The following is a 55,833-nucleotide window of genomic DNA, read 5'->3' as shown; positions in this document are numbered from 1 at the left end:
CAATGAGGAAGATAAGTGTAGGGACGCTAAACGATGAAGCATACATTCTGAAAAGTTGGATGAGTTTCTTAATAAAGCAAAATGTAAATCTTGTTGATTCATCGAATTATACAATATCGGATTTCTATGAATATCTTAAAGAAAAATGAATTGGAGAGAGGAGGCTTGCAAGAACAATAGATGTGATATTTAAGTTCTACGTTCATTCAAGTTCATCATATGATGAGTATAGGGGAATGGTAGCCGATCCTTTGAATGGATTGGATGGCCCTGGCTTTCCCATTTCTGTCGAAATAGCGTATAAACGAGACAAAGGCCGTTTGGTCCCACGCTATGTCTGCGCCGTTAAGATTGATCGATCCGGCGGCTCTCTGCCTCGGCCGACGCCCGACGAGGAGCAGGTCGATGCGGTGCTGACGAAGCTCAACGCAATGACCTCTACCAGCGAGATGAAATTCATGCGGTGGTTGATGGCAGGCTGGATGTATTACAGCACTTTGAGATGTGGTGGGGTAGCACAGGTCTCGGTACCTTCTATCGCAGACGCGCTCGCAGAACACGGGGTAGTGACAGAGGGCGGTGATCCATATGATTTGAAAAACGCGTCTGATGAGCAGAAAGCTATTATCACGGAAAAAGTATCTGAACTTCGCAAGAAGGGTTTCACATTCATATCTGTGATCGTGATCGAGAAGGGGCGTAAGAAGAGAAAGGTTCCATTGCCGCTAGATCATCTTGAGTACAATTTACATTATATCTGGAACATAAGGCCAGATTTTGTAAGAAAGATTAAAGATGACTGTCTATTCCTTAGCCGGAAAACTGGTCGTGGTTATCAACCGAATTCGATTGGTAATATGATAAATGCTGCTTTTAAGGAAGCAAAGGTACCGGGGTCTGCCCATCGACTACGAGCCGCATGCCTCGAAAGACTTACGAGGGAGGCATTCTTCCGCCACATGGCGATGCATGGGAGTGCATGGGATCGAAAGATGGTGCTCATGGAAATCGCTGAGGTTGCCGGACACGCTAGAATAAAGACGCTACGTCGATATCTGAATCGGCTGGTGGCTCAGTTTTCTCGCCATGCTGGCAGTCCAATCCTGGTTCGTGATGCTGCCCTAGCTTCGAAATTTCGAGGATTATTGAAACGAATGGAGCGCGATAATCAATTGGCGGCTTCACTGGCAACATTCCTTGATGTTCACCAGATTGAGCCAGAAGATCAGTTTGTTGCTGCGGGGATTACTAACGAGCTCAAGCGTATCAAGTTCTAGCGCTGACATCCCAGCTGCGCGAGATAAAGCTCAAAAAATGTGCGTTTATTAGCGGTTAGTCCGCTCATGACTGGGGTTGGGACAGTGCTGCCGTTCCAAATTGATAGATCGGATGGCAGCTCCTGTCTGGAGCCGACATACATCGTTTGCCTGACTGGCATCACAGATCGGCAGAAAGTGGGCCGATTGTTGAACGTCCTCTTTTGGGGAGAAATCGGCTAAAGCTGCCGTCAAGCAGCTGACTCTTAATCAGCGGGTCCTAGGTTCGAGCCCTAGTGCGTCCACCACATTTCCCTTTTTCGTAAATCAGATACTGAGCTTGCGAGATCGGGCTATTGAGAGCATTTTTTTGCTAAGCAGCTCTCTAGGTAGCGGAGCGCTAATTCGGCGCTGCAGTGCAGTGAACGGTTCATGGCTTGCGCTCTGTCGAACTGAGCTTGAGCGAGTAATCGGCTCACCTTCCCGCCAGCGGCGCACGCTGGGATGGCAGCTCGGAAACTCAGGCAGCGCGGTGTCGTGCTGACAGCTAGGCCGCCCGAGCTTCGATCCAGAGCGCCCGATGGACAAGAATGACGCCCTTGGCTGGATGCCCTGCCAGCTCGGATACGCCCCATAGACGGTAAGAACGGTCAGACGGTTATTCGTGGAGGCTAAGAGCAGATTGGGGCCAGGGGCGCGATAGGCCTGGTGCTCGAACCGTCAGTCGCGCAGCACCCGCTCGATAGCGGTGTCGACACTGGTCCGATCACCGCACCGCTGAGCGCCTACCGCCGATCCGGTTTGCGTTCTGTTCCTTCGAGCGATAATATCGTCATCTGACGCTAAAGCATCTCGAGTGGACGGCGGTCGCGTGGCCTGGGAAATTCCGCATCGAGTGTCGCAATGTCGGCGTCGGAGAGCACGATATCTGCGGCCGCGCGGTTCTCCCGCACATGTGCAATCGAACTCGCTTTCGGGATGGCGATAAGGCCATCGTGGCGCAACGTCCAGGCAAGTGCGACCTGCGCAGGGGTTGCGCCAACCTGGGCCGCTACTTTGTCGAGGGCGGGATGGCTTGAGAGGCGTCCCTGCTCGACGGGACTATACGCCATCACTGGCACTTTGTGCTGGGCGAGCCACGGCAACAGGTCCAACTCAGGGCCTCGACGGACGAGATTGTAGAGGATCTGATCGGTCACGCAGCCATCCCCACCGGCAGCGACAAGCTCGTCCATATCGTCAGTATCGAGGTTGCTGACACCCCAATGCCGAATCTTTCCTGCCGACTTCAGCGCCTCCATTGCCTCTATCGTTTCGGCGAGCGGCACTGATCCCCGCCAGTGGAGCAGGTAGAGGTCGAGCCGATCGGTGCCGAGCCGCTTCAGGCTCGCCTCGCACGCACCGGCAAGGCGGGAGCGCGATGCGTTCTGTGGATACGCCTTGCTGACGAGGAATAACTGGTCGCGACGATCGCCGAGCGCTTCGCAGATCAGCGTTTCCGCGGCGCCATCGCCGTACATTTCGGCCGTATCGATGAGCGTCATGCCCAGTTCGACACCGGCGCGTAGCGCGGCGATCTCATCGGATCGGCGCTCGGGACGTTCGCCCATCTTCCAGGTGCCTTGACCCATCGAAGGAACCACTTCCCCGCCGGGCAATGTCACGTGTTTCATGTGCTTTCGTCCTATGAGATGAGTTCGACTGTTCGGTCGCCGGAGGCGCGATTGGCAGATGACCACAATGTAACGATCATATCGCGGCCGGCCATCGATCGAGTGCCATTTTGGCGATGGAGAGCAGTTCGTTGAGCGTAGCGCCGTCGCGCGCCTGAACGGACATGCCTTCCATGACCGTATTGATGAATTTGCCCAGCACGGCCGGATCGGTGTTGGCCGCAAGCTCGCCCTGCGCGGCGCCGCGTTGCAGACGCTCGATCAGGAGGGCCTCCGCCGCGATACGCTTGTCGCGCAGCAGGCATTCGATGGCGGCGGACGCCGGCGAAACGGCTGCCGCTGCCGAATACATGAAGCAGCCGGCCGGCGTTCCAGGCTCCGAGAATGATGACGCCGCTCGTTCCAGCAGGCCTTTGACGGCCTCGTAGGTGGACAACGCCGGATCGTTGATGGGTGCATAGAGGTGGACGCTGAACGTCGCGGCGTAGCGCTCGATCACCGCCGCAAACAGCCCCGCCTTGTTGTCAAACGCTGCATAGAGACTGGCGGCGGCGACGCCAGTCTCCGCCACCAGATCGGCCATCGATGTCGCCTCGTAGCCGCGCTGCCAGAACAGCCGCACCGCCTTGTCGAGCGCAGCGTCAGTGTCGAACACACGAGGGCGACCTGCGCGGCGACGGGCTTTCGTCTCTGTCATCTCTGGTGCACGATATGGAACGATCGATAAATAATATCTTGAAACTGGTGGTCCCCTCCCTTACAGAATGATCATTCAATAATCAAGGAGTCTCCAATGAGCCGCATCGTCCGTATCCACGAATATGGCGACGCCAGCGTCCTCAGGATTGAAGATGTGGCAGTCCCCGCGCCTGCGGCCGACGAAGTGCAGATCGCGGTGAAGGCGATAGGCATAAACCGCGCCGAGGTGATGTTCCGCAACCATGCCTACCTTCAGGAAGCCGAGTTCCCGAGCCGCCTTGGCTATGAGGCTGCCGGCACTGTCGTTACTGTCGGCGCGGACGTGACCGGGTTTGCGGAAGGCGAAGCCGTCAGCGTCATCCCCCCGCTCGATATCGCGCGCTGGGGCACTTATGGTGAGGTCGCCAACGTACCCGCCCGCCTCGTCGTCAAGCATCCGGCGGCGCTGTCGTTCGAGGAAGCGGCGGCCGTGTGGATGCAGTATGTCACCGCCTGGGGTGCGCTGGTGGAGCAGGCGAAACTCGGGGAGGGCGATTTCGTCATCGTCACTGCTGCCTCCAGCAGCGTCGGCCTTGCTGCCTTCCAGATTGCGCGGATGGTCGGCGCAACGGTAATCGCGACGACACGTACCGGCGCCAAGCGCCAGGCCCTGATCGATGCCGGTGCACATCATGTCGTCGCGACCGAGGAAGAGGATCTGGTAGCGAGGGTGATGGAGATAACCGATGGTCAGGGTGCGCGCGTGGTGCTCGATCCGGTCGGAGGCCCGTCGTTCGAGCCGCTGACCCAGAGCATGGCACGCGGCGGCATCCTGCTCGAATATGGCGCGCTCAGCGGCGAACCGACGCCGTTCCCGTTGTTCTCCGTGCTGGGCAAGAGCCTCACGCTCAAGGGGTATCTCTACAGCGAGATCGTCTCGGACGATGCCGCCCTCGATCGCGCCAAGGCGTTCATCGTGGCGGGTCTGGAATCGGGCGCGCTCAAGCCGCGGATCGCGCGCACTTTCCCGCTCGACGCCATCCAGGACGCTCACCGCTTCCTCGAATCGAACGACCAGATCGGCAAGGTCGTCGTTACGGTCTGACCGGCATACCGGGGGGAGTGAACGATCGCTCCCCCACGAATTTGCGCTGACGCAACGGCCTCGCACCAGCAATCAGTTTAACTCAACGAGGGTATCCCAACATGAAATCTCGCGCCGCTGTAGCCTTCGAGGCGGGCAAGCCACTCGAAATCGTCGAGATCGATGTCGCCCCACCCCGGAAAGGCGAAGTCCTCATACGGGTGACGCACACCGGTGTGTGCCACACCGACGCGTACACGCTGGCGGGGAGTGATCCGGAGGGTGTTTTTCCGGTGGTTCTGGGCCACGAGGGCGCGGGCATCGTTGTCGAGGTCGGTGAAGGCGTCACCAGCGTCAGCCCGGGCGATCACGTGATTCCGCTCTACACCGCCGAGTGCGGCAAGTGCGACTTCTGCCTGTCGGGCAAGACCAACCTGTGCGTCGCTGTCCGCGAAACGCAGGGCAAGGGCTTGATGCCCGATGGGACCACCCGCTTCTCGTATAATGGTCAGCCCCTCTATCATTACATGGGCTGTTCAACCTTCAGTGAATATACTGTCGTCGCCGAAGTCTCGCTCGCCAAGATCAATCCCGAGGCAAACCCCGAACATGTCTGCCTGCTCGGCTGCGGCGTCACGACCGGCATCGGCGCAGTCCACAATACCGCCAAGGTCCAGCCCGGAGACTCGGTCGCCGTGTTCGGCCTCGGCGGCATCGGCCTCGCGGCGATTCAGGGTGCGCGCCAGGCGAAGGCGGGTCGCATCATCGCCATCGACACCAATCCGTCCAAGTTCGAGCTGGCACGCCAGTTCGGTGCAACCGAGTGCATCAACCCCAAGGACCATGACAAGCCCATCCAGCAAGTGCTGATCGAGATGACGGGCTGGGGCATCGATCATACCTTCGAGTGCATCGGCAACGTCCACGTCATGCGCGCCGCGCTTGAATCAGCGCACCGTGGCTGGGGTCAGTCGATCGTGATTGGCGTTGCCGGCGCGGGCGAGGAAATCTCCACCCGCCCATTCCAGCTCGTCACGGGCCGCGTATGGAAGGGGTCCGCTTTCGGTGGCGTCAAGGGACGGACACAGCTCCCCGGCATGGTCGAGGACGCGATGAGAGGCGATATCGATCTGGCCCCATTCGTAACCCACACGATGGGTTTGGAGGAGATCAACGAGGCCTTCGCACTGATGCACGAAGGCAAGTCGATCCGCACGGTCATTCACTACTGACCCGCCGATCCGACGCGGCGCGAGGCGCTCGGATCGACAACTCGGCCGTCATCATGGCCCGACCCCGGCCATGATGAAGCGCGCTCTGGCAAATGGGCAAAGCGTCGCGATGCGGTAACAAGCGCCGAAGTGCGGTCGTTACATGCCGATAGTGGCACGGACCAGGGCCGCCTGGCCCAGGCGCTTACCAGCGGAGTGTGTGTGGCCTCGCCGCGCGACCCCACGGGAAAAATGGTTTTGTCGTAACCTTTGTCTAATGCTGGAAAAATATTTCAAAGGTGCCGAACATCGGGCCAGCCTGGCCGTTGGATGTATTGAGTCGGAAATGCATTCATCTGTTACCCGACTGTGATGAACCACTGACCGCACGGGCGTATAGGGCAGAAGACTGAATTGAAGAGCGAGGACATTCACGCGACGACGCCGGCCACCGATCATGGGCATACGGGGCCGCCCGCTTGCGTGCAGGTTCGCGGCGCGCGCCAGAATAACCTCAAGAATATTGACGTCGATGTACCGCGCGACGCCTTCGTGGTGTTCACCGGCATATCGGGCTCGGGCAAGTCATCGCTCGCGTTCGGCACCCTTTATGCCGAAGCCCAGCGGCGTTATCTGGAATCGGTTGCGCCCTATGCCCGTCGCCTGATCGACCAGGCCGGCGTGCCGGAGGTCGACGCGATCGACGGTTTGCCGCCTGCGGTCGCGCTGCAGCAGCAGCGCGGCTCGGCCAACGCGCGATCCTCGGTCGGCAGCGTGACGACGCTCTCCAGCCTGGTGCGGATGCTCTATTCGCGCGTCGGCGAATATCCGCGCCATCAACCCATGCTCTATGCGGAGGATTTCTCGCCCAACACGGTCGCGGGAGCCTGCGCGACCTGCCACGGCATCGGCCGCGTATATGACGCGACCGAAGAGACGATGGTTCCTGACGACAGCCTCACCATTCGCGACCGGGCGATCGCCGCCTGGCCGACCGCCTGGCATGGGCAGAACCTGCGCGATATCCTCGTTTCGCTCGGCTATGACGTCGATACGCCGTGGCGCGACCTGCCGAAAAAGGATCGCGACTGGATCCTCTTCACTGAAGAGACGCCGACGGTGCCGGTCTATGCGGGCCTGACGCCCGAACAGACCCGGACGGCGCTCAAGCGCCGCATGGAGCCGAGCTACCAGGGCACCTTCACCGGCGCGCGCCGCTATGTGCTGGAAACCTTCGCCAACACCAAAAGCGCGCTGATGAAGAAGCGCGTCTCGCAATATATCATCGGCCGCGATTGCCCGACCTGCGACGGCAAGCGCCTGAAGCGCGAAGCCTTGTCGGTGAAGTTCGCGGGCCTCGACATCGCCGAGTTCGGCGATCTGACGGTGTTGAAACTCCGGAACTTGCTCACGCCCGTCGCGCATGGCGAATATGGGGGCGCCGCGGCGGTCCCGAAGGGCCATGTCCTCGGCAAGGCGGCCCGCGATGCGGCGGTCGAACGGCGGGTCGCGGCAGGAGGTTCGGCGCACAAGGCTGCGCCCGACGTGCGCCGCACGCCCAATCTTTCCGATGAAAAGCGGGTCGCCGCACAGCGCCTCGCCTGCGAATTGATCGAGCGGCTGGACCCGCTGATCGATCTTGGCCTTGGCTACATTTCGCTCGACCGCAGCACGCCGACGCTCTCCTCCGGAGAGCTGCAGCGCTTGCGGCTTGCCACGCAATTGTCGTCACAGCTTTTCGGCGTGGTCTATGTGCTTGACGAGCCTTCGGCAGGGTTGCACCCGGCAGATGGCGAAGCCTTGCTCACCATCCTCGAGCGTCTCAAGGTGGCGGGCAACTCCCTGTTCGTCGTCGAACATGATCTCGACGTGATCCGCCGCGCGGAATGGCTCGTCGATGTCGGGCCAGGAGCCGGGGAAAAGGGCGGTGAAGTCCTCTACAGCGGGCCGCTAGAGGGGCTTGCCGACGTCGAGACTTCGATCACCCGCCGCTACCTGTTCGCAGAGCCGCTCCGCAGTGAGCGCACACCGCGCGATCCCAAGGCATGGCTACGCCTGGAAGGGATCAGGCGGAACAATCTCCATGGTCTCGACGTCGAGTTTCCCATCGGCTGCTTCACCGCTGTCACCGGCGTTTCGGGATCGGGCAAATCCAGTCTTGTCAGTCAGGCGCTGCCCGAGCTCGTCACGGAACACCTCGGCGGCTCCCCCGTGGCCGAGGAGGAGGATATCGATCCGCTGCTCGATGTTGCGCAGAACGACACTGAAGGACGCATTGTCGCAGGCATGGAGCATGTTCGCAGGCTGGTGCGGGTCGATCAGAAACCGATCGGCCGCACGCCGCGCTCGAACCTATCCACCTACAGCGGCATGTTCGACCATGTGCGGCGGATCTTCGCTGATACGCCGCTCGCCCGCCGGCGGCACTACAGCCCGGGAAGGTTCTCGTTCAACGTCGCGCAAGGCCGCTGCCCTGTGTGCGAGGGCGAGGGATACGTCATGGTGGAGCTGCTGTTCCTGCCGAGCGTTTTTGCCCCGTGCTCGACCTGTCATGGCTCTCGCTACAACCCGCAAACGCTCGAAGTCGAATGGAACGGGCGCAATATCGCCCAGGTGCTCGAACTGACGGTTGACGATGCGTGCGATTTCTTCGCTGGCGAGGCATCTGTGATGCGCTCCCTCGACGTGTTGCGGGAGATCGGTCTTGGCTATCTGAGGCTCGGTCAACCGGCGACCGAGCTGTCTGGCGGGGAGGCGCAGCGCATCAAGCTGGCGACTGAACTGCAACGCGCTCAACGCGGCAACACGATCTACATCCTCGACGAGCCAACTTCGGGGCTTCACCCCTCCGATGGCGACCGGCTGATGCGACACCTGCGGGGCCTCGTAGAAGCCGGCAATACCGTCGTAGTCGTCGAACATGACATGCGCGCCATCACACAGGCGGACTGGATCATCGACCTGGGACCGGGGGCCGGGGAAGATGGGGGCCGTATCGTTGCCAGCGGCGTCCCTGGCGTCGTTGCGGAAGCGGAAGGCAGTCTCACCGCCCGCTATCTCAAGGCGGCGCTGTAGGTCGTAAATCTGGCCGAACGCACGTTCGATCAGGTGCATCTCAATCACACGTTGGGTTGGGTCGAATCTGGAAGTGGGAGCCGGCGATGTGTCACCGCGGTTGACGCGGCTTAGGGTTTGGGTGCCCGTCAGGTGCGCCGTGTTCGTGTGATACGCGGCGTGGCGGACGGCCAATCGCTGGCCATCCGCCACGCTTGCTTTGTGCGGACCTTCTCCAGGGAGAGGGCCCTCACATGGTTCGTCGAAACGCCCCGCCTTAATTCCCTGCTGCGGGCGCTGCGCCGACACCTTCTGCGATTTCCTCAACGAGTTTGGCGCAGAAGGCGGGCAAATCATTGGGATCGCGGCTGGTAACAAGGCCGTTGTCGACCACGACTTCCTCATTGGTCCATGTACCGCCGGCGTTCTCGATATCGACCTTCAGCGTCGGGTAGGACGTCAAGGTGCGACCCTCAAGCACGCCCGCCTCGATCAATGTCCAAGGTGCATGGCATATAGCCGCAACAGTTTTTTTCTGATCGAAGAAAGCCCGGATGAAAGCAATTGCCTCGACGCTGCCGCGCAGCTTGTCGGCACCGACAGTCCCTCCGGGCACAACAAGTCCGTCAAAATCGTCGGCTTTCACCTCGGAAAACGTCTTGTCGATAGTATAGCTGGCGCCCTCGTCAAGATCGCCATTGACTGTGCGAGCCTTGCCCGGTTCAAAACTGACCACGGTCACTTTGCCACCAGCGTCCTCGACAGCTTGCTTGGGCTTCGAGAATTCTGGTTCTTCCGTCCCACGGGGTGCGATCAGAATGGCAATGGATTTGCCTTCCAAAGTCATAATTTATTTCCTATTCCGTCGAAGACTAAGGTCAGGTGCCCGGCTTGAGCACGACCTTCGTCCAGCCAGCGTCGCGCTCGTCAAAATGCTTGTAGGCGTCTGGTGCCTGATCAAGCGGCAGTCGGTGCGAGATGATTTGGGCAGGATTGGCCCGGCCTTGCTCGATAAGCTTCATCAGTCGCCGGTTGTAGTGCTTTACATTGCACTGGCCGGTGCCGATCTTCTGGCCCTTGAACCAGAAGTTGCCGAAGTCGAACGCCATCTTGCCTTCCTTCTGGAGATCGTCGGGCGCGTTCGGGTCTTCCGGAATGAACACGCCGACGACGCCGATTCCGCCGGTGGCCTTCGTGCTTTTGACGAGGCAGTTCATCGTGTAGTTGCTGCGCTCCTTGCCGTGGCGATCGCAACACTGATACCCGACCGCCTCGACCCCGCGGTCGGTCCCGAGGCCGCTGGTCGCGTCAAGGATCTGCTGGGCGGGATCGCCCTTGCGCATGTCGATCGGAATAGCGCCCATCGCCTTGGCCAGTTTCAGGCGGTCATCGTGAGAATCGACCACGAAGATCTGAGAGGCACCGCGGATCTCGGCTGAGTGCGCGGCCATCAAACCGACCGGACCGGCGCCGTAGATCGCGATGCTTTCGCCAGGCAGGAAACCCGACAGTTCGACGCCATGCCAACCGGTGGGGAAGATGTCGGAGAGCATGACATAGTCATCCTCCTTCTCCTCAGCGTCCTCAGGCAGTTTCAGACAATTGAAGTCCGCATAAGGAACGCGCATCAACTCGGCCTGACCACCTTGCCACGGACCCATCTCGGCAAAGCCATACGCTGCGCCGGCGGTTCCAGGGTTGGTGGTGAGGCAGAAACCCGTCAAACCGCGTTCGCAATTTTCGCAGAAACCGCAACCGACATTGAACGGCATGCACACGCGATCGCCCTTCTTGATACGATCTACCGCAGAGCCGACTTCGATGACCTCGCCAAGGTTTTCGTGACCGAAGACCCTGCCCTTCTCGAAGCTGGTACGGCCCTCATACATGTGAAGGTCCGACCCGCAGATATTGGTCGTGGTCAGCCGGATGATAACATCGGTCTGCTTTTCGATCTTGGGATCATCGATGGTGCTGACAGAAACATCTTTGGGCCCGTTGTACACGACAGCTTTCACGGATCTTTTCCTTTCGCAGCTCTTCTCAACGCGTCATCAAATCGACAGCTTGGTGATCCGGTCCATCGCAACGGCGGACGACATCGCACCCTTCCAAGTGATCTCAGTTTCCTGAACCTTCTGCCATCTGAGAGGTTCCTACCCGTATGGCCGTCCCGGGATCGATTTATTGCGGTTTTCTGAATAACTGGGCCAGAACAGCCGAATAACGCGCTAAAAGGAGGCGACCCGCGCCGCGCGGGAGGCACGCCCGGCGCCCGAGCGCCGCCGCCGACTGAGCCGGCGCCGCGCTCCAAGGCTCAGCCGCGCGCGAACGCCTGCGCCGCTGCCTCGGCCACGCCCTCGTCCTGCTTGCCGGTGCCGCCCGACACGCCCACCGCGCCGATCACCGTCTCGCCCTCCTTGATCGGCATGCCACAGGCGAAGATCATCACCTTGGCGCCGTTGGAGGCATGGATGCCGTAGAGGTCGGCGCCCGGCTGGGCGAGCTTCGCCAGCGCCTTGGTCTCGACGTCGAACGCGCGCGCCGTCCACGCCTTGCCGATCGCGATGTCGACGCTGCCGCGCCACGCATCGTCCATCCGCGCGAACGCCAGGAGGCAGCCGCTCGCGTCCACCACCGCGATGTTCGTCGGGTTGCCGATCCGTTCGGCCTCCGCGATCCCCGCATCGATGATCGTCCGCGCGTCGAGCGTCTGGATGGCGTGCATGGCGTGTCTCCGTGGCCAGTCCGGGGAAAACCGCTCGACGCACGCCGCCGCGCCCGTGTTTCCCCCACGCGGGCGATGAGAGCGACGCGCTAGGGTGCCGACTGCTTCCGCTATTTCGCGGCCAGCAAGGTGAACTTGTGAATCTGCGGCGGTTCGGAAAACAGTTCGTCTGCCTTGTCCATCAATGCGGCGGCAACCTTGCCGTCGAGATGGGCCTGCCGATCCTCCTCTGTGTCGAACGTATCGAAAATCGCGTACGCACCGGGACCTTCCTCGATCGCATACCAGGTCAGAGTGCCCGCCTCAGCTTGAACGAGCGGCAATGCCGAGGTCAGGAAATTGGCGACATCACGCTCTTTTCCGGGCTTGGCCTTCAGTGGTACATACAGGGCAAGTTTGGGCATAAATGACTCCCCAAGTGAAACGGGCAGATGTTATTCGGCAAAGTAACGGACGAGCGGGCCGGTCGTTCCCCATGAGGCGGAGCACAGGCGGCCCCGCCTCCTGGTCGAAATCAGAATTGCTGTGCGGTCGGCCGGATGACGATCGCGTTGACGTCGACGTCATCAGGTTGTTCGACAGCGAACGCGATAGCACGCGCCACCGATGCCGCCGGGATGGCCTGTTTGTAGAAGTCCAGCACCGTCTTGGCAGCCGCGCCAGAGGTCGTGAACTTCAAATCGCTTTCGACAGCTCCAGGCTCGATTGACGTGACCCGGACCTTTTCCCCCACCTCATGGCGCAAGCCCTCGCTGATCGCGCTGACGGCGAACTTGGTGCCGGAATAGACCGTGCCGCCCGGTGCGAAGACCTTGATGCCCGCAACCGAGCTCAAGTTGATGATGTGACCGCTGCCCTGCTCGAGAAAGCCGGGAAGGGCCGCAGCGATGCCGTAGAGCGTGCCCTTCAGATTGACGTCGATCATCTGGTCCCACTCGTCGGTGTTGACCTCGGCCATCGGACGGATCGGCATCAGACCGGCGTTGTTGATCAGTACGTCGAGACGGCCGAAGTCGGCGACGATCGCGGCGACGACGGACTGGACCGCCGACTTGTCGGTGACGTCGAGCGCATAGGCGCGTGCCGTTCCGCCGTTCTCGGCGATCTGCGCGACGACCTCGTCGAGCTTGTCCTTGCGTCGTGCGGCGATGGCGACCTTCGCACCGCGTTCGGCGAGAAGCCGCGCGGTTTCCGCGCCGATGCCGCTGCTGCCGCCGGTAATGAGAACGACCTTGCCTTCGATACCCTTTGTCATGTCTGTATTCCTTCAAGTCAGTTGTTGATTTTTCGCCGGATCGCGGCCCCGCGCGAGCCTGCCCGGGCTGATGGGGTCACCGCGAGCGCAAGAGGACGGGCCCGGCGCCCACCCGGATGCGGAGCAGCTCGTAAGGCTTGCGGCGCAAATCCCGCCCGCCGTGGAAGCCGGGTTGGCGGTGGAGCTGGTTGGCGGTGAAGTAGAGATAGCCGCCGGTGCCGATCGACAGTGTGTCGGGCCAGCTGATGCGGGGGTCGCTCACCACCGTCGTCCAGCGGCCCTGGTCGAGCACGCGGATCGCGTTGTTCTCGTAATTGCCGGCGAACACGCGGCCCCGGTCGTCTTCGGCAATCCCGTCCGAGGCGCCTTTGCGCCCCAGGCTGCGGACCGCGCGGCCCAACTCCTCCTCGGACACCGCGGGATCGCGCAGCATCGCCGTGGGCACCGCGTGCAGCGTTCGGCCCGACAGTGGACCGTAATACAGCAGGCTGCCGTCGGCGCTGAGCGCAATCGCGTCGCTTGCGATCGCGACCGGCGTCGCGGGGCCGTCGGCCGGGCGGTTCATGAGCACCGCGCCGTCGACAACCGGGGTGAAGCCGGGCTCCGGGTTGGTCGTCGCATGGTTCGACAGGCGCCGGATCGCACGCCCGCTGGCGATATCGACGACGATGATGCCGCCGACACCAGCGTTGCTGCTGTCGGTGATGTAGGCGACGCCTTCGGCGCCCTGACGCAGATCGAAGCGCACGTCGTTGAGGTAGGTCGTGGGCAGCACCACGCTGGGCGGCAGGACGATCGTCTTCACCACCCGGTCGGTCGCAAGATCGATCGCCACCAGTTTTGCACCGCCGGCCTGCGGCTGAGAGAAATTGGGAGCAGCCGTGTCGAGCACCCACAAGCGATTGGCGCCGTCAGCCACCACGCTCTGCACCGAGATGAAATGCCCCGCCGGGTCGGCCGGATCGGGCCGGTTGGTCGCGGCATCGGGATAAGGCACCGCCTTGCCGTCGACCAGTTCGGCAACCGTGAACGGCGCGTTGTCGCCCCATTGCGGAAAGTTGACGAAGATGCGCCCGTTGGGGGCGATGGTCACGCCCGTCGGCATCGCGCCATCGAAGGTCGCGACCTGTTCGATTTGCGGCGCGGATGCACCGTCGCGAGTGGTCGCGCAGGCGGTAAGCGAGAGGGCAGCGCCCGCGGCAAGAAGCAGTTTGACGGAGATTTTCATGGCGTCATTTCCTTGAGAATGCGGCCCACTTCGTGAGGCTCGGACCGGAAATATTGCGGGGGCGCCTTGACCGATGCACCAAGCGCGGCGGCGGCGTGCCAGGCCCAACGCGGATCCCACAGCGCAGCGCGGGCAATCGCTATGGCGTCGGCATGCCCGTCTTCTAGGATGCGCTCCGCCTGGTGCGGATCGGTGATCAAGCCAACAGCGATTACAGGCATAGCGACCGCGTCCTTGACCGTGCGGGCCAGCGGTACCTGATAGCCGGGGCCGACCGGGATCTGCTGGCGCGGGTCGAGCCCGCCGCCGGAGACGTGGATCGCCGCGCAACCGCGCCGCTCCAGTTCCTGCGCAAACCTTGCGGTTTCTTCCGCTGTCCAGCCGCCTTCAACCCAGTCAGTCCCGGAAACGCGAACGGTCACCGGGCGGTCGGCCGGAAACGATTCGCGCACGGCATCGAACACTTCCAGCGGGAAACGCATCCGGTTGTCGAGGCTGCCGCCGTATTCGTCGCCGCGCCGGTTGGAGATCGGCGAAAGAAACTCGTGAAGCAGATAGCCATGCGCGGCGTGGATCTGGACGGCTTCGATGCCGAGCCTGCCGGCGCGCCGGGCGGCATCCGCGAACGCCTCCCGGATGCGGGCAAGCCCTGACTTGTCCAGTTCGACAGGGGGATGGTGGTCCGGAGCGAAGGGAATGGCGCTGGGTGCCACGGTCTGCCAGCCATTCTCCGTATCGGGGGGAAGCTGCGCTCCGCCGTGCCACGGCTTGGCGCTGCTCGCCTTGCGGCCGGCATGGGCCAGCTGGATGACGAGCGGCATGTCCGACCACTGACGGACGCTTTCTAGCACGCTTCGCATCGCCGCTTCGGTACGGTCATCGTACAGGCCGACGTCACCGTAGGTGATGCGACCTTCGGGGCTGACAGCGGTCGCCTCTATCGTCAGCGCGCCCGCGCCCGACAGCGCCAACTGGCCGAGATGCATCCGGTGCCAATCGGTCATCGCGCCCTCCTCGGCAGAATACTGGCACATCGGCGCGATAACGATGCGGTTGGCAAGCCGCAGCCCCGCGACCTCGAGCGGTTCGAACAGGCGCGCCATCACCATGCGCCCGTGTTGGGCATGGAGGCCCAGGGTTCGGCCGGGGCCATGTGTTCGCCTTTTTGGAGCAGTTCGATCGAGATCCCGTCCGGCGAGCGGACGAACGCCATGTATCCGTCGCGCGGGGGGCGATTGATCGTCACGCCGCCCGCTTGCAGCCGCGCGCACGTCTCGTAGATGTCGTCGACCCCGTAGGCGAGATGGCCGAAGTTTCTGCCCCCCGTGTAAGTCTCGGCAGCGCTGCCGTCCTCGGGCGGCCAGTTGTACGTCAGTTCGACCTCGGCATCGCCCTGCTCGCCGTCGCCGCGGAAATCCTCGTCGGCGGCAAGGTAGATCAGCGTGTAACGCCCGGCCTGGTTCTCCATGCGCCGGGTCTCCTTGAGACCCAGCAGCGTGAAGAACCGGATCGCTGCCTCGGGATCGGCGACGCGCAGCATGGTGTGGAGATAGCGCATGATCAGGCGACCTTGTCCTTGAGGGCTTCCATCACGAGCTCTGCGGTGAGGGTAGCGCTGGCGGGGTTCTGGCCGGTCACCAGATTGCCGTCGCGCAGGGCGAAGGGGGCAAAATCGGGGCCGCCCTCGTGCTTGCCGCCGAGTTCCTTGAGACGCGTTTCGAGGAGGAACGGCACCGCCTGATCGAGACCGACCGCGCGTTCCTCGCTGTCCGTGAAGCCCGCGACACGGCGGCCGGCGACGAAGGGCGTGCCATCGGCCTTCTTCGCCGAGACCAGCCCTGCCGGTCCATGGCAGACGGCGGCGACGATCTTGCCTTCGCGGTCGAAGCGTTCGACCAGGCGGGCCAGTTCGTCACTGACGGGGTAATCGAACATGGTGCCGTGGCCGCCCGGCAGGAACAGCACGTCGTAGCCGGCGGGATCGATGCTTGTGAATACAAGGGTGCTGGCAACCTCGGCCTTCAGGGCCTCGTCCTTCAGATAGCGCTCGACCGAAGCGTCGTTCTCGCCGTCGGCGTTGACGCTACGCTGGTCGACGGGGACGGCGCCACCCTTGATCGAGGCCAGCGTAACCTCGGCGCCCGCATCGCGGAACGCGTAGTACGGGGTGGTAAGTTCCTCGAGCCAGACGCCCGTCGGTTCGGTGCCGGGAGTCATGCGGTCGGCGGAGGTGGCCACCATGAGAATGCGGGTCATCGTCAGTTGTCCTTTTCTAGTGATGTCGGGAACACGAGCAAACGCACCCGCCGGCGCCGCGCCCGCCACCAGGACAGCGGTGAGGGCTTGAGCAATTGGCGGCGATTTTGCTTCGATCGTTCCTTTCGGCGGCTTAGATACGCAGGGAACGGCATCATGAAATCCAGCGGGAATGGCGGACGGCCATAAATCCGGTTATGGAACCGGAATGTCCCTCCTGCAGTTGCGCACCTTCGTCGAAGTCTACCGCCGTCGTTCACTGAGCGAGGCGGCCCGGGCAATCGGCATCACCCAACCGGCTGCGTCGCAGCACATCGCATCGCTCGAGGCGCAATTGGGCCGTCCCTTGTTCGATCGCCATTCGCGGGGTGTTCGACCAACAGCGATTGCCGACGATCTCGCGGCTTCGATCGGAAGCAGCCTCGACACGGCGGAATCGGCACTGGCCAGCGCGCGGGCCCGATCGTCGCGCATCTCGGGCACGGTCCACATCGCCGCGCCGTCGGACCTACTGGGAGAGATGATCGCGCCCCGACTGGCGCCGCTGCTGGATGCGGGGCTAGACCTGCGCCTGCATATCGGCGGGCGCGAGGCGCTCTATGCCTTGCTGCTCGAAGACAAGGTGCACCTAGCCGTCACCGCCTCGCAGCCCGAAGATCCGCGGTTGGCCTTTCATGCGCTGGGCGAAGAGCACCTGCGCGCCGTAGCCTCGCCCGCCGTGGCCATGCGGATTGCCGAATTGCCGCTTGCCGACGGGCTCAACCGGACGGCCCACCTCGCCTACGACCTCGACCGACCGCTGCTGCGTACCTGGCTCCATGCAAACCAGATCGAGCTGACGAGCCAGCCCGCGTTGACCGCGCCCGATCTGAGGGTGCTACGGTCGGGATTGTGCGCGGGTCTCGGCTGGACGGTGATGCCCGGCTATCTCACCCGCAGCGAACGCGCTGCCTGCACGCTGATCGAGATACCTGCCCCGGTCACGGTGCCGCGCAACGCTTACTACCTTGTCTGGGCACGCTCATCGCTGCGACACCCGCGCGTGGCCATGGCTCGGGACGCCCTGATTGCTGCACTCCGAAAATAATGGTGGCCACGCCTGTTGGGCCGTGAGCGCAATGTCGGGTCTGAACCAGTTGAGCGCTGGCGAAACGAATGGCGGCTTTCGGGATCGTCGGCTACAAGGCCGAACGTCCGAATTTAGGGCCCATTGCTGCCAGACGGTTTCACGGCGACCGAGCGGCAGGTTTTGGCAGAAGCTGTCGTTGAAAGCGCGACCGGCGAACGACGCATCTTGGTCGCCTGCTACCGGACGCTCGTGGGACTTTCCGGCCTGTCGGCTTACCGGCGCCGGCCACGGGAAGCCGCCGTTCGCTCGGCGATCTGCGCGGCGTGAGGTTTACGGCTTGGGATGGGACTTTGTGCTCGGTCCGGTCTGGAGCGGCGACAGCAGGATAGCGGACATTCAATGCGCGGGCCCTCATGTCCGCTTTGCGCCCATCCAAGCCGTTCAATTGGGAACTTTTCGTACCTACGAGCGGACATTCCGCTTATGACTGGGCTTGGGACATTCCTGCCGATCGGCGACGCCAATGGGAATGTCCGGCTACGCCCAGACCGGTCAATCGTAGATCGCCGGAAGCTCTCGCTGCACTGTCCGGGTCTGCGGACGACCCGGAACGGTAGCTTCATAGCCGCGTAGACTGGGTAGTGGGCAGCCCTAACCTAGCTGCTGGCTTGCGCGCCTTGAATTAGCGCATTGCCATCCCTGAATATCTCGACGAGATGGAAATTTTCAAGACCTTCCCAATACTTTGGGTTGATGTGTTCGAACAGTATGATTTGGAATTCCTTGCCCAAGCTGTTCGCTTGAGTAATGAAATGGTTGAGCAGTTTAAGGGCAGTATGGACCTTGGCAACGTCACTCTCATTAACGTCCCGATCCTGTTCATCGGGTCGCTCATTCTCCACGCCGTCGTTCTCGTCATTTCCCCAGTAGGGCCTAGAAAACTGATCGATGATGAGAAATGGCGCCACATGCTGCCCTCCATTCGACATAATGACCTCGTGCAATCCGAGGAAAAGAAACAGGTGAAGGAACATGTGGTTTGAGCTGCTGCCAACGTTCTCGATGAATGCAGTCTTTGGTTTTCTTAAGTGAAGCTTCTTCTCTTTGTAATCGAATGCAGAGCGATACTCTCCATAATTACCTAGAGCTACGTTGGATAAGGCGATATATTCTTGGATTGTTTCGTCAAGAACGCTGGTGAAATGCTTCCGGCGTTCCTCTGGTGATAGAACAGTGAGTTCTTCGATTTTTCTTTCCAGATTTTCGATTTCAGCTTCGAAATTGCGCGGACTTTTCTGATCCGTTCCCGCGAACATCTCAAGCTTGGCCTTCGTCTCACCAATGAAAATATATCGCTCTTTTTCGTTCTCAAAGACTGCGCTACCCGAAGGCAGCGCCTGAAGTTCCCCCTGCAGCCGCTCGCGTTGACCTTCCAGTTCTTTGATTAACTCTCCGACATTGCTCTCCAGAGGGTTCTTCTTAGATATCTCCGCCTTGATCTCGTGCAAGCCCTCTTCCAGTCGGTCCAGGATTTCGGAGAAAACGGAAGTGCGAACGGTATCCGCGTGATTGTCCTTTAGAGAGGCGATCGGCTTTAGACTGTCGGCGGTCTCGGACAGAACATTCTTGTGCGTGGTATATTCGCCCAGGAATTTGCGAAGACCCCTGATCTTTCTGGAAACGCGATAAAGTTCAGCAGAGATTTCCTCGTATCGCCCCGAGACAAACAATCCCGGACCCGCCTCCCTTTCCACTACCATCCGCTGCAAAGTCGCCACCGCTTGCTCGGCATCAGAATTGTCGGCGATGAGGCCGTAGGACATTGCGCGGGCGGTCGTCTCCGCAAGCTCGCCGTAGAACGTCTCGCGATTTTCGTCTGTTTTTAACGATTGTTTCTGCAGGCGCGCCAAGCTCCTTTCAAGCTGCGCGCGCTTATCGCGCTTGAGGATATTTTCGACAGTGTCGATTCCCACGGCGATGTCGAATATGCGCGGCAACGCTTCTCGGGAGCGGGGCTGATCCTGCTTGTCGAAAAATTGCTCGCTGTGGGTGATGATGTCCTGCGAAATCGTGTTGAACAGCAGGAAATAGCGAAGCGATATACGCGAACCTGTTCGCAAAACTTGCCCGCCGAATGGGATTTTAACATCCTGATCGATACCGAAATCGGCACCGAGCAGCGCCTTCAGGGCCGGTTCCCGGATGTTTGCCTCGGGGGCTTCGTCGGGGATCTCTCCAATGGACGAGAAGTAATAGTCACTCGAGATAGCTGAGCCGCTAGGTGCCCTTCTTGCCAGCGTATAGACCTTGTCGTTCACATGGATCTTCAGCCCATACCACAGGGTGCTTTCGTTGATGATGCTTTCCGAAATACGGTGCCGGCTGGCGAAGAAGCAGTAATCAAAGATATCAAGGATTGCGGTCTTACCCGTGTGGCTGGCGCCGGTGATCACGTTCACTTTGTTTGGAAGAAACGACAGGGTCCGGGTTTCACCACTGGCCAGCCAGAGATGAAGGCTTTCGATATGGAATTTCACAGTTCGATCCTCGCATTGAGGTAGAAAACGTCCGCGCTGCCCGCAATGAGGGCGGCGATATTAGACGAGGCGCGATGAATCCGTTCGGCCCGGTTACCCATGGCCGCGGTGATCGGCATTGGCGTGGCAATGGCAGCGCCGTCTGCGCGAAATTCAAGGCAGCCGATCTCGTTCAACAGCTGAAGCGCATTGACTGTCGGCGCCAGACCAGCGCGATAGCGCTCGGCAAAGTTGTAGAAGTATCGGGTTTCCTCGATGAAGTACTGCTCAAAACCAATGACACGGAACTTACCGTGTGCGAGCTGCCTTACCATATCGCGATGCGCAACAATCGGCAGGATCAACATCAATCGCGGGAACGTCAGAAATTCGGCCTTCTCCAAGACGGCCGAGATCGCGAAAGCATCAATACCGAGATTGTTATAGAAGCTGATCAGTTTCAATTGTAACGATCTTTCCAGTTGTGCAGCCAGCCCATTACGGGCCGATCGGACAATTCGTAGAAACCCCCGTTGCTCATTCTGATGGGCAGTTCCTGCGAGGCGAGGGGAAGTCTAACTTTGCGGAGGTCTTGAACGATACCTCGCGCGGCTGTCGCCGCTGTCGCCTCGTCCGGTGGTGGTCGACGCCCGGGATACTGCGCCGAGAATGCGTTATCCCAGTGAGCGTCGGCCTCTTGCTCAAGGTCATAGACATCGGTCTGTGTTATGTCGCCGTCCTGAATCCATTGTTCGACATTATCGCGGAAATTCAATCGCATGGTGGTGAACTTCATCAGGATTTCGACGTCATCTGCCGCAATATCACCAATATCCACGAGCTGTTTGATGAAGGTCTGGTCCGAAAGATTTGCAGGTAAGGCTGGGGTAAGATCTCTGATCACGAACCCCGCACTTCTCGCCTTATCAAAATCTCGCCGGTATTCGACGTTGAATTGCTCAAAGCTGAAGCTGATTTTTCCTCCCGCTTTCACCGTCTCAAAGGAGTTCATTCGGAGTTTGGAATCTACGGCGTGAAATACGTCATCAACCCTAGTGGGGTGAATTTGCTTTTCTAAAATCGATGCTTTGCAACGGGCGATGATCTCATCGAAATCCAGTCCGAACGATAAATTCAGAAGAAATGCCGCTAACACACCAGGGTCAAGGTTCAGGAGATCGTCGATATATCCTTGAATGGTCTTGTCTTTGGTCTTGGCCTTGAGCGCGCCGATATCTGATATGAAATCAGCTTGCGATTTGGTACCGTTTGAGAACTCGTCAATCGAAGACAAGACGGAGTTCAGAGCGTTGCTAGACTTGTTGGACGCGAGCAAGAATGAGGTTTTTTTCAAAAATGCCAGTTGGTCAGCCACGGCTGTCCGTCCGTCTGCCGGATCGGCAATCACTTTGCACCAGTTGGAAATTGATTTCCAGAGATCGGGGTCAAGCGTCGTGAGGTTTATAGGGTCGCCTTGCGCGTTTGTCTGGACGGTGTGTTTCAATTGGACGAGCAATGTTTTGCCGTCCGCGCGCTCGATGTGAACATCATCCAGAACTTCGTAGCCCGCAGTTTGGCCGCTCTTCAGGTTCAAGAGCTCATTCAGAAAATAATAATACTGGTAGTCGAATCCGATTGACTTGTCTTCTGCGCTTGTCTTGTCGACGCGCGACCTCTCGTTCATACCCCACCTATCGAACGTGCAGGAATCTAATACCCCTCTGCAACTTTGAAAAAGTCTAGCATTTCGATGGTACCAGTCAATCAGTCGCTCCTGCCGTCTGACACGGCATGAGGGAATGACGACTTTATACCAGACCCGGCTAGCCCGAGAATCCCAGCGCAATGTGAATGGACGGCAGGTTTCAGTTCGCAGATGGGGATGCCAAACGGCAGCAATGTCCGCGCCTGCCGCCCGTATGGTCGGACGTATACCAATGGCAGGTTTCGACGAGGTCGGACATTCAAGCGCGTTCTGCTGAACGGCGAGATCTGGTCGACTGCCGACTTCACGTGAGCGTCAGCTATCCCCATCGCCCGGCTCCAATCCGGACATTCGCCTAACGGGCGTTCAAAACGTTCGCCTCGCGACCGTGCTAAAGCACTGCTAGACGTTGCGCTGTTCCAGATCTCTACCGGATCGGCAACTGCGCTGTTTCGTCGCCGGCTCAAAACACAAGAATGTTGCGACTGCCCAACTGCCCCTCAAGTGTGACCGGGCCCACTGCTTGGCAGCAGTGGGTCCGGGCGCCATGCCGGAATCGTACCACCATCAGCAGGGGCTGCGCTGCGCTAAGCCGATGGCTACGCGCAGCCCCTGCTGTCCGCACGAACTATTCCACCTCACTATCGGCATCTCGTCCTGAAACCTCACTTTCATACGGTTCTGTGCAATAGGGTAAAAGATCGCATTTCGACCTGCCGATCGCGCTCGCCCTGTTGGGAGCGATGGGCGTGATCGACGCCGAAACCCTTTCGGGCTATGTCGTTGTTGGCGAACTGGGTCTGGACGGGCGCACCGCGCCGTCGCCGGGCGTGTTGCTGGCCGCGCTCCATGCGGGAAGCCAGGAAATGGGGCTGGTCTGCCCCGCCGCGCAGGGGGCGGAGGCGGCCTGGGCTGGGCAGGTGGAAGTGGTTGCCGCACCGGATCTGCTTAGCCTTCTCAACCATTTCAAGGGCACGGCCGCGCTGTCGCCGCCGCAGCCCGGCATCGTGGAATCACCGCCGCGCACCGCCGACCTCAAGCAGGTGAAGGGCCAGGAAGTCGCCAAGCGCGCGCTGGAGATCGCCGCGGCCGGAGGCCATAATCTACTGATGGTCGGGCCGCCGGGCGCGGGCAAATCCCTGATGGCAAGCTGCCTGCCGGGCATCCTGCCCGACATGACCCCGTCCGAGGCGCTGGAAAGCTCCATGGTCGCAAGCGTCGCCGGAACGCTGGAAGGTGGACGCATCAGCCGGGCGCGGCCGTTCCGCAATCCACATCACAGCGCATCCATGGCCGCGCTGGTCGGTGGCGGGCTGAAAGCGCGGCCGGGCGAGGTCAGCATGGCGCATCTGGGCGTATTATTCCTCGACGAACTGCCGGAATTTCAGCGCACCGTGCTCGATTCGCTGCGCCAGCCGCTGGAAACGGGTGAGGTCACGGTGGCGCGGGCCAATGCGCATGTGACTTTCCCGGCCAGAGTACAGTTGATTGCTGCGATGAACCCGTGCCGGTGCGGTCATCTGGGCGATCCGGCGCTCGCCTGCTCCCGCGCCCCGCGTTGCGCCGCGGATTACCAAGCCAAGGTGTCCGGGCCGCTGCTTGACCGCATCGACCTGCATGTCGAGGTGCAGGCCGTGACCGCCGCCGATCTGGTGCTGCCGCCGCCGGCCGAAGGATCGGCCGAGGTCGCCGCGCGCGTGGCGGCAGCGCGGGCGGTGCAGACGGCCCGCTATGCCGGCACGTCGACACGGACCAATGCCGAAGTGGATGGGGAGCGGCTGGAAGAGGTTGCCGGGCCGGACGAGGCGGGGCGGCAGTTGCTGGCGCAGGCCGCCGCCGCGATGAAGCTGTCCGCGCGAGGATATACGCGCGTGCTGCGTGTCGCGCGGACGATCGCCGACCTTGCAGGCGCAAACTCTGTTGGCCGCGTCCATGTGGCCGAGGCCTTAAGCTACCGGCGGCGAGCGCCAGTCAATTAACCTGATGGATGCCGAGCACGCTGAGCGACGTTTATTCGGCCGCTTCGTTTGCCAGCAGCTTGATCTCGGCGGACGCTTCACTGGCCTTGGGGCTGAACCGGCCTTCGATCCGGCTGCCCGGCTCGATCGTGATGCGTTCGTACACGACGTCGCCTGTGATCCGTGCGCTGCTTTCCACCACCAGTTCGCCAGCCGCGATCGACCCGTCGACCAGGCCCGCAAGCCGCGCGCTTTGCGCCGTCACATGGCCGATGATCCGGCTGTCAGGTCCCTGGACCAGCGCAGCGCACCGGATATCGCCTTCCACAACGCCATCGACATGCAAATCAACGCTGGCTGACAGGTCGCCGGTGATCGTCACGTCCCCGCCGATCAGCGAGAAGGGAATGGACTTACCCCCGGTTGCCGACGTCGGCAAAGCGGGCCTTGGCGATTTGCTGGACTTGGAGAACATCTTTGCGGGCCTCCAGAAAGCGGCGGGGATTGATGGCCTGGCCATTGAGCCGGACCTCGAAATGCAGATGCGGCCCTGTCGAGCGGCCGGTCGAACCCATGCGGCCGATCGTCGCACCCCGCGCGACCTTGTCGCCGATATGGGCGGCAAAGCCCGACAGATGCGCGTAGCGGGTCATGATGCCATTGCCATGCGTCACTTCCACGACATTGCCATAGCCGCTGCGCTGGCCAACGAAGCTGACCTTGCCATCGGCAGCGGCATTGATCGGCTGGCCGCGATGGCCGGGGAAATCCAGACCCGCGTGAAAGGCGGCGTGGCCGTTGAACGGGTCGCGGCGATAGCCATAGGAACTCGACAACATCGGTGTGCTGGTCGGCTGGCCTGAAGGAATGGACAGGAGACTGCGTTCCAGAAACTCCATCCGCGCCATCGCATCGGCCAGTTCTTCCAGTTCTCCGGTCAACGCCTTTTCATCGCCGTTCCAGGGAACGAACGGGCCGCCCTGCGCGCGCGCTGCGTTGCGCGCCAATTTGTCAGGGTCCAGCCCGAAGCTGCGGATCGCGGCCGCGGCGCGCTCGGCGCGCCGTTCCACGGCGCCCGTCAGCAGCAGGGCGAAGCGCCGCTGCCGATCCTGAAGGCGCATCAAGGGCGCGGCTTCGGGTGCGATGCTGATCTTGGTCTGCTGCGCGGCCTTTTCATCCTGCCCGTCCGTACCCAGCAGATCCTCGCCAGCCTTGTCGTCATCGCCGCCAAAATGCGCGCGATAGAGTTCGTCCATGAAATCCTGGCGCGCTTCCAGGTCTTGCGCCAGTTGGTCGACAGACTTGCGGTAGTCGGCGACCTTGCCGGCGGCCTTGGCGACAGACTGGCCCTTCGCCGCCAGCGCGGCGCGCTCCTGCTTCAACGCCATGCCATCGATCGCCATGGCGGCGGTGACACCGCCCCAGCCAAGCAACAGTGCAGCCGTGCCGCCCAGCGTCCAAAGCTGGGCGCGGCGACTGATACGGAGGAATTTGACCTGGCCGCCCGAACGCAGGAAAATTTCCCGCTCAGGGCAAAGCGCATTCCACCATGCGCGGAGGGCGACGGCCCTCTGGCTATTCAACTGCAACAATGACGACCCCGTGCTCTTTTCGACTCGGGCCGGTAGCAAAGCATGGCGCCGGGCGCGAATCCCCGGCTCCGGACTCGTGACGAGTCGAAGGGGTGGCGCGATGAAATGAAATGGAGCGGCTTTTGTTCCTTGCAGAAAAAATAAATGTCAGGCCTGCCGAGAAATCCCTTCCGGGCTCATCAACAATTGTTCCACCCCGACTGCCGGCATGGCCGCCCCGAACAGATAGCCTTGTCCATAGTGGCACCCACCGGCACGCAAATAGGCCAGTTGCTGCGCATTCTCCACACCTTCCGCCACCGTGCGGATGCCTAGACTGTGGGCCAGGTTGAGCACCGCGCGTACGATGGCGGCGTCGTCGGGATCGGTTTCCATGTCGCGGACGAAGCACTGGTCGATCTTGATGATGTCGATCGGGAACTGCTTGAGATGTGACAGCGAAGCATAGCCAGTACCGAAATCGTCGAGCGCGATACTGATTCCCGCGTCGCTCAGCCGCTGAAGAATATGACACACCCGATCCGCATCGCGGCCTAGGAATACCGACTCGGTCACTTCCAGTTCGATCATCGCGGTCGGTATTCGTGCCGTGCGCATCCGGCCGAGCAGCCGATCGGCGAACGCTTCATCTTGCAGGTCAACGCCCGACACATTGAGCGCCACATGACCGACGGCCAACCCTTTGCTGCGCCAACGGGCGCAATCGTCGATGACCCGCTCGACCATTCTTTCGGTCAGCGCCGGGCCGAGCTCGGGATGCTCGAACGCCCGCGCAATATCGCCCGGCATGATGATCGACCCGTCGGCGACCGGGCATCGGAACAGCGCCTCGAACCCGATGATGCCGCCATCCTGCAAAGATATTTTCGGTTGATACCAGGGGCAGGGCTGTTCATGCGACAGAATATGGCGCGCGCGATCTAGCATGGCGGTTTCCCGCTCCCAACTGTCGAGCAGGTGCGGTTGGAACAGGATGGCGCGGCCGCGGCCATTATTTTTTGCGTGATAAAGCGCAATGTCCGCATGTTTGAACAGCGCCACGTCATCGGCACCATGATCGGGATAGAGCGCAACGCCAATGCTGGCGCGACATTCCAGCGGCCGGCCCGCATGGCTGAAGGGTGCGTGAAGCTGATCGGTGATCCGCATGAGGATCGGCTGGAGCGCCTCGGCATCGGGCAGACGCGTCAGCAGCACGGCGAATTCGTCGCCCCCCATGCGCGCTATAAGGTCGCCGGGGCGCAGAGCGCCGCGCAGTCGCTCCGCAACCGTCTGCAAAAGGGCATCGCCCGCGTCGTGCCCGGCCGTGTCGTTGATGCGCTTGAACTCATCCAAGTCCAGCAGAAGGATGGCGACAAGCCCGCGATCGCCCGAAGATGCGGTTGCTTGCGTAACCGCAGCGACGAAATGCGCCCGATTGGCTAATCCGGTCAGCGGATCGCTCATGGCAAGGCGCTGGAGGCGTAATTCTGTTTCCTTGCGGTCGGTGATGTCCACGACGCAGGTCATGTAGGCCGCGTCGCCATCGACCATGATGGCGCGTGACGACAACATGGCGTCTCGCGTCTGCCCGTCCGCGCGGCGCAACCGGCATTCGAATTGATCGACGGCCTCGCCGCGTTCGAGCCTCTGGACCAGCAGGCCGCGCGATCGACGATCGACATAGCTGTGCTCGACATTGTCGAGGTCGATCTCCAGCCCGGCGGCGTAGCCGTCGCTTGCTGCGCGGTTCATGCGCAGCAAGGTGCCATCGCGCCGTGTGACAAGCAGCGGCAGGGGTACTGCCATGAACAGATGCTCCAGCGTATCGCGGCTTGCGGCCAGGGCGGCCTGCGCTGATCGGGCTGTTTGCCCGGCATCCCATTCCTTGCGCTGCAACCGGTTATTCCGCGCGATCGCGATCCACATGCCGCAATGCAGGATCAGCATCGCCATGATCATGCCCGGCATCGTTGACGATAGCGGGTCGGGGGCAAGATAACCGGTCAAAAGCGCGATTTCGCATACCAGCCCCCCGCCAACATTGCCGCGAAAGCTGGTCGGCACCACGAGGTAGAAGACGAGCGGCAACAGGACCATGACGAAAATGGCAATGTCACTGCGGGAGCTGACCAGAAAGCCTACTGCGACGGCGATCACGCCCTGCCATGCCCAGCAGATGCGCTCCAAGGCCCGAAAGCTTGTCATATGTCGACATAGGTAAAGGCAAGCGATGGACCAGATCACGATCGCCACGCGAGCGGGCACGGCCACCCAGAAATGGTCGGTTCCCGCAAAGCGCCAATCGCTCAGCAGAAACAGGCTGTTGAGCGCCGCAGACAGGGCGAACAGGACATACGCATGATGTCTGGATTCGGGCAGTCGCTCAGCCTGGAACGCGGCTTCGCGATCGGGGGAGCGAAACTCGCCGGTAAAAGAGGCAATATCGGGCACGGCTGATCCAATCGCGGCGCGTCGGCGCGTTACCCTGGAATTAACTTGATCGAAGTTATCAAAAGCCTAATTCTGCTGCCGAACTGCCGTCTTTTTGGAGGGAGGGCGCACGCTTGACCCTGCGCGCGGACGCAGCTATAGCGCCGCCTGCCCAGCGGCCTTGCCGTGCGAAGACTCGTCTCCTCGCGTCATATCGGCTGAGCGACATTAGAGCTGAACATTGCCGGGTGCTCTTGCGGCTCCAGGGGGCTTATGCCCGCCGGGGCCTTTGCTGTTTGGCGGAATCCTCCGTCATCTGCTCAGGACGCGGGAATGCCGGTAAAGTAACTGAAAAAGGTGAAGGGCTTCATGCCAACGATCAACCAGCTGGTCCGCAAGGGCCGCGAACTGCAGAAGGCCAAGTCGAAGGTCCCTGCAATGGAGGCGAACCCGCAGAAGCGCGGCGTTTGCACTCGCGTCTATACTACGACCCCGAAGAAGCCCAACTCGGCGCTTCGCAAGGTGGCGAAGGTGCGTCTGGTCAACCAGCGCGAAGTCATCACCTATATTCCGGGTGAAGGTCATAACCTTCAGGAGCACTCGGTCGTGCTGATCCGTGGCGGCCGCGTACGCGACCTTCCCGGTGTGCGTTACCATGTGCTGCGCGGCGTTCTGGATACCCAGGGCGTCAAGGACCGCAAGCAGAGCCGTTCGAAGTACGGCGCGAAGCGTCCGAAGTAAGAAGGGGAGACCAGGAATATGTCACGTCGTCGTCGCCCCGAAAAGCGCGTTATCCTGCCGGATCCCAAGTTCGGTGATATCGTGCTGTCGAAGTTCATGAACAGCATCATGCAGGACGGCAAGAAAGCCGTTGCCGAATCGATCGTCTATGGCGCTCTCGAAACTGTCGAGACCCGCGCCAAGAAGGACCCGATCGGCATGTTCCACGATGCTCTGAACAACATCAAGCCCGGTATCGAGGTCCGCAGCCGCCGCGTTGGTGGTGCGACCTATCAGGTCCCCGTCGAAGTGCGTCCAGAACGCGCCCAGGCGCTGGCCATCCGCTGGCTGATCACCGCCGCGCGCAACCGCAGCGAAACCACGATGGCCGCGCGCCTGTCGGGTGAACTGCTGGACGCCGCCAACAATCGCGGCAATGCCGTGAAGAAGCGCGAAGATACGCACCGCATGGCGGAAGCGAACCGCGCCTTCTCGCACTACCGCTGGTAAAGAGGAAGGCGGGCGCTCCCGCGCCCGGCTATCCAACAGGGTCTTGAACATCGGTCCGTTCGTCAGGGGTGCTACCCATGGCGGACGGATTGGTTTAGGGGCCTCGCGCAGAACAAACGAATCCCCTCACCGCCGGTGCGCCGGCAACGGAGAAGCATCATGGCCCGCAGCCATCCGCTCGAACATTATCGTAACTTCGGTATCATGGCGCATATCGACGCCGGCAAGACCACCACGACCGAGCGCATCCTTTACTACACCGGCAAGTCCTACAAGATCGGCGAGGTCCATGACGGCGCCGCAACCATGGACTGGATGGAGCAGGAGCAGGAACGTGGTATCACCATCACGTCGGCTGCGACGACCTGTGTGTGGAAGGCGGCTGAGGGCAAGGGTCCCGAACATCGTTTGAATATCATCGACACCCCCGGCCACGTCGACTTCACCATCGAAGTCGAGCGTTCGCTGCGCGTGCTCGACGGCGCGGTTGCCGCGTTCGACGGCGTTGCCGGCGTGGAGCCGCAGTCGGAAACCGTGTGGCGCCAGGCGGATAAGTATAAAGTGCCGCGGATGTGCTTCATCAACAAGCTCGACCGCACCGGCGCCGACTTTTATTATTGCGTGCAGACGATCATCGACCGTCTGGGTGCGACCCCGGCCGTCCTCTATCTGCCCATCGGTGCGGAAAGCGATTTCAAGGGTCTGGTCGATCTCGTCGAAAACCGCGCGATCATCTGGAAGGATGAAAGCTTGGGCGCGGAATTCTACTATGAAGACATCCCCGCCGACCTCGCCGACAAGGCTGCCGAATATCGCGAAAAGCTGATCGAACTCGCCGTCGAACAGGATGACGAGGCGATGGAAGCCTATCTGGAAGGCAATGAGCCCGACACCGCGACGCTCAAGAAGCTGATCCGCAAGGGCACGCTGGGCCACGCCTTTGTGCCGGTGCTGTGCGGCAGCGCGTTCAAGAACAAGGGCGTTCAGCCCCTGCTCGACGCGGTTGTCGACTATCTGCCTTCGCCGCTCGACATCGAAGACGTCCAGGGCGTCAAGATGGACGGCGAAACGCCCGACAGCCGGCCGACCGCCGACGACGCGCCCTTCTCGGGCCTGGCGTTCAAGATCATGAACGACCCCTTCGTGGGCTCGCTCACCTTCCTGCGCATCTATTCGGGTACGCTCACCAAGGGCACCTATCTGAACTCGGTGAAGGACAAGAAGGAAAAGATCGGCCGCATGCTGCTGATGCATGCCAACAGCCGCGAGGATATCGACACCGCTTACGCCGGTGACATCGTCGCGCTCGCCGGCATGAAGGAAACAACCACCGGTGACACGCTGTGCGCCGAGCGCCAGCCGATCATCCTGGAACGGATGGAATTTCCCGAGCCGGTCATCGAGCTGTCGGTGGAGCCCAAGACCAAGGCCGATCAGGAAAAGATGGGCGTCGCCCTCAACCGCCTGGCCGCCGAGGATCCGTCCTTCCGCGTGTCGACCGACCATGAATCGGGCCAGACCATCATCAAGGGCATGGGCGAACTGCACCTCGAAATCCTCGTCGACCGCATGAAGCGCGAGTTCAAGGTCGAGGCGAATGTCGGCGCGCCGCAGGTCGCCTATCGCGAATATCTCAAGAAGCCGGTCGACATCGACTACACACACAAGAAGCAGTCGGGCGGCACCGGCCAGTTCGGCCGCATCAAGGTGAAGCTGACGCCGGGCGAGCGCGGCGCGGGCATCATCTTCAAGGACGAGATCAAGGGCGGTAATATTCCCAAAGAATATATCCCCGCGATCGAAAAGGGCATGCGCGAAACCGCTGCAACCGGTTCGCTGATCGGCTTCCCGATCATCGATTTCGAAATCCTGCTCTACGACGGCGCCTATCACGACGTCGACTCGTCGGCGCTGGCGTTCGAAATCACCGGCCGCGCAGCGATGCGTGAGGCGGCGCAGAAGTCGGGCATCACCCTGCTTGAGCCGGTCATGAAGGTCGAAGTCGTGACCCCGGAGGAATATCTGGGCGACGTCATTGGCGACATGAACAGCCGTCGTGGTCAGATCCAGGGCACCGACACGCGCGGCAATGCGCAGGTGGTTGAAGCCATGGTGCCGCTGGCCAATATGTTCGGCTATGTGAACTCGCTGCGTTCCTTCACCCAGGGCCGTGCGAACTACTCGATGATCTTCTCGCATTATGACGAAGTGCCGCAGAATGTTGCGGACGAGGTCAAGGCGAAGATGGCCTGAGGGTAAACCCGGGCCGACCCGTGAAAACGGGTCGGTTTGGGGCTGGTAATCTGTAAATTTGCTGCTATGGACGCGCCTTCGCGAGGCGCGGCCGAGCGGTCTGACCAAGCTGATTTGATTAGAAGGTAGGAAAAAATGGCTAAGGCTAAGTTTGAGCGGAACAAGCCGCACTGCAACATCGGCACCATCGGTCACGTTGACCATGGCAAGACCTCGCTGACCGCGGCGATCACCAAGGTGCTGGCCGAAACCGGCGGCGCGACCTTCGTTGATTACGCCAACATCGACAAGGCGCCCGAAGAGCGCGAGCGCGGCATCACCATTTCGACCGCCCACGTCGAATATGAAACCGAAGCGCGTCACTATGCGCACGTCGACTGCCCGGGTCACGCTGACTACGTCAAGAACATGATCACCGGTGCGGCCCAGATGGACGGCGCGATCCTCGTCGTTTCGGCCACCGACGGCCCGATGCCGCAGACCCGCGAGCACATCCTGCTCGCCCGTCAGGTCGGCGTGCCGCAGCTCGTCGTGTTCATGAACAAGGTCGACCTGGTCGACGACGCCGAAATCCTCGAGCTGGTCGAACTGGAAATCCGTGAACTGCTGAGCAGCTACGATTTCGACGGCGACAACATCCCCGTCATCGCCGGCTCGGCTGTCGCCGCCCTTCAGGACAAGACCCCTGAAATCGGCCATGAAGCTGTTCTGAAGCTGATGCAGGCCGTCGACACCTTCATCCCGCAGCCCGAGCGTCCGATCGACAAGGCGTTCCTGATGCCGATCGAAGACGTGTTCTCGATTTCGGGTCGCGGCACCGTGGTCACCGGCCGCGTCGAAACCGGCATCATCAAGGTGGGTGAAGAAGTCGAGATCGTTGGCCTGAAGCCGACCGCCAAGACCACCGTCACCGGCGTGGAAATGTTCCGCAAGCTGCTCGACGAAGGTCGTGCGGGCGACAATATCGGCGCCCTGGTGCGCGGCACGAAGCGTGAGGAAGTCGAGCGCGGTCAGGTTCTGGCCAAGCCCGGCACCATCACCCCGCACACCGAATTCGACGCCGAGGTCTATGTGCTGTCGAAGGAAGAAGGCGGTCGCCACACCCCGTTCTTCGCGAACTATCGTCCGCAGTTCTACTTCCGCACCACCGACGTGACCGGCGAAGTGATCTTGCCCGAAGGCACGGAAATGGTCATGCCCGGCGACAATGTGAAGCTCGGCGTCAAGCTGATCGCCCCGATCGCGATGGATCCGGGTCTGCGCTTCGCCATCCGTGAAGGCGGTCGTACCGTCGGCGCGGGGGTTGTCGGCACGATCTCGAAGTAATATAGGACCGCAGCGGCGCGAATCGTCTGATTCGCGCCGCTCGGAATTTTTGCCGCCCCGGATCGCCTTTCTCCGGCTCCCTTGGAGCTAGAAGGGCAGGGAAGGGGCGGATATTTTTTGTTGGCGCATTTCCGCAAGTCATCGGCTGCTCCGGCTGACTTTCGAAAATGCTCCGGGTTTTTGGCTCTTTCGCATCGGTACAGGAACAATGGACAGCAATATCCGCATTCGCCTCAAGGCGTTCGATCATCGCGTGCTCGATCAGGCGACCGGCGACATCGCCGATACCGCCCGCCGTACTGGCGCCCTCATCCGCGGTCCCATTCCTCTTCCGACGCGTATCGAAAAGTTCACGGTCAATCGTGGCCCGCATATCGACAAGAAGTCGCGCGAGCAGTTCGAAGTCCGCACGTACAAGCGTATGCTTGACATTGTGCAGCCGACGCCGCAGACGGTCGACGCGCTGATGAAGCTGGATCTGGCTGCCGGCGTGAACGTGGAAATCAAGCTGGCCTGACGCCGGCAAGTCCCTGCTCCCCGCCTTCGGGCTTATGGGCGGGCAGGGTATCGGGCACTTTGCCAAGGCAGAGGCTCAAACGACACAAGGGATACCGCACGGCCCCACCGGTGAACCGGTAAGGCGCGTGGTCCTGGTCCCCCGTCGCCTTCCCCGAGAGGGGTCGGCATCCGACCCTGACGGGGTGATCGCTAATTTGGGTTGGGCCGCGAAGGAGTTATCCTGCGCGGTTTTTTCGTTGGATACGCCCGCTGCTAAGGCGGGCCTCTATGGGAGTAATCAGTGATGCGCACAGGCGTGATCGCTAAGAAAGTCGGGATGACCCGTCTGTTCCAGGAGGACGGACGGCACGTACCGGTTACGGTTCTGGCCCTTGAAGGCAACCAGGTCGTGGCGCGCAAGGAAACCGATCGGGATGGCTATATCGCTGTTCAGCTCGGCGCGGGCGTCGCCAAGGTCAAGAATGTGGCCAAGCCGCAGCGCGGCCAGTTCGCCAAGGCCGAGGTTGAGCCCAAGGCTCGTCTGGTCGAATTCCGTGTCGCCGAGGATGCGCTCCTTGATGTCGGCGCCGAAATCGCGGCCGATCATTTCGTTGCCGGCCAGCTGGTCGATGTTGCCGGTCATACCCAGGGTAAGGGTTTTGCCGGTGCGATGAAGCGCTGGGGCTTCGGCGGTATGCGCGCCACCCACGGCGTGTCGATCAGCCACCGCGCCCATGGTTCGACCGGTAACCGCCAGGATCCGGGTCGCGTCTTCAAGAACAAGAAGATGGCCGGTCACATGGGTGATCGCGAGCGGACCCAGCAGAATCTGGAAATCGTGCGTACCGACGTCGAGCGCGGCCTGCTGTTCGTCAAGGGCAGCGTTCCGGGCGCCAAGGGCACCTGGCTGACCGTCAAGGATGCCGTCAAGGTTCCGCGTCACGCCGATGCTCCCTATCCGGCCAGCCTGAAGGCTGCTGCCAACAGCAACAACGCTCCGGCCGAGACGCCCGCTGATGAAGCGGCCGCTCCCGAAGCGACCGAAGGCCAGGAGGGCTAAACCATGAAGGTCAATGTACAGACCCTCGACGCGCAGACTGCCGGCGAGCTGGAGCTGAACGATGCCGTGTTCGGCGTCGAGCCCCGCACCGACATCCTGCATCGCGTCGTAACCTGGCAGCTGGAAAAGCGTCGCGCGCCCGCTCGTGCCACCCGTGAACGTTCGGACGTCGCCCGCACCGGCAAGAAGTTCGGCCGTCAGAAGGGCGGCGGTACGGCCCGTCACGGCGACCGCAAGGCGCCGATCTTCATCGGCGGTGGTAAGGCGCACGGCGCCCGCGCCCGCGACTTTGGTCACGACCTCAACAAGAAGGTCCGTGCCCTGGGTCTCAAGATGGCGCTGTCGGCCAAGGCCAAGGACGGATCGCTGATCGTTCTGGACAGCTTCGACGTGGCGGAAGGCAAGACCAAGACCCTGGTCGCGCATCTCGCCAAGCTGAACCTCAACAAAGCGCTGTTTATCGACGGCGACGCGGTGAATGTCAGCTTTGCGAAGGCTTCGGCGAACATCGTCGGCGTCAACCTGCTGCCGGCCGTTGGTGCCAACGTCTACGACATCCTGAAGGCCGATTCGCTGGTGCTTACCCGCGCCGCGGTCGAAAAGCTGGAGGCCCGTTTCAATGGCTAAGAAAGAAGCCGCGACCGTGGACAATCGTCATTTCGACGTCGTTGTCGCGCCGGTCATCACCGAGAAGTCGACGCTTCTCTCCGAAAACAATGCCGTGGTCTTCCAGGTCGCCAATGACGCGTCCAAGCCGGAGATCAAGGCGGCTGTCGAAGCCCTGTTCGGCGTGACCGTGAAGGCGGTCAACACGCTGGTCCAGAAGGGCAAGGTCAAGCGCTGGAAGGGCAAGCCCTACAAGCGCAATGACGTGAAGAAGGCGATCGTGACGCTGGCCGAAGGTCAGTCCATCGACGTCACCACCGGAATCTGAGGCGGGATAGATGGCACTCAAGCACTATAATCCGACCAGTCCCGCACAGCGCGGTCTGATCCTCGTCGACAAGTCGAGCCTGCACAAGGGTAAGCCCGTCAAGGCGCTGACCGAAGGCAAGCGCAAGACCGGTGGCCGTAATAACAAGGGCCATGTGACTTCGCGCGGTATCGCCGGCGGTCACAAGCAGCGCTATCGTATCATCGACTTCAAGCGTCGCCTGTGGGACGTGGAAGGCACGGTCGAGCGTCTGGAATATGACCCCAACCGCACCGCCTTCATCGCGCTGGTCAACTATGCTGACGGCACCCAGGCCTATGTCCTGGCGCCGCAGCGTCTTGCCCCCGGTGACAAGATCATCGCTGGCAAGAAGACCGACGTGAAGCCGGGCAACGCGATGGAACTGGGCCAGATGCCGGTCGGCACGATCATCCACAATATCGAGATGAAGCCGGGCAAGGGCGGTCAGCTCTGCCGTTCGGCGGGCACCTATGCCCAGCTCGTCGGCCGCGATCGCGGCATGGTGATGGTCCGCCTGTCGTCGGGCGAGCAGCGCTACATTCGTTCGGACTGCATGGGCACCATCGGTGCCGTGTCGAACCCGGACAATGCCAACACCAATCTTGCCAAGGCCGGTCGTAACCGCTGGCTGGGCAAGCGTCCGTTGACGCGCGGTGTTGCGAAGAACCCGGTCGATCACCCGCATGGTGGTGGTGAAGGCCGGACCTCGGGCGGTCGTCATCCGGTGACGCCATGGGGCAAGCCGACCAAGGGTGCGCGCACCCGCCACAACAAGGCGACGGACAAGTTCATCATCCGTAGCCGCCACGCGAAGAAGAAGAGGTAAGCGAGATGGCTCGTTCCGTCTGGAAAGGTCCGTTCGTGGACCTCAGCCTTCTGAAGAAGGCGGAAGCCGCGCAGGACGCGGGTGGCCGTGCGCCGATCAAGACCTGGTCGCGCCGTTCCACCATCCTGCCGCAGTTCGTCGGCCTGACGTTCAACGTCTATAATGGCCGCAAGCATGTTCCGGTCTCCGTGAACGAGGATATGGTGGGTCACAAGCTGGGCGAATTCGCCCCGACCCGCTTCTTCCCCGGCCACGCCGCCGACAAGAAGGGCAAGCGCTGATGAGCAAGGAAAAGGCTCCCCGTCGCGTCGCCGACAATGAAGCGCTCGCCGTTGGCACGCAGATCCGTGGTTCGGCCCAGAAGCTGAACCTGGTCGCCACGCTGATCCGCGGCCGCAAGGTCGAGGACGCGCTCAACATCCTCGCCTTCTCGAAGAAGGCGATGGCGGTCGACGTGCGCAAGGTGCTGGCTTCGGCCATCGCCAACGCGGAAAACAACCACAATCTGGACGTCGACGCACTGGTCGTTGCGGAAGCATCGGTGGGCAAGAGCTTCACCATGAAGCGCTTCCACGCGCGCGGCCGCGGCAAGTCCACCCGGATCCTCAAGCCCTTCAGCCGCGTGCGCATTGTCGTGCGTGAAGCTGGCGAAGAAGCGGAGGCGTAAGCACATGGGTCACAAGAGCAACCCGATCGGTCTGCGTCTGCAGATCAACCGTACCTGGGACAGCCGCTGGTTCGCGGAAGGCCAGGACTATGGCCGTCTCCTTCTGGAAGATCTCAAGATCCGCCAGTATATCATGAAGACGCTGCCCCAGGCCGCGATTTCAAAGGTCGTGATCGAGCGCCCGGCCAAGCTGTGCCGCGTGTCGATCTATGCCGCCCGTCCGGGTGTCATCATCGGCAAGAAGGGCGCGGACATTGAAAAGCTGCGCAAGAAGCTGGGCAACCTGACTTCATCCGACGTGTCGCTGAACATCGTCGAGATCCGCAAGCCGGAAGTTGATTCCAAGCTCGTGGCGCAGGGCATCGCCGACCAGCTGGAGCGCCGTGTGGCGTTCCGGCGTGCGATGAAGCGCGCGGTGCAGTCAGCCCTGCGTCTGGGCGCTGAAGGCATCAAGATCACCTGCGGCGGCCGTCTGGGCGGCGCGGAGATCGCGCGCGTCGAATGGTATCGCGAAGGCCGCGTTCCGCTGCACACGCTTCGCGCGAATGTCGACTATGCCGAAGCCACGGCGCACACCGCCTATGGCGTGTGCGGCATCAAGGTCTGGATCTTCAAGGGCGAAATCCTTGGGCATGATCCGATGGCCACCGACCGGCTGATGCTGGAGGCTCAGACCTCCGGCGTGCGCCCGGCGCGCTGAAGATAAGAAGGTAATAGCGTCATGCTGCAACCGAAGAAAATGAAGTTCCGCAAGACCTTCAAGGGTCGGATCAAGGGCGACGCCAAGGGCGGTTCGGCTTTGAATTTCGGCGCCTATGGTCTTAAGGCCCTGGAACCCGAGCGCGTCACCGCTCGCCAGATCGAGGCGGCCCGCCGCGCGATCCAGCGTCACCTTCGCCGTCAGGGCCGTCTGTGGATCCGTGTGTTCCCCGACGTGCCGGTGTCGAAGAAGCCCGCCGAAGTCCGTCAGGGCAAGGGCAAGGGTTCGGTCGAATATTGGGCGGCTCGCGTCAAGCCCGGCCGCATCCTGTTCGAACTGGACGGCGTGCCCGGTCCGCTCGCAGCAGAGGCCTTCTCGCGCGCCGCGATGAAGCTGCCCATCAAGACGAAGGTCGTTGCCCGCCTCGGCGACACCTCGCACCTGGAGGGTTAAGCCGTGGCAAATGTCGCAGACCTCAAGACCAAGACGGACGACGAACTGTCGACCGAACTCAACAACCTGAAGCGCGAGCAGTTCAACCTGCGCTTTCAGGCCGCTACCAACCAGCTGGAAAAGCCCAGCCGGGTGCGTGAAGTGCGCCGGACCATCGCGCAGATCAAGACGCTGCAGGGCGAACGCGCCCGCGTGGCGAAGTAAGAAGGAAATCACACGATGCCCAAGCGCGTGCTGACGGGAACGGTGGTTTCCGACAAGACCGACAAGACGGTGGTGGTTCGGGTGGAGCGCAAGGTAAAGCATGCGCTCTACGGCAAGATCATCCGCCTGTCGAAAAAATATCATGCCCATGACGAGGGCAATGTCTACAAGGAAGGCGAGACGGTCCGTATCGAGGAAACCGCCCCGATTTCCAAGCTCAAGACCTGGAAGGTCATCGAGCGGGTGGACACCCACAAGTCGCCTGAAACGGCGGCCTGAGGACTAGTTGCCGGCCCATAAGGGCTAGAAAGTTCGAACGCGGGGCTGGCCTTTTCTTTTCGAAAGGGTTACAGGCCCGCGCTTCGTGCATTCGAATCTGCCGGGTCGAACACGAAATTCGGAACCGCCGGGAATTGACCCGGTAGGCCAAATAAGAAGGAACCGGATCCATGATCCAGATGCAATCCAATCTTGACGTCGCTGACAACAGCGGCGCCAAGCGCGTCCAGTGCATCAAGGTGCTGGGCGGGTCGAAGCGGCGCTTCGCTGGCGTGGGCGACATCATCGTCGTCTCGATCAAGGAAGCCCAGCCGCGCGGCAAGGTGAAGAAGGGTGACGTGCATCGCGCCGTCATCGTGCGGACCGCCAAGGACGTGCGTCGCGCTGACGGCAGCGTGATTCGCTTCGACGGCAATGCCGCTGTGCTCATCAACAAGAACGAGGAGCCGATCGGCACCCGTATCTTTGGCCCGGTCGTTCGCGAACTGCGCGCCAAGAAGCACATGAAGATCATCAGCCTTGCGCCCGAGGTGCTGTAATGAGCGCTGCTAAGATCAAGAAGGGCGACAAGGTCGTCGTCCTGGCTGGCAAGGACAAGGGCCGGACCGGCGCCGTCCTTCAGGTGATGCCCAAGGAAGACCGCGTGCTGGTCGAAGGCATCAACGTGCATGCGCGTCACCGCAAGCCCGATCAGGCCAACCCCCAGGGTGGCATCGATCGCAAGCCTGCGCCGCTGCACATTTCCAACGTCGCTGTCGCCGACAAGGATGGTAAGCCGACCCGCGTCCGTTTCGAGGATCGCGACGGCAAGAAGGTCCGCGTCGCCGTCAAGTCCGGTGAGGTGCTGTAATGGCCGACAAATATATTCCGCGCTCCAAGGCGCTCTATGACGCCGAAATCGCCAAGGCGATGACCGAGAAGTTCGGTTACAAGAACGTCATGGAAGTCCCCCGCATCGAAAAGATCACGCTCAACATGGGCGTGGGCGAAGCGACGCAGGACAAGAAGAAGGTCACGTCGGCCGCCGAGGAAATGGAACTGATCGCCGGCCAGAAGCCGGTCATCACCAAGGCCCGCAAGTCGATCGCCCAGTTCAAGCTGCGCGAAGGCATGCCGATCGGTGCCAAGGTCACGCTGCGCCGCGAGCGCATGTATGAGTTCCTGGATCGCCTGGTGAACATTGCGCTGCCCCGCGTGCGCGACTTCCGTGGTCTCAATCCCAAGAGCTTCGATGGTCGTGGCAACTATGCCTTTGGCATCAAGGAGCAGATCATCTTCCCGGAGATCAACTATGACCGCATCGACAAGGTGCGCGGCATGGACATCATCGTGACCACCACGGCGAAGACTGACGATGAAGCGCGCGAATTGCTGCGCCTCTTCGGCTTCCCCTTCCCGCTCGAAGAGAAGCAGGCGGCCTGATTGCAGGTCCCGCTTCTCTCCCAACGCTTAAGCTAAGGAAGAGAACTTAAGTCATGGCGAAACTGAGTTCGATCAACAAGAACGAGCGCCGCAAGAAGCTGGTGAAGAAATATGCCGGCCGCTATGCGAAGCTCAAGGCGATCGCGAATGATACCGCGGCCGACGACAGCGATCGTCTGATCGCGCGTCTGAAGATGGCGGAGATCCCCCGCAACGGCAACCCGACCCGTATTCGGAACCGCTGCGAGCTGACGGGGCGTCCCCGCGCTTATTACCGCAAATTCCGTCTCTGCCGCGTGCAGCTGCGTGATCTGGCCAACAAGGGCCTGATCCCCGGCGTCACCAAGTCGAGCTGGTAAGGATCATTTGAGATGGCATTGACCGATCCCCTGGGTGATATGCTCACCCGCATCCGCAACGGGCAGCAGGCGAAGAAGGACAGCGTGATGTCCCCCGCCAGCAAGCTGCGCGCCCGCGTGCTCGACGTGCTGCAGCGTGAAGGCTACATCCGCGGCTATTCCGAGGAAGCGCTTGGCAAGCATGCCGGCCTGCGCATCGAGCTGAAATATTTCGAGGGCCAGCCGGCGATCAAGCATGTCGCCCGCGTGTCCAAGCCTGGCCGCCGCGTCTATTCAGGTTCCAAGGAACTGCCGATCGTGCGCAACGGCCTAGGCATCACCATTGTCTCGACGCCTCGCGGCGTTCTGTCCGACGCTGAAGCGCGTGAGCAGAATGTCGGCGGCGAAGTGCTGGCGGAGGTGTTCTGATGAGCCGCACTGGCAAAAAGCCGGTCACCGTTCCTTCGGGCGTGACCGCGTCCATCGCTGATGGTCAGCTGTCGGTGAAGGGGCCCAAGGGCACCCTCGCCATTCCGCTGGCTGATGAAGTGACCTACAACGTCGAGGACGGCAAGATCGCCGTGCAGCCTGCCAATGACAGCAAGCGCGCTCGCGCTTTCTGGGGCATGCAGCGCACGCTGATCGCCAACCTGATCACCGGCGTCACCGAAGGCTACACCAAGAAGCTGCTGATCACCGGCGTCGGCTATCGTGCGAATGCCCAGGGCAAGACCCTGAAGCTGCAGCTCGGCTACAGCCATGACGTCGATTTCGCGGTGCCCGAGGGCATCGAGATCAAGACCCCGGATAACACCACGGTCGAGATCAGCGGCATCGATAAGCAGCAGGTTGGCCAGGTGGCCGCCGAAATCCGTCGTTGGCGCAAGCCCGAACCCTATAAGGGCAAGGGCATCAAGTATGACGGCGAGTTCATCTTCCGCAAGGAAGGGAAGAAGAAGTAAGATGGCAAAGCTTTCCCTCTTCGATCGGCGTCGTCGCCGCGTTCGTACCGCGCTCAAGGCGCGTTCGGGTGACAAGCCTCGTCTGAGCATCCATCGCTCGGGCCGTCACATCTACGCCCAGGTCATTGATGACGCCGCCGGCAAGACCGTCGCCGCCGCTTCGACCCTGGACAAGGATGTGCGCGCCAAGACCGGCGCCACCGCCGAAGCCGCTGCCGATGTCGGCAAGCGCGTCGCCGCTGCGGCGACCGCCGCTGGCGTCACCAAGGTCGTGTTCGACCGTGGCGGCTTCCTGTTCCATGGCCGCGTCAAGGCGCTGGCCGATGCCGCCCGCGAAGGCGGGCTGGAGTTCTGATCATGGCTGACGAAAACCAAATCCAGGCCCAGCCTGGCGCACCTGCCGCCGTCGAAGGCGGCGAGCAGCCCCAGACCGAAAATCGCGGCCCCGGCCGTGGTCGTGGCAACCGCGGCGGCGGCGATCGCAACCGTGGTGATCGTGGCGGCCGTGGTCGTCGCGATGATCGTCGCGGTAACCGTGACGAGGATCAGGGCGAAGAACTGATCGAGAAGCTGGTGCATATCAACCGCGTGTCCAAGACGGTGAAGGGTGGTAAGCGCTTCGGCTTTGCCGCTCTGGTGGTCGTCGGTGACGGCAAGGGGCGCGCCGGTTTCGGTCATGGCAAGGCGCGCGAAGTGCCCGAAGCCATCAGCAAGGCGACCGCTGCCGCGAAAAAGGCGATGGTTCGCGTGCCGTTGAAGGAAGGCCGCACCCTGCATCATGATGGTCTGGGCCATTTTGGCGCGGGCAAGGTGACGGTGCGTTCGGCCCCGGCCGGTACGGGCATCATCGCGGGCGGTCCGATGCGCGCCGTGTTCGAAAGCCTTGGCGTTGCTGACGTCGTGACCAAGTCGAACGGCACGTCGAACCCCTATAACATGATCCGTGCGACCTTCGCGGCGCTGGGCGAGCAGACCAGCCCCAAGTCGGTGGCGCAGCGTCGTGGCAAGAAGGTCGCCGACCTTCTGCGTCGCGGTGGTGCCTCGGCGGACGTCGCGCAGGCCGACGCCGAAGCGATTGCGGAGTAACAGGACATGGCAACCATCAAGATCAAGCAGATCGGTTCGCCGATCCGCCGCCCCGAGAGCCAGAAGAAGATTCTGATCGGCCTGGGCCTTGGCAAGATGCACCGCGTGGTGGAGCTGGAAGACACGGCGGAAGTCCGCGGTGCGATCAAGAAGCTGCCCCATATGGTGGAAGTGGTCGAAGGCTAAGGCCTTCCATCCATGAAGATTGAAGCGGGAGAGGGGGCGACCCCTCTTTCGTTTTTTTAGCGGAAGCGCTATGGGGCGCTTCCTTCACAGGGTCCCGCAGGGATCAGCGCGATAAAAGCGAAAGCGAGTGCGAACATGAAACTCAACGAACTCAACGACAATGCCGGTGCCCGCAAGGGGCGTATGCGTGTGGGCCGCGGTATCGGCTCGGGCAAGGGCAAGACCGCCGGGCGGGGCCAGAAGGGTGCCAAGGCACGTTCGGGCGTCAGCATCAATGGCTTCGAAGGCGGCCAGATGCCGCTGCACATGCGTTTGCCGAAGCGCGGCTTCAACAATATCTTCGCCAAGGATTACGCGATCGTGAACCTGGGTGAAGTGCAGAAGGCGATCGACGCTGGCAAGCTGGACGCTGCCGCGACGCTCGATCATGCCGCGTTCAAGGCAGCGAACCTGGCCCGCGGCGGCAAGGATGGCGTTCGCCTGCTGGGCAAGGGTGAACTGACCGCGAAGGTCAGCTTCCTGGTTGCCGGTGCGTCGAAGGGTGCTGTCGAAGCCGTCGAAAAGGCGGGTGGCAAGGTCGAAGTGATCGAAGTCGTCCCGGCCGCGGAAAAGGCCAAGGCCAAGAAGGGCAGCGCCCTGGCGGCCAAGAAGGCCGCAACCAAGGCCTGAACTGACCAACGAGTCTTGCAAGCAGGACCCCGCTGCCCGATATGGGTCGGCGGGGTCATGTGTTTCGGGGTTTCCGAACGCTTCTCCTCTCCCTGTTCGTTTCGAGCGCAGTCGAGAAACGCAAGGCTGACTGCTCCGTGTCTCGACTTCGCTCGACATGAACGGAGTTGGGTGCTTAAGGGGTTAGCGATTCCGGTCGGGCTTCTGTCCGGCCCAAGAGTGATTTTGAAGGGCAGCCACCATGGCATCGAGAGCCGACCAGCTCGCATCCAATCTCAGCCTCGCGAAATTCAGCCAGGCGACCGATCTCAAGAAGCGCCTGTGGTTTACGCTTGGCGCGCTGATTGTGTTCCGTTTCTTAAGCTTCGTGCCGCTGCCGGGTGTCGATCCGACCGCGCTGTCGACGCTGTATGCGCAGACCAATGGCGGCATCCTCGACATCTTCAACACCTTCTCGGGTGGTTCGTTGTCGCGCATGAGCCTCATCGCGCTCGGCGTCATGCCCTATATCACCGCGTCGATCGTGGTGCAGTTGGCGGCCTCCCTCTCGCCGCAACTCGCGGCGATCAAGAAGGAAGGTGAAAGCGGGCGCAAGAAGCTCAACCAGTATACCCGCTATGGCACGGTCGGCCTGACCGCGGTGCAGGGCTATTTCATCGCCGCTGGCCTTGAAAGCTTCGGCGCGCAGTCGGGCGTCCAGGCGGTGGTCGATCCCGGCCTGCTGTTCCGCCTCACCGCGGTCGTATCGCTGATCGGCGGCACCATGTTCCTGATGTGGCTGGGCGAGCAGATCACCTCGCGCGGCATTGGCAATGGCGTGTCGCTCATCATCATGGCCGGTATCGTCGCCCAGTTGCCGGTGACGCTCAGCAACCTGTTTAAGTCGGGTCGCGAAGGCTCCATTTCGGGCCTGCTGATCATGCTGGTCATCGTCATGGCGCTCGGCCTCATCCTGCTCATTTGTTATATGGAGCGGGCGCAGCGCCGGGTGTTGATTCAGTATCCCAAGCGCCAGACGCGGCAGGGCCTGATGCAGGCGGACCGCAGCCATCTGCCCTTGAAGGTGAACACCGCCGGCGTCATTCCACCGATCTTCGCCAGCTCGCTGCTGTTGATGCCGCTCACCATCTCGCAATTTGCGGGCCAGACGGTCGCTGGCGAAAGCCGGCTGGGCGATTTCGTGCTGACTCTCAACCAGTATCTGTCGCACGGCAGCCCGGTCTACATGGCGCTTTACGGGCTCGGCATCGTCTTCTTCTGCTTCTTCTACACCGCCGTGGTGTTCAATCCGGAAGAAACGGCCGATAATCTCAAGCGCAATGGCGGCTTCATCCCCGGCATCCGTCCGGGCAAGAATACCGAACATTATCTCGATTATGTGCTGACGCGCATCACCGTCATCGGCGCGGCCTATCTGGCCTTCATCTGCCTTGTGCCGGAATTCGCGATCGCGCGTGCGGGCATCCCCTTCTACCTTGGTGGCACTAGCCTTCTGATCGTGGTCAATGTTACGGTCGATACGGTGACCCAGATTCAGAGCCATCTGCTGGCGCATCAATATGGGGATCTGATCAAGAAGGCGAAGCTCAAGGGTCGGTTGCGCTGAGGGGCGCGCCCACACTCTGACACAGCGCAACGAACAGGGGAGTATGCGCGCAATGAACATCATTCTGCTTGGCCCTCCAGGTGCGGGCAAGGGCACGCAGGCGGCGCGCCTCGTCGACAATCTCGGCATGGTGCAGCTATCGACGGGCGATATGCTGCGCGCAGCGGTGAAGGCGGGGACGCCGATCGGCCTCAAGGCCAAGGCCGTGATGGAAGCGGGCGAACTGGTGTCGGACGAGATTGTGTCGGGCATCATCGGCGAGGCGCTGGACGCCCTCTCGCCCGAAACTGGCGTCATCTTCGACGGCTATCCCCGCACCGAAGCGCAGGCGCATGCGCTCGACACCATCCTGTCGGACCGCGATCGAACGCTCGACCATGTCATCGAGCTTGAGGTGAATGAAGACGCGCTGGTGGATCGCATCACCGGCCGTTTTACCTGCGCCACCTGCGGTGCGGGCTATCATGACCGTTTCAAGCAGCCCAAGGTCGATGGCGAATGCGACAAGTGCCACGGCCACGAATTCAAGCGCCGTCCTGACGACAATGAGGAAACGGTGCGCACGCGCATGGCCGAATATCGCGCCAAGACGGCGCCCATCCTGCCTGTCTATGAAGCGCGCGGCATTGTGTCCCGCGTGGACGGCATGGCGGACATGGATGACGTGACCAAGGCGATCGCCGCCATTCTGGATGGCAGGGCGCTCTAAGGCGCCGTTCTTCTGACAGGGCGGGATAGCCGCTCATGGCACCTGACCAAGAGCCGGCGCTGCATGGGGCAGCGCCGGCTCTTTGCGCATCGGGGACCCGCGTGGATGATCATGAGCACGTTGAGCGCTCCACCTTGGGCAGATTGTATCAAAGCGGGAAGGGCCGCGCTGCAAACTGGCCGCTTATCATGTCTGGTTAACCATCTTCGTGGCGGACTTGTTGCTGCTTGATTGCTATAGAGGCGCATGGATCGCCCGAAGCTCAACCATGGTCGCCTGACCGAACTGGACGCCTTGCGCGGGATCGGGGCGCTGTGCGTGCTGATCTTCCATTATTCGACGCGCTTCCATGAGCTTTTTCCGCAAGCGGCGCATGTCCCGTTCAGCTTCCCCGGCGGTAATTATCGCGTGCTGCTGTTCTTCACCATTTCGGGCTTTGCGATCTTCTTCACCCTCGATCGAATTGGCACGGTCGCCGACTTCATGGTCAACCGGTTCGCACGGCTTTATCCCGCCTATCTCGTGGCGATGCTGCTGACGCTGGCGGTTGAATATCTGGCCCATGCGACACAATTGCTGATCGGCCCCGTCGCCATCCTCGCCAATTTCACCATGCTCCAGGGTTTCGCCTTCTTGCCGGAGGTTGATGGCGCCTATTGGACGCTGACGGTAGAGATCGCTTTCTATTTCTGCATGATCAGCATCTGGAAATTCGCCGGCACGCGTCGTCTGGAGCCCCTGCTGGCGGGATGGCTGCTGCTGCGCTGGCTTTACTGGGCCTGGCCCGACATGCCTGAACGCGTCATCATGCTGCTTGTGCTACGCTACACGCCCTTCTTCGTGATCGGCATGCTCGCCTATCGCTGCTGGCGGGGGGAGCGCAGCCTTAAGCAGCAGGTGCCCTATGCCGTTCTGGCGTTGCTATCCATCGCGACGATGGAAACATGGGATGTGACTTTGGTCGGCGTCGTGCTGCTTGCGGCCTTCACCGCTCTCATCAACGGGCGGCTTCGCTTCCTGCGCATGAAGCCACTGATCTGGCTCGGCGGGATCAGCTATTCCTTCTACCTCATCCATCAGCATGTCGGCTTCGTCATCATGCTGGAAATGGCGAAAGCCGGCTACAGCCCCTGGATCGGCTTTGCTGCCGCCTTCACCGTGGCGCTGCTGCTCGGCACCGCGATCAATCGCCTGGTTGAACGGCCGGCAGGCGAAGCCATCCTCGCCTGGTGGAAGCGCCGCCGCACCGCCCGCATGCTCATACCCGGCGTGACGCCCAGCCAGACATGACAAGGGCGCGGCCATCGCTGGCCGCGCCCTTATTTGATTTCCTTCGACGCCGATCTTACTGCGCGACGGGTGCCGCCGCCGCTGCATTGTCGGGCAGGCCGCCCAATTGCGTCACCAGCTTGGTATAGGCGTCGAGATAGGCGAGCACGATGACCTGGCCGATTTCGGTATTCTGATAGCCCGCACCGCCAGCTGCCGCGAAGCCGCCCCACCAGCCGCCGCCCGCGCCGCCGCCAAAGCCGACATCGGTCTTGCGCGCATAGCCTTCGGTCAGCGCCTCTTCCTCCGTCGTGCGGGCGTTCACGATCGACAGGGTGACATTGGCCTCCTTCTTCTTGATGTTAAGCCCGCCCAGGATCGCGCCGCCAAAGCCGCCCATCAGGCCGCCCAGCGCGCCGCCGATGCCGCCGCCGCCGGAATTGCGGTTGGACGACACGATGTCGGGCTCCAGATAATAGTCCGCCGCCTTCACCTGGCCCTTGCCCAGATTCGATCCGGCCTGCAATTCGCCGGCGTCCGCCATGGCGCGCTCCATCGCGCGGCTCTGCATTGACCGGCCGCGGTTGACCATGCGGAAACAGCCGGACTGCTGGACGAACACCTTCAGGATGGCCTCTGGACTGCCCAGATTAAGTTCGCGCCACCACTGATTGTCCGGTTCAACGATCGCCACCGTTCCCAGCATCTTCGTGCAGTGCGGGATTTCGCGGGTTGCGCGCTCCTGCGAGCGCCGGCCGGACGACGCGCCCTTGGTCGTGCCGTCCTTGTAGGTTTTGCCCGAAGAACTCATGTTGGTCTGCGCGATGGTCGTCGCTGGCGCGGCGGTCAGAACCGCCGTGGCGGCCAGCGCGGATAGGATTTTCGACATTGCCCCAATTTTCCCCTTGATGCGGTGAAGTTCAGCCGTTTTTTCTTATGGCGCGACCCGGCAAAGGAGCGCTTCCCTTAGCATAGAGTGACCCACTTGCCTACAGATGGCGCACCGCGCGTCAGCCGTGCTGACAGGGCGGAGAATCGCTGCTATCGGGCGCCGATGACTGACCTGTCCCAGATCCGTAACTTCTCGATCATCGCGCATATCGACCATGGCAAATCGACCCTGGCCGATCGCCTGATTCAGCGCACCGGTGGCCTGACCGACCGCGAAATGAGCGCGCAGGTCCTCGATAATATGGACATCGAGAAAGAGCGCGGCATCACGATCAAGGCGCAGACCGTGCGCCTCGATTATGTCGCGAAGGACGGGCAAACCTACGCGCTCAACCTCATGGACACGCCCGGCCATGTCGACTTCGCCTATGAAGTCTCGCGCAGCCTGGCCGCCTGCGAAGGCGCGCTGCTGGTGGTCGACGCCGCCCAGGGGGTGGAGGCGCAAACGCTGGCCAACGTCTATCAGTCGATCGAGCATGATCACGAAATCGTGCCCGTCATCAACAAGATCGACCTGCCGGCCGCCGAACCGGAAAAGGTGAAGGCTGAAATTGAGGAGGTGATCGGCCTCGATGCGTCCGAAGCGGTGCTGGCCAGCGCCAAGTCCGGGATCGGCATCGACGACATTTTGGAAGCGATCGTTACCAAGATCCCCGCGCCCAAGGGGGACCGGGATGCGCCCTTAGAAGCGATGCTGGTCGACAGCTGGTATGACCCCTATCTCGGCGTCGTCATTCTGGTGCGCGTCATGAATGGCGTCATCAAGAAGGGCCAGAATATCAAGTTCATGATCGGCGGCACCGAACATCTGATCGACCGGGTGGGCTGTTTCCGGCCCAAGATCGAGCAGCTGGCTGAGTTGGGACCGGGCGAAATCGGCTTCATCACCGCGCAGATCAAGGACATCAGCCAGACGCGCGTGGGCGACACCATCACCACGGTCAAGAACCCGGCAACCAAGCCGTTGCCGGGATTCAAGGAAGTCCAGTCCGTCGTCTTCTGCGGCCTCTTCCCGGTTGATGCCAACGACTTTGAAAAGCTGCGCGATTCTATCGGCAAGCTGCGCCTTAACGACGCCAGCTTCTCGTTCGAAATGGAAACCTCGGCAGCGCTGGGCTTCGGTTTTCGGTGCGGGTTTCTGGGCCTTTTGCATCTGGAAATTATCCAGGAGCGGCTGACCCGCGAATATGATCTCGACCTCATCACCACCGCGCCATCGGTCGTCTATGACATGCATATGAAGGACGGGACGGTGCGCCATCTGCACAATCCAGCCGATATGCCCGATCCCAACCATATCGAGATGATCGAGGAGCCCTGGATCGAGGCAGTGATCTACTGCCCCGACGAATATCTGGGCAGCATCCTGAAGCTCTGTCAGGACCGGCGCGGCATCCAGAAGAATCTGACCTATGTCGGCGGGCGGGCGCAGGTGACGTATGAATTGCCGCTCAACGAAGTCGTGTTCGACTTCTACGATCGGCTGAAATCGATCAGCCGCGGCTATGCCAGCTTCGACTATCACCAGATCGGCACGCGCGAGGGCGACCTCGTCAAGATGAGCATCCTCGTCAATAACGAGCCGGTCGATGCGCTCAGCATGATCGTCCACCGCTCCGCCGCCGAAGCGCGCGGGCGGCACATGTGCGAACGGTTGAAGGACCTCATCCCCCGCCATTTGTTCAAGATTCCGATCCAGGCGGCGATCGGGGGCAAGGTGATCGCCCGCGAAACGATCGCGGCCATGCGCAAGGACGTTACCGCCAAATGCTATGGCGGCGACATCAGCCGCAAGAAGAAGCTGCTCGACAAGCAGAAGGAAGGCAAGAAGCGGATGCGCGAATATGGCAGCGTGCAGATCCCGCAGGAAGCCTTCATTGCCGCGCTGCGCATGGGCGACGAAAGCTGACCGCGTCGGGCGATCCCTATTCGGCCTTGGCCGATCAGGTCGCCCGTATCGAACGCGCCGCTATTTTTCTTGCCAACGGGATGGCGACAGGCGGCTGCCCCGACGCCTGCGGCCGCCGCCGCGACGCCATGCCCGCACGGCTGATCGGCAATGGCCTGCGCGAACTGGACCTGTTCCTGACGGACCTTATTGTCGAGGCGGACCGCCTTGACCGGTTGGGCGCAGCCGCCGGCGCGGACCCGGGCATCCATCCGCAGCGCCGGATCTTCAGCGCCGCCGAAGCGTGGCGGCGCTTCGCCCCGCGGCTCGGCCTGCCTGTAGAAGTGCGGGAACGCCTGCGGCAGATGCGCGCGGCGCAGAATCGCCATTGTTTCGGCGCATGGCGCGACGCGGGCAGCGGCCCGGCGCTCCAGCACGCCTGCGCCGATTACGCGCGGCTTGCCGGTGATGTGCTGGCGGCGGCGCGGAGCAAGGCGGGGTAGGGGCATTTCGGCAAACGCGACAGCGGGTGCCTGGCTGTCGCGTTTATCGGAAGCCCAGCGCAAAGCCGTGCACCTGTCGCAGTCGATGTCGCGTGCCGGGTCAGCCCGCCTTCGGACAATCGCCCACGCGCCGCGCGGTCAGGTCGTGCGTGGTGCGCAGCACCGGCTTTCCGCCCTCCGTCTTGGTCATCGTCGTGCCCAGCGTCATGCTGTCATTGGTATAATTGCCCTCCACCACCAGTTCCGACACGCCCGCGCCGGCCTTGCAGCTAAGCGTCGCGATCAACCGCCCCTTGCGCACCAGCTTGTCCTTGTAGACGCAATCCTGCCCCTCGGGTCCGGCCAGTGCATCGGCGTCCGGCGCATTATCGGCGTCGAAGGCGATGCACAGTTTCTCCTCGCCAATCTGCTTCAACGCCTCCTGATATTGGGCGGGCGTCACGGTCGGCGTATTATAGCCGGTGGTCTTGCGGGTCAGTTCCCATTCCCCGGCCTGCATGACGATGGGCGGCTCTTCGGCCTGCGGCGTCGGCGTCGGATCACTGCCGCACGCGGCGAGGGCCAGCATCGGGGCGGCCATCGCGCCCAGCATCACAAATCGCATATCCTCTCTTCCCAACCGTTATCGATCCATGGCGCAAGGCTCTACTGCCCGGCCGCAAAGTGCAAGGCCAAAGCGCGCCGGGGCCTGTCATCGCCGTCGTGGGGCGCCGCGCGTGGGCATATGGAAATCGGCCGGCTTTCCCTCGATCCAGCGTAGGAAGGTGGCGATCGCCGGGGCTGCGCGTAGGTCGGCGGGGCCGGCAAAGTCGCGCGCCAGCTGCGCGTTGGTAAAGGTTGCATGGATGGTGCGATGACAAAGGGGATGCACCGCGACCGTCTCCCGCCCGCCCCGGCTCTTGGGAACCGGATGATGCCACTCGATCCGCGCACCCAGCGGCCGGCCGCACAGCCAGCAGGGCTGCTGGGCCTCACCTGGCATGGTGCAGGGGGATCATTCCGCCTGCGTGCATTTCGGGCTGATCCACTTGCCCTCGGAACGCGCTGTCATTGCCATGGTCTGGCCTTCGGGGCCGCCCTCCATCTTCATGTCCATGTCCATCGCATAGCTGTCGGGCGCGTAGCTGCCCGACATGGCGGCGTTCATGGTGCCGCCCTCCGCCTTGCAGGAGACGCGGCCCTTCACCTTGCCGCCCGTGGCAGAAAAATCGGCGAAGCGGCAATTCTTGTCTTCCTGCCCCGAGAACATCTCCGCACCGGGATTGGCGGCCTCTTCGGGGGTCACGCAATAGGTGAGGGATGTCTGGCTCATCATCCGCTTCATCTGCTCTTCCATCGTTGCCGGCGCACCGGGCATGCCGGACAGGTCGATGTCCTGGATGGTAAAGCGCCCCTGCCACTGGCCGGGTTTCAACTGCACCTTGTCCACGGCTTCTTTCACCTGCGCCTTGCTCATGGCGTCGGTCGCGGCAATGTCACCGGCCTTTTCGCCTGGCTGGTCCCCGCACGCCGCTAGCGTCATGGTCAAGCCCAGCATCGTCAAAAACGCTCCGCGCATCGTCCGATCTCCCTGTTGCACCCCTTATGTTCCGGTACCATATCAAGGCGCGATGACAATTCAAATCCGCACCGACCTGTCCGAGCCGGAAACCGGCCAGAGCTTCGTCCCGCATCGTCCGGCGCGCCCGGAAAAGAGCGAGGGCGGGCGGCCGTTCACGCTGGTAAGCGACTATGAACCCTCCGGCGACCAACCGACCGCGATCGCCGAACTGGTGGCGGCGGCCAGGCAAGGCGAAAAGGACCAGGTGCTGCTCGGCGTCACCGGCTCGGGCAAGACCTTCACCATGGCCAAGACGATCGAGGCGTTGCAGCGCCCCGCGCTCATCCTTGCGCCCAACAAGATTTTGGCGGCCCAGCTCTATGGCGAGTTCAAGAGCTTCTTTCCCGACAATGCGGTCGAATATTTCGTCAGCTATTATGATTATTACCAGCCCGAAGCCTATGTGCCGCGGTCCGACACCTATATCGAGAAGGAGTCGAGCGTAAACGAGAGCATCGACCGGATGCGCCATTCGGCCACCCGCGCGCTGCTGGAACGCGACGACGTCATCATCGTGGCGTCGGTGTCCTGCCTTTATGGCATCGGATCGGTCGAAACCTATTCGGCCATGACCTTTTCGATGAAGAAGGGCGGGGTGGAGGATCAGCGCGAGATCATCCGCAAGCTGGTCGCGCTCCAGTATAAGCGTAACGATGCAGGCTTTGCCCGCGGCAACTTCCGCGTGAAGGGCGACAATCTGGAAGTCTTCCCCTCACACTATGAGGACACGGCCTGGCGCGTCAGCTTCTTCGGCAACGAGATTGAGGATATCGTCGAATTCGATCCGCTCACTGGCAAGAAGATCGCCAGCCTCGATTATGTGAAAGTGTTCCCCAACAGTCACCATGTCACCCCCGGCCCGACGCTGAAGCAGGCCATGGAAGCGATCCGGTTCGAATTGGCCGAGCGGCTGAAGGAATTGGTCGCCGAGGGCAAGCTGCTGGAGGCGCAGCGGCTCGAGCAGCGCACCAATTTCGATCTGGAGATGATTGCGGCGACAGGAAGCTGCGCGGGGATCGAGAATTATTCCCGCTTCCTGACTGGCCGCCTGCCTGGCGAACCGCCGCCGACTTTGTTCGAATATCTGCCCGAAAATGCCGTGCTGTTCGTGGACGAAAGCCACCAGACCGTGCCGCAGATCGGTGCGATGGCGCGGGGCGATCACCGGCGCAAGATCACGCTCGCCGAATATGGGTTTCGCCTGCCTAGCTGCATCGACAACCGCCCGCTGCGCTTCAACGAATGGGACGCGATGCGGCCACAGACGGTCAGCGTGTCCGCCACCCCCGGGCCATGGGAGATGGAGCAGACCGGCGGCGTGTTTTCCGAACAGGTGATCCGCCCCACCGGCCTCATCGACCCGCCGGTCGAGATCAAGCCGGTCGAGGATCAGGTCGATGACCTGATCAATGAATGCCGCAAGGTCGCGGCGCAGGGCTATCGCACGCTCGTGACTACTCTCACCAAGCGGATGGCCGAGGACTTGACCGAGTTCATGCATGAAGCCGGGATCAAGGTCCGCTACATGCACAGCGACGTCGAGACGCTGGAGCGCATTGAACTGATCCGCGATCTGAGGCTGGGCGTCTACGACGTTCTCATCGGCATCAACCTGCTGCGCGAGGGGCTGGACATCCCTGAATGTGGGCTGGTCGCAATCCTCGACGCGGACAAGGAGGGTTTCCTGCGCTCCGAAACCTCGCTCATTCAGACGATTGGCCGCGCGGCGCGCAATGTGGAGGGCCGCGTGATCCTCTATGCCGACCGCATCACAGGGTCGATGGAACGCGCGCTCAACGAAACGTCGCGACGGCGCGAGAAGCAGCAGGCCTATAATCTGGAGCATGGCATCACGCCGACCACGATCAAGCGGCAGATTGGGGACATCATCGCCCATGTGGCATCCAAGGATCAGGTCACGGTCGACACCGGATTGGACGACCGCCCGCATATGGTCGGCCACAATCTGCGCGCCTATATCGAGGACCTGGAAAAGAAGATGCGCGCCGCCGCCGCCGATCTGGAGTTCGAGGAGGCCGGCCGCATTCGCGATGAAATCCGCAAGCTGGAAGCGGAGGAACTTGGCTTGCCCGCAGACGAGCAGGTTGCCGCTCCGCGCGGCCGCGCGACGGAGGGCAAACCGGGAACGCGGAAGCTGCGATATGGGAAGACACAGCGGAAATTCGGGCGCTAGGGCTACCGGACCAATCCAAGAGTTTCCGCCCAGGGCAAGTGAAGTCGATCCAAATCAATGTCGCGAGTTGACAAAAGATGGATCGAAAAGATTTCCCAATGGTCGAACCCGCCAAATTTTTTAAACGCCTGCTGCTAGGCCAGCGGTCGTGGCCCGGTTCAAGTTTTTCCAGCTCCATGAGGTCGATCTCGATTCCCTGTCTGACACGGACTGGACTTGTAACGGTTTCGTGCCGGTCACTTGCGAGTTTAAGGCTCGTTCAAGGAGACCGACGAGGTGATCCAGCATGGTGAAGAGTTTAAGCGGGGGCATCATTGGCCGGTGGAGTTGATGTGCCGTGTCTTGCACGTCAGCGAACGCGGCTATTGGTCCTGGCGTTCGCGCCTGATCAGCCATCGGGAGCGGACTGACATGAAGGTGCTGGCCTGTATCCCCGAGCATTATAGCCAGGGCCTTGGCAGCGCAGTTCATCCTGAGCGGCCGCCCTGAGGGCAGTCGAAGGGCGGCATCAGCCCGCTCGCCTTCGAAGCCAAGGCGGCATAATGAGATAAATGACCGGCGCGAAACCGTTACACGTCCACAGGTTATGGAAGCGAGTTCGAATCCCTTCAACTCACCATTATTAAAACCCGCGGGATCGAACTGATAGCCTCACCCCTTCAGCGACGCGTCTTCTCGTCGGGCTTCTCGGTGATAGGCTAATGACCGATTGCGGTGTGAGCAGACATTCGAGGCTCAGCTGCGGAAGGGCGAGGATCGGCCGCGAGCTTCCGAAAAGCGGACGGACCGCAGCTGGGCATCAGAATTGCAAGGCCAAACGGCAATAATGGGGCGAACTTCCTTCAACTCGCACCCCCAATTGCCCCCGGCGTCAGGATTAGGGTGAGGAGAATGAGGGCAATGCCAATATATCCCCAGGCGCCCATGCCCCGCCACGCGATCTTCAGGCTGCCGACGTCGGATCGGGCCGATCGGGCCAGCCGCATTGCGTAGATCATCGTACCGGTGATAGCCATCGCGGTCAGCAATGTGCCGAAGAGGAACCAGATGATTTTCGTCCACAGGCCACCGAAGGTGCCGAAATGCAGTGGATCGGCCATTTCGGAAATGCGCTGATGTATGTTCAAGGTGCGTCCGTCCAGCCGCGCCACAACCTGCGACGTCGCCGGATCGACGACCACCGCATTGGCACGATCACGCACTAGCCAGGCGGATGACTGGCCCAGGAAGATCACACCATTGTCGGGCGTGAAGCGGATTTCCCGAATGTCGAGCGCAGGATCGGCTCTGCGCGCTATGGCAACTAGCCGGTCCAGCGCGACCCCGGTCGGCATGGGACCCGCCTCGACGTCCGGCACTTTGGGTATCTTGGCGTTCCCGCCCAATGTCTCCACCAGATACCATAGGCCCGTGACCGCGATCAGCGCCACGAACCACAAGCTCCACAGCCCGATCAGGCGATGCAGGTCACCGGTCATTCGCCGCCCATCCCCGCCGCGCGGCATTCGGAAGAAGCCGCGCCACCATTTCTTGTAGGTGACGATGCCCGATGCCAGTGATGCGGCGAGCAGCAGGGCGAGCGAACAGACGATCGGTATGCCGATCTTCGTCGGCAGCATCAGGTGCCGATGGGCCTGTCGCAGGAAGCGATGGACACTGGCCCAGCCATGCCGGCCTGTAACCTTTGCTGTCCAGGGGTCGACATAGACACGATCGGGTGCGCCCTTGCCGCGACTGACCCAGGCCTCGACCGCGAACCAGGGGTCGATCGGTGCATAGAGCGTCTGGAGCCGGGCGTCCGGTGCGGCGCGGGCGGCGGCCTGCGCCCACGCCCCCCATGACGCGATGGGTTCCGACCGGGGCGACGCCCGCATCGGGGGCGTCACCAGCCAGTCGATTTCATGCGCGAATACGGCGAAGGTGCCCGTCGCCAGGATGAAGGTCAGGAAGATCGAGAGTTTGAGGCCAATCCAGCTATGCACCACCCACCAGAGGGACCGGCCCTTTTTCACACGCACCTGATCCATGGTCAGAATTGAAAGCGCAGTTCGGCTAGGAATGTCCGCGGCTCGCCCGGAAAATGCCCGCTCCGCGCCGAAAAGCCCGATGCGGCATACACCTTGTCGAACATATTATCGACGCGCAGCATCAGTTCGGCAAAGCCAAGGCCCTTGGTGACCGATGCGTCGAAGATCGTATAGGGTTTGACGGTCTGCCCCGACAGGCTGATGCGCTTCGACACATGTTCGCCGCCGACCGCAAAGGCGGAGTCGATCGCCGGCACCTGATAGCGGGTCCAGAAGCCGACCTTATGCTTGGGCGCA

General features: G+C 61.7%; 60 protein-coding genes and 1 pseudogene (1 of these 61 cut by a window edge). 38 read left to right on the top strand and 23 right to left on the bottom strand.

Annotated elements, in window-relative coordinates; translation table 11 throughout:
• Positions 1–236 precede the first annotated feature (236 nt).
• Positions 237–1,277: a site-specific integrase gene (locus LL253_RS14270; protein ID WP_228227591.1), complete on the top strand. Its 1,041-nt coding sequence runs from the start codon at positions 237–239 to the stop codon at positions 1,275–1,277.
• 821 nt (positions 1,278–2,098) lie between these two features.
• Here the strand turns inward: LL253_RS14270 and LL253_RS14265 are convergent.
• Both LL253_RS14265 and LL253_RS14260 read right to left on the bottom strand, forming a co-directional pair.
• Positions 2,099–2,929, bottom strand: a complete 831-nt coding sequence (locus tag LL253_RS14265; protein WP_228227590.1) for an aldo/keto reductase — start codon at positions 2,927–2,929, stop codon at positions 2,099–2,101.
• Positions 2,930–3,005: 76 nt separating this feature from the next.
• On the bottom strand, positions 3,006–3,626 hold the full coding sequence (locus LL253_RS14260; RefSeq protein WP_228227589.1) for a TetR/AcrR family transcriptional regulator: 621 nt from the start codon (positions 3,624–3,626) through the stop codon (positions 3,006–3,008).
• Positions 3,627–3,722: 96 nt separating this feature from the next.
• Between LL253_RS14260 and LL253_RS14255 the strand changes: the two genes are divergently transcribed.
• From LL253_RS14255 to LL253_RS19925, 3 genes are all read left to right on the top strand, one after another.
• Positions 3,723–4,712, top strand: a complete 990-nt coding sequence (locus LL253_RS14255; protein ID WP_228227588.1) for a zinc-dependent alcohol dehydrogenase family protein — start codon at positions 3,723–3,725, stop codon at positions 4,710–4,712.
• 101 nt (positions 4,713–4,813) lie between these two features.
• Positions 4,814–5,923, top strand: a complete 1,110-nt coding sequence (locus tag LL253_RS14250) for an S-(hydroxymethyl)glutathione dehydrogenase/class III alcohol dehydrogenase (RefSeq protein ID WP_228227587.1) — start codon at positions 4,814–4,816, stop codon at positions 5,921–5,923.
• Between the two features lie 462 nt (positions 5,924–6,385).
• On the top strand, positions 6,386–8,977 hold the full coding sequence (locus tag LL253_RS19925) for an excinuclease ABC subunit UvrA (protein WP_323133414.1): 2,592 nt from the start codon (positions 6,386–6,388) through the stop codon (positions 8,975–8,977).
• Between the two features lie 256 nt (positions 8,978–9,233).
• Here the strand turns inward: LL253_RS19925 and LL253_RS14235 are convergent, their stop codons facing one another.
• The 9 genes from LL253_RS14235 to LL253_RS14195 form a co-directional block, all read right to left on the bottom strand.
• Positions 9,234–9,803: a type 1 glutamine amidotransferase domain-containing protein gene (locus tag LL253_RS14235; protein ID WP_228227586.1), complete on the bottom strand. Its 570-nt coding sequence runs from the start codon at positions 9,801–9,803 to the stop codon at positions 9,234–9,236.
• A 31-nt stretch (positions 9,804–9,834) separates the two neighbouring features.
• Entirely contained in the window at positions 9,835–10,974 is a 1,140-nt protein-coding gene (locus LL253_RS19920) for a glutathione-independent formaldehyde dehydrogenase (protein WP_026109581.1), read from the bottom strand.
• Between the two features lie 299 nt (positions 10,975–11,273).
• Entirely contained in the window at positions 11,274–11,684 is a 411-nt protein-coding gene (locus tag LL253_RS14225; protein WP_133084297.1) for a GlcG/HbpS family heme-binding protein, read from the bottom strand.
• Between the two features lie 110 nt (positions 11,685–11,794).
• A complete protein-coding gene (locus LL253_RS14220; protein WP_017503034.1) occupies positions 11,795–12,088 on the bottom strand; it encodes a putative quinol monooxygenase in 294 nt (97 codons plus the stop codon).
• Between the two features lie 110 nt (positions 12,089–12,198).
• Positions 12,199–12,939 (bottom strand): SDR family oxidoreductase, encoded by a 741-nt coding sequence (locus LL253_RS14215; RefSeq protein ID WP_133084299.1) that lies wholly within the window; start codon positions 12,937–12,939, stop codon positions 12,199–12,201.
• A 76-nt stretch (positions 12,940–13,015) separates the two neighbouring features.
• Positions 13,016–14,167 (bottom strand): L-dopachrome tautomerase-related protein, encoded by a 1,152-nt coding sequence (locus LL253_RS14210; RefSeq protein WP_133084300.1) that lies wholly within the window; start codon positions 14,165–14,167, stop codon positions 13,016–13,018.
• Positions 14,164–15,270 (bottom strand): NADH:flavin oxidoreductase/NADH oxidase, encoded by a 1,107-nt coding sequence (locus tag LL253_RS14205; RefSeq protein WP_375189000.1) that lies wholly within the window; start codon positions 15,268–15,270, stop codon positions 14,164–14,166. The genes LL253_RS14210 and LL253_RS14205 overlap by 4 nt, the downstream gene beginning before the upstream one ends.
• Entirely contained in the window at positions 15,270–15,728 is a 459-nt protein-coding gene (locus tag LL253_RS14200) for a VOC family protein (protein WP_037543870.1), read from the bottom strand. Before LL253_RS14200 ends, LL253_RS14205 begins: the two co-directional genes overlap by 1 nt.
• A complete protein-coding gene (locus tag LL253_RS14195; protein WP_133084302.1) occupies positions 15,728–16,423 on the bottom strand; it encodes a type 1 glutamine amidotransferase domain-containing protein in 696 nt (231 codons plus the stop codon). Before LL253_RS14195 ends, LL253_RS14200 begins: the two co-directional genes overlap by 1 nt.
• A gap of 208 nt (positions 16,424–16,631) precedes the next feature.
• Between LL253_RS14195 and LL253_RS14190 the strand changes: the two genes are divergently transcribed.
• Positions 16,632–17,510, top strand: coding sequence for a LysR family transcriptional regulator (locus LL253_RS14190; RefSeq protein ID WP_062344839.1), 879 nt, complete (start codon positions 16,632–16,634; stop codon positions 17,508–17,510).
• Between the two features lie 638 nt (positions 17,511–18,148).
• On the opposite strand, the gene LL253_RS19915 is transcribed toward LL253_RS14190, so the two are convergent.
• The 3 genes from LL253_RS19915 to LL253_RS14175 are packed head-to-tail and all read right to left on the bottom strand — an operon-like array spanning position 18,149 to position 21,692.
• Entirely contained in the window at positions 18,149–20,029 is a 1,881-nt protein-coding gene (locus LL253_RS19915; RefSeq protein WP_228227585.1) for a DUF3732 domain-containing protein, read from the bottom strand.
• Positions 20,026–20,472, bottom strand: a complete 447-nt coding sequence (locus LL253_RS14180; RefSeq protein ID WP_228227584.1) for a three component ABC system middle component — start codon at positions 20,470–20,472, stop codon at positions 20,026–20,028. The genes LL253_RS19915 and LL253_RS14180 overlap by 4 nt, the downstream gene beginning before the upstream one ends.
• Positions 20,469–21,692: a hypothetical protein gene (locus LL253_RS14175; RefSeq protein ID WP_228227583.1), complete on the bottom strand. Its 1,224-nt coding sequence runs from the start codon at positions 21,690–21,692 to the stop codon at positions 20,469–20,471. Before LL253_RS14175 ends, LL253_RS14180 begins: the two co-directional genes overlap by 4 nt.
• A 722-nt stretch (positions 21,693–22,414) precedes the next feature.
• Between LL253_RS14175 and LL253_RS14170 the strand changes: the two are divergent.
• Positions 22,415–23,692: pseudogene (locus LL253_RS14170) on the top strand (YifB family Mg chelatase-like AAA ATPase); the annotation flags it as partial.
• A 31-nt stretch (positions 23,693–23,723) separates the two neighbouring features.
• Here LL253_RS14170 and LL253_RS14165 read toward each other — a convergent pair.
• The 3 genes from LL253_RS14165 to LL253_RS14155 all read right to left on the bottom strand — a co-directional run bounded on the left by LL253_RS14165 (position 23,724) and on the right by LL253_RS14155 (position 27,696).
• The gene (locus LL253_RS14165) at positions 23,724–24,146 is read right to left on the bottom strand and encodes a bactofilin family protein (RefSeq protein WP_037542010.1); all 423 of its coding nucleotides are present in this window, start codon (positions 24,144–24,146) and stop codon (positions 23,724–23,726) included.
• Entirely contained in the window at positions 24,085–25,263 is a 1,179-nt protein-coding gene (locus LL253_RS14160; protein WP_228227582.1) for a M23 family metallopeptidase, read from the bottom strand. Before LL253_RS14160 ends, LL253_RS14165 begins: the two co-directional genes overlap by 62 nt.
• 147 nt (positions 25,264–25,410) lie before the next feature.
• Entirely contained in the window at positions 25,411–27,696 is a 2,286-nt protein-coding gene (locus LL253_RS14155) for a putative bifunctional diguanylate cyclase/phosphodiesterase (RefSeq protein ID WP_228227581.1), read from the bottom strand.
• A 348-nt stretch (positions 27,697–28,044) separates the two neighbouring features.
• Here LL253_RS14155 and rpsL point away from each other — a divergent pair, with 348 nt between their 5' ends.
• The 28 genes from rpsL (at position 28,045) to LL253_RS14015 (ending at position 46,394) form a co-directional block, all read left to right on the top strand.
• Positions 28,045–28,416, top strand: coding sequence for a 30S ribosomal protein S12 (rpsL, locus tag LL253_RS14150; protein ID WP_009820628.1), 372 nt, complete (start codon positions 28,045–28,047; stop codon positions 28,414–28,416).
• 18 nt (positions 28,417–28,434) lie between these two features.
• Positions 28,435–28,905 carry a 30S ribosomal protein S7 gene (gene rpsG / locus LL253_RS14145; RefSeq protein ID WP_024018911.1) on the top strand — a complete coding sequence of 157 codons (471 nt, stop codon included), beginning with the start codon at positions 28,435–28,437 and terminating at the stop codon, positions 28,903–28,905.
• 159 nt (positions 28,906–29,064) lie between these two features.
• Positions 29,065–31,158 (top strand): elongation factor G, encoded by a 2,094-nt coding sequence (fusA, locus tag LL253_RS14140; protein WP_021227558.1) that lies wholly within the window; start codon positions 29,065–29,067, stop codon positions 31,156–31,158.
• 135 nt (positions 31,159–31,293) lie between these two features.
• Positions 31,294–32,484, top strand: a complete 1,191-nt coding sequence (tuf, locus tag LL253_RS14135) for an elongation factor Tu (RefSeq protein WP_009820631.1) — start codon at positions 31,294–31,296, stop codon at positions 32,482–32,484.
• A gap of 208 nt (positions 32,485–32,692) precedes the next feature.
• Complete coding sequence (rpsJ, locus tag LL253_RS14130; RefSeq protein WP_007686587.1) at positions 32,693–33,001, top strand: 30S ribosomal protein S10; 309 nt, start codon at positions 32,693–32,695, stop codon at positions 32,999–33,001.
• A gap of 285 nt (positions 33,002–33,286) precedes the next feature.
• Positions 33,287–34,042: a 50S ribosomal protein L3 gene (rplC, locus tag LL253_RS14125; protein ID WP_037542012.1), complete on the top strand. Its 756-nt coding sequence runs from the start codon at positions 33,287–33,289 to the stop codon at positions 34,040–34,042.
• Between the two features lie 3 nt (positions 34,043–34,045).
• Positions 34,046–34,669: a 50S ribosomal protein L4 gene (gene rplD / locus LL253_RS14120; RefSeq protein WP_009820633.1), complete on the top strand. Its 624-nt coding sequence runs from the start codon at positions 34,046–34,048 to the stop codon at positions 34,667–34,669.
• Positions 34,662–34,976, top strand: coding sequence for a 50S ribosomal protein L23 (locus tag LL253_RS14115; protein ID WP_004208721.1), 315 nt, complete (start codon positions 34,662–34,664; stop codon positions 34,974–34,976). Before rplD ends, LL253_RS14115 begins: the two co-directional genes overlap by 8 nt.
• 10 nt (positions 34,977–34,986) lie before the next feature.
• Complete coding sequence (rplB, locus tag LL253_RS14110; RefSeq protein WP_009820634.1) at positions 34,987–35,823, top strand: 50S ribosomal protein L2; 837 nt, start codon at positions 34,987–34,989, stop codon at positions 35,821–35,823.
• A 5-nt stretch (positions 35,824–35,828) separates the two neighbouring features.
• The gene (gene rpsS, locus LL253_RS14105) at positions 35,829–36,104 is read left to right on the top strand and encodes a 30S ribosomal protein S19 (protein ID WP_009820635.1); all 276 of its coding nucleotides are present in this window, start codon (positions 35,829–35,831) and stop codon (positions 36,102–36,104) included.
• Complete coding sequence (gene rplV, locus LL253_RS14100) at positions 36,104–36,490, top strand: 50S ribosomal protein L22 (protein ID WP_009820636.1); 387 nt, start codon at positions 36,104–36,106, stop codon at positions 36,488–36,490. Before rpsS ends, rplV begins: the two co-directional genes overlap by 1 nt.
• A 4-nt stretch (positions 36,491–36,494) precedes the next feature.
• A complete protein-coding gene (gene rpsC / locus LL253_RS14095; protein ID WP_009820637.1) occupies positions 36,495–37,190 on the top strand; it encodes a 30S ribosomal protein S3 in 696 nt (231 codons plus the stop codon).
• A 21-nt stretch (positions 37,191–37,211) separates the two neighbouring features.
• Positions 37,212–37,643 (top strand): 50S ribosomal protein L16, encoded by a 432-nt coding sequence (gene rplP, locus LL253_RS14090; protein ID WP_007686573.1) that lies wholly within the window; start codon positions 37,212–37,214, stop codon positions 37,641–37,643.
• A 3-nt stretch (positions 37,644–37,646) separates the two neighbouring features.
• Complete coding sequence (gene rpmC, locus LL253_RS14085; protein WP_009820638.1) at positions 37,647–37,847, top strand: 50S ribosomal protein L29; 201 nt, start codon at positions 37,647–37,649, stop codon at positions 37,845–37,847.
• A gap of 15 nt (positions 37,848–37,862) precedes the next feature.
• Positions 37,863–38,126, top strand: coding sequence for a 30S ribosomal protein S17 (gene rpsQ / locus LL253_RS14080; protein ID WP_009820639.1), 264 nt, complete (start codon positions 37,863–37,865; stop codon positions 38,124–38,126).
• A gap of 170 nt (positions 38,127–38,296) precedes the next feature.
• Entirely contained in the window at positions 38,297–38,665 is a 369-nt protein-coding gene (gene rplN, locus LL253_RS14075) for a 50S ribosomal protein L14 (RefSeq protein WP_009820640.1), read from the top strand.
• Complete coding sequence (rplX, locus tag LL253_RS14070; RefSeq protein ID WP_009820641.1) at positions 38,665–38,976, top strand: 50S ribosomal protein L24; 312 nt, start codon at positions 38,665–38,667, stop codon at positions 38,974–38,976. The genes rplN and rplX overlap by 1 nt, the downstream gene beginning before the upstream one ends.
• Positions 38,976–39,548, top strand: a complete 573-nt coding sequence (rplE, locus tag LL253_RS14065; protein WP_009820642.1) for a 50S ribosomal protein L5 — start codon at positions 38,976–38,978, stop codon at positions 39,546–39,548. The genes rplX and rplE overlap by 1 nt, the downstream gene beginning before the upstream one ends.
• 53 nt (positions 39,549–39,601) lie before the next feature.
• Entirely contained in the window at positions 39,602–39,907 is a 306-nt protein-coding gene (gene rpsN, locus LL253_RS14060) for a 30S ribosomal protein S14 (protein ID WP_009820643.1), read from the top strand.
• Positions 39,908–39,919: 12 nt separating this feature from the next.
• Positions 39,920–40,315, top strand: coding sequence for a 30S ribosomal protein S8 (gene rpsH / locus LL253_RS14055; RefSeq protein WP_009820644.1), 396 nt, complete (start codon positions 39,920–39,922; stop codon positions 40,313–40,315).
• A complete protein-coding gene (gene rplF, locus LL253_RS14050; protein ID WP_009820645.1) occupies positions 40,315–40,848 on the top strand; it encodes a 50S ribosomal protein L6 in 534 nt (177 codons plus the stop codon). The genes rpsH and rplF overlap by 1 nt, the downstream gene beginning before the upstream one ends.
• Before the next feature lies 1 nt (position 40,849).
• Complete coding sequence (rplR, locus tag LL253_RS14045) at positions 40,850–41,203, top strand: 50S ribosomal protein L18 (protein ID WP_228221616.1); 354 nt, start codon at positions 40,850–40,852, stop codon at positions 41,201–41,203.
• A 2-nt stretch (positions 41,204–41,205) separates the two neighbouring features.
• On the top strand, positions 41,206–41,934 hold the full coding sequence (gene rpsE / locus LL253_RS14040; protein WP_009820647.1) for a 30S ribosomal protein S5: 729 nt from the start codon (positions 41,206–41,208) through the stop codon (positions 41,932–41,934).
• A gap of 6 nt (positions 41,935–41,940) precedes the next feature.
• Complete coding sequence (gene rpmD, locus LL253_RS14035) at positions 41,941–42,120, top strand: 50S ribosomal protein L30 (RefSeq protein ID WP_009820648.1); 180 nt, start codon at positions 41,941–41,943, stop codon at positions 42,118–42,120.
• 135 nt (positions 42,121–42,255) lie between these two features.
• On the top strand, positions 42,256–42,789 hold the full coding sequence (gene rplO, locus LL253_RS14030; protein WP_009820649.1) for a 50S ribosomal protein L15: 534 nt from the start codon (positions 42,256–42,258) through the stop codon (positions 42,787–42,789).
• Positions 42,790–43,030: 241 nt separating this feature from the next.
• On the top strand, positions 43,031–44,395 hold the full coding sequence (gene secY / locus LL253_RS14025; RefSeq protein WP_009820650.1) for a preprotein translocase subunit SecY: 1,365 nt from the start codon (positions 43,031–43,033) through the stop codon (positions 44,393–44,395).
• A 52-nt stretch (positions 44,396–44,447) separates the two neighbouring features.
• On the top strand, positions 44,448–45,104 hold the full coding sequence (locus LL253_RS14020) for an adenylate kinase (RefSeq protein ID WP_228227580.1): 657 nt from the start codon (positions 44,448–44,450) through the stop codon (positions 45,102–45,104).
• A gap of 246 nt (positions 45,105–45,350) precedes the next feature.
• Complete coding sequence (locus tag LL253_RS14015; protein ID WP_228227579.1) at positions 45,351–46,394, top strand: acyltransferase family protein; 1,044 nt, start codon at positions 45,351–45,353, stop codon at positions 46,392–46,394.
• A gap of 55 nt (positions 46,395–46,449) precedes the next feature.
• Here the strand turns inward: LL253_RS14015 and LL253_RS14010 are convergent, their stop codons facing one another.
• Positions 46,450–47,184 (bottom strand): CsgG/HfaB family protein, encoded by a 735-nt coding sequence (locus LL253_RS14010; RefSeq protein WP_050763001.1) that lies wholly within the window; start codon positions 47,182–47,184, stop codon positions 46,450–46,452.
• Between the two features lie 243 nt (positions 47,185–47,427).
• Between LL253_RS14010 and lepA the strand changes: the two genes are divergently transcribed.
• Positions 47,428–49,233, top strand: a complete 1,806-nt coding sequence (gene lepA, locus LL253_RS14005; RefSeq protein WP_009820654.1) for a translation elongation factor 4 — start codon at positions 47,428–47,430, stop codon at positions 49,231–49,233.
• Positions 49,234–49,259: 26 nt separating this feature from the next.
• Positions 49,260–49,715: a hypothetical protein gene (locus LL253_RS14000; RefSeq protein WP_228227578.1), complete on the top strand. Its 456-nt coding sequence runs from the start codon at positions 49,260–49,262 to the stop codon at positions 49,713–49,715.
• A gap of 100 nt (positions 49,716–49,815) precedes the next feature.
• Here LL253_RS14000 and LL253_RS13995 read toward each other — a convergent pair whose 3' ends face one another.
• The 3 genes from LL253_RS13995 to LL253_RS13985 all read right to left on the bottom strand — a co-directional run bounded on the left by LL253_RS13995 (position 49,816) and on the right by LL253_RS13985 (position 51,273).
• Complete coding sequence (locus tag LL253_RS13995; protein WP_228227577.1) at positions 49,816–50,319, bottom strand: DUF3617 domain-containing protein; 504 nt, start codon at positions 50,317–50,319, stop codon at positions 49,816–49,818.
• 87 nt (positions 50,320–50,406) lie between these two features.
• Positions 50,407–50,697: an HNH endonuclease gene (locus tag LL253_RS13990; protein ID WP_228227576.1), complete on the bottom strand. Its 291-nt coding sequence runs from the start codon at positions 50,695–50,697 to the stop codon at positions 50,407–50,409.
• A 12-nt stretch (positions 50,698–50,709) separates the two neighbouring features.
• Positions 50,710–51,273 carry a DUF3617 domain-containing protein gene (locus tag LL253_RS13985; protein WP_228227575.1) on the bottom strand — a complete coding sequence of 188 codons (564 nt, stop codon included), beginning with the start codon at positions 51,271–51,273 and terminating at the stop codon, positions 50,710–50,712.
• 52 nt (positions 51,274–51,325) lie between these two features.
• On the opposite strand from LL253_RS13985, the gene uvrB reads away from it, so the two are divergent.
• Together uvrB and LL253_RS13975 are read left to right on the top strand one after the other, a co-directional pair.
• Positions 51,326–53,509 carry an excinuclease ABC subunit UvrB gene (gene uvrB, locus LL253_RS13980; RefSeq protein ID WP_228221606.1) on the top strand — a complete coding sequence of 728 codons (2,184 nt, stop codon included), beginning with the start codon at positions 51,326–51,328 and terminating at the stop codon, positions 53,507–53,509.
• A 276-nt stretch (positions 53,510–53,785) separates the two neighbouring features.
• Positions 53,786–53,998, top strand: a complete 213-nt coding sequence (locus LL253_RS13975; protein ID WP_228227574.1) for a hypothetical protein — start codon at positions 53,786–53,788, stop codon at positions 53,996–53,998.
• A 353-nt stretch (positions 53,999–54,351) separates the two neighbouring features.
• On the opposite strand, the gene LL253_RS13970 is transcribed toward LL253_RS13975, so the two are convergent.
• Entirely contained in the window at positions 54,352–55,536 is a 1,185-nt protein-coding gene (locus LL253_RS13970; protein WP_228227573.1) for a PepSY-associated TM helix domain-containing protein, read from the bottom strand.
• Positions 55,537–55,538: 2 nt separating this feature from the next.
• Positions 55,539–55,833, bottom strand: partial view of a TonB-dependent siderophore receptor gene (locus LL253_RS13965; RefSeq protein ID WP_228227572.1) — the 3' end only. 1,721 nt of this gene lie beyond the right edge of the window; only the last 295 of its 2,016 coding nucleotides appear in the window; the start codon falls outside the window, past its right edge — the gene reads right to left on this strand; it ends in the stop codon at positions 55,539–55,541.

This window comes from Sphingobium soli (assembly GCF_020782245.1).
Classification (GTDB): Bacteria; Pseudomonadota; Alphaproteobacteria; order Sphingomonadales; family Sphingomonadaceae; genus Sphingobium; species Sphingobium soli.
The sequence above is the reverse complement of the archived record's forward strand: the minus strand, read 5'-3'. Positions and strand labels throughout refer to the sequence as shown.

Coding starts and splice junctions, on each gene's coding strand:
- rpmD (WP_009820648.1), top strand. CDS start 41,941: ATGGCAACCATCAAGATCAAGCAGATCGGTTCGCCGATCCGCCGCCCC.
- rplX (WP_009820641.1), top strand. CDS start 38,665: ATGAGCGCTGCTAAGATCAAGAAGGGCGACAAGGTCGTCGTCCTGGCT.
- rplV (WP_009820636.1), top strand. CDS start 36,104: ATGAGCAAGGAAAAGGCTCCCCGTCGCGTCGCCGACAATGAAGCGCTC.
- tuf (WP_009820631.1), top strand. CDS start 31,294: ATGGCTAAGGCTAAGTTTGAGCGGAACAAGCCGCACTGCAACATCGGC.
- LL253_RS14220 (WP_017503034.1), bottom strand. CDS start 12,088: ATGCCCAAACTTGCCCTGTATGTACCACTGAAGGCCAAGCCCGGAAAA.
- LL253_RS14215 (WP_133084299.1), bottom strand. CDS start 12,939: ATGACAAAGGGTATCGAAGGCAAGGTCGTTCTCATTACCGGCGGCAGC.
- LL253_RS14115 (WP_004208721.1), top strand. CDS start 34,662: ATGGCTAAGAAAGAAGCCGCGACCGTGGACAATCGTCATTTCGACGTC.
- rpsL (WP_009820628.1), top strand. CDS start 28,045: ATGCCAACGATCAACCAGCTGGTCCGCAAGGGCCGCGAACTGCAGAAG.
- LL253_RS14165 (WP_037542010.1), bottom strand. CDS start 24,146: ATGTTCTCCAAGTCCAGCAAATCGCCAAGGCCCGCTTTGCCGACGTCG.
- LL253_RS14175 (WP_228227583.1), bottom strand. CDS start 21,692: ATGAACGAGAGGTCGCGCGTCGACAAGACAAGCGCAGAAGACAAGTCA.
- rplO (WP_009820649.1), top strand. CDS start 42,256: ATGAAACTCAACGAACTCAACGACAATGCCGGTGCCCGCAAGGGGCGT.
- LL253_RS14205 (WP_375189000.1), bottom strand. CDS start 15,270: ATGGCGCGCCTGTTCGAACCGCTCGAGGTCGCGGGGCTGCGGCTTGCC.
- LL253_RS14255 (WP_228227588.1), top strand. CDS start 3,723: ATGAGCCGCATCGTCCGTATCCACGAATATGGCGACGCCAGCGTCCTC.
- LL253_RS14195 (WP_133084302.1), bottom strand. CDS start 16,423: ATGACCCGCATTCTCATGGTGGCCACCTCCGCCGACCGCATGACTCCC.
- rplE (WP_009820642.1), top strand. CDS start 38,976: ATGGCCGACAAATATATTCCGCGCTCCAAGGCGCTCTATGACGCCGAA.
- LL253_RS14225 (WP_133084297.1), bottom strand. CDS start 11,684: ATGCACGCCATCCAGACGCTCGACGCGCGGACGATCATCGATGCGGGG.
- rpsH (WP_009820644.1), top strand. CDS start 39,920: ATGGCATTGACCGATCCCCTGGGTGATATGCTCACCCGCATCCGCAAC.
- LL253_RS13970 (WP_228227573.1), bottom strand. CDS start 55,536: ATGGATCAGGTGCGTGTGAAAAAGGGCCGGTCCCTCTGGTGGGTGGTG.
- LL253_RS14010 (WP_050763001.1), bottom strand. CDS start 47,184: ATGAGTTCTTCGGGCAAAACCTACAAGGACGGCACGACCAAGGGCGCG.
- LL253_RS14210 (WP_133084300.1), bottom strand. CDS start 14,167: ATGAAAATCTCCGTCAAACTGCTTCTTGCCGCGGGCGCTGCCCTCTCG.
- LL253_RS14250 (WP_228227587.1), top strand. CDS start 4,814: ATGAAATCTCGCGCCGCTGTAGCCTTCGAGGCGGGCAAGCCACTCGAA.
- uvrB (WP_228221606.1), top strand. CDS start 51,326: ATGACAATTCAAATCCGCACCGACCTGTCCGAGCCGGAAACCGGCCAG.
- rpsN (WP_009820643.1), top strand. CDS start 39,602: ATGGCGAAACTGAGTTCGATCAACAAGAACGAGCGCCGCAAGAAGCTG.
- LL253_RS14020 (WP_228227580.1), top strand. CDS start 44,448: ATGAACATCATTCTGCTTGGCCCTCCAGGTGCGGGCAAGGGCACGCAG.
- lepA (WP_009820654.1), top strand. CDS start 47,428: ATGACTGACCTGTCCCAGATCCGTAACTTCTCGATCATCGCGCATATC.
- rpsE (WP_009820647.1), top strand. CDS start 41,206: ATGGCTGACGAAAACCAAATCCAGGCCCAGCCTGGCGCACCTGCCGCC.
- rplB (WP_009820634.1), top strand. CDS start 34,987: ATGGCACTCAAGCACTATAATCCGACCAGTCCCGCACAGCGCGGTCTG.
- LL253_RS14015 (WP_228227579.1), top strand. CDS start 45,351: ATGGATCGCCCGAAGCTCAACCATGGTCGCCTGACCGAACTGGACGCC.
- rplN (WP_009820640.1), top strand. CDS start 38,297: ATGATCCAGATGCAATCCAATCTTGACGTCGCTGACAACAGCGGCGCC.
- rpsJ (WP_007686587.1), top strand. CDS start 32,693: ATGGACAGCAATATCCGCATTCGCCTCAAGGCGTTCGATCATCGCGTG.
- LL253_RS13995 (WP_228227577.1), bottom strand. CDS start 50,319: ATGCGATTTGTGATGCTGGGCGCGATGGCCGCCCCGATGCTGGCCCTC.
- LL253_RS14270 (WP_228227591.1), top strand. CDS start 237: ATGGTAGCCGATCCTTTGAATGGATTGGATGGCCCTGGCTTTCCCATT.
- LL253_RS14265 (WP_228227590.1), bottom strand. CDS start 2,929: ATGAAACACGTGACATTGCCCGGCGGGGAAGTGGTTCCTTCGATGGGT.
- LL253_RS13990 (WP_228227576.1), bottom strand. CDS start 50,697: ATGCCAGGTGAGGCCCAGCAGCCCTGCTGGCTGTGCGGCCGGCCGCTG.
- fusA (WP_021227558.1), top strand. CDS start 29,065: ATGGCCCGCAGCCATCCGCTCGAACATTATCGTAACTTCGGTATCATG.
- LL253_RS14260 (WP_228227589.1), bottom strand. CDS start 3,626: ATGACAGAGACGAAAGCCCGTCGCCGCGCAGGTCGCCCTCGTGTGTTC.
- rpsC (WP_009820637.1), top strand. CDS start 36,495: ATGGGTCACAAGAGCAACCCGATCGGTCTGCGTCTGCAGATCAACCGT.
- LL253_RS13985 (WP_228227575.1), bottom strand. CDS start 51,273: ATGCGCGGAGCGTTTTTGACGATGCTGGGCTTGACCATGACGCTAGCG.
- rplC (WP_037542012.1), top strand. CDS start 33,287: ATGCGCACAGGCGTGATCGCTAAGAAAGTCGGGATGACCCGTCTGTTC.
- secY (WP_009820650.1), top strand. CDS start 43,031: ATGGCATCGAGAGCCGACCAGCTCGCATCCAATCTCAGCCTCGCGAAA.
- rplD (WP_009820633.1), top strand. CDS start 34,046: ATGAAGGTCAATGTACAGACCCTCGACGCGCAGACTGCCGGCGAGCTG.
- rplF (WP_009820645.1), top strand. CDS start 40,315: ATGAGCCGCACTGGCAAAAAGCCGGTCACCGTTCCTTCGGGCGTGACC.
- rplR (WP_228221616.1), top strand. CDS start 40,850: ATGGCAAAGCTTTCCCTCTTCGATCGGCGTCGTCGCCGCGTTCGTACC.
- rplP (WP_007686573.1), top strand. CDS start 37,212: ATGCTGCAACCGAAGAAAATGAAGTTCCGCAAGACCTTCAAGGGTCGG.
- rpsQ (WP_009820639.1), top strand. CDS start 37,863: ATGCCCAAGCGCGTGCTGACGGGAACGGTGGTTTCCGACAAGACCGAC.
- LL253_RS14190 (WP_062344839.1), top strand. CDS start 16,632: ATGTCCCTCCTGCAGTTGCGCACCTTCGTCGAAGTCTACCGCCGTCGT.
- rpsS (WP_009820635.1), top strand. CDS start 35,829: ATGGCTCGTTCCGTCTGGAAAGGTCCGTTCGTGGACCTCAGCCTTCTG.
- rpsG (WP_024018911.1), top strand. CDS start 28,435: ATGTCACGTCGTCGTCGCCCCGAAAAGCGCGTTATCCTGCCGGATCCC.
- LL253_RS14235 (WP_228227586.1), bottom strand. CDS start 9,803: ATGACTTTGGAAGGCAAATCCATTGCCATTCTGATCGCACCCCGTGGG.